Source organism: Kitasatospora sp. NPDC056446, assembly GCF_042796115.1.
In the GTDB taxonomy this organism is placed as follows: Bacteria; Actinomycetota; Actinomycetes; order Streptomycetales; family Streptomycetaceae; genus Kitasatospora.
Map to the genome: position 1 here is coordinate 1 of NZ_JBHTRF010000071.1, position 47,792 is coordinate 47,792.

General features: G+C 74.2%; 45 protein-coding genes and 1 riboswitch. Of the genes, 24 read left to right on the forward strand and 21 right to left on the reverse strand.

Annotated features, from left to right (window positions below; all coding sequences use genetic code 11):
- Window positions 1-144: 144 nt before the first annotated feature.
- The 3 genes from ACFQ6N_RS31595 to ACFQ6N_RS31605 all read right to left on the reverse strand — a co-directional run bounded on the left by ACFQ6N_RS31595 (window position 145) and on the right by ACFQ6N_RS31605 (window position 4,119).
- Window positions 145-1,467 (reverse strand): hypothetical protein, encoded by a 1,323-nt coding sequence (locus tag ACFQ6N_RS31595; RefSeq protein WP_380656497.1) that lies wholly within the window; start codon window positions 1,465-1,467, stop codon window positions 145-147.
- 641 nt (window positions 1,468-2,108) lie between these two features.
- Entirely contained in the window at window positions 2,109-3,221 is a 1,113-nt protein-coding gene (locus tag ACFQ6N_RS31600; RefSeq protein ID WP_380656499.1) for an alpha/beta hydrolase family protein, read from the reverse strand.
- A gap of 202 nt (window positions 3,222-3,423) precedes the next feature.
- On the reverse strand, window positions 3,424-4,119 hold the full coding sequence (locus ACFQ6N_RS31605) for a helix-turn-helix domain-containing protein (protein ID WP_380656501.1): 696 nt from the start codon (window positions 4,117-4,119) through the stop codon (window positions 3,424-3,426).
- 195 nt (window positions 4,120-4,314) lie between these two features.
- Window positions 4,315-4,479: riboswitch (cobalamin riboswitch) on the forward strand.
- A gap of 197 nt (window positions 4,480-4,676) precedes the next feature.
- On the opposite strand from ACFQ6N_RS31605, the gene ACFQ6N_RS31610 reads away from it, so the two are divergent.
- The 6 genes from ACFQ6N_RS31610 to cpt all read left to right on the forward strand — a co-directional run bounded on the left by ACFQ6N_RS31610 (window position 4,677) and on the right by cpt (window position 11,951).
- Window positions 4,677-5,663 carry a cobalamin biosynthesis protein gene (locus tag ACFQ6N_RS31610; RefSeq protein WP_380656504.1) on the forward strand — a complete coding sequence of 329 codons (987 nt, stop codon included), beginning with the start codon at window positions 4,677-4,679 and terminating at the stop codon, window positions 5,661-5,663.
- On the forward strand, window positions 5,660-7,198 hold the full coding sequence (locus tag ACFQ6N_RS31615) for a cobyric acid synthase (RefSeq protein ID WP_380656507.1): 1,539 nt from the start codon (window positions 5,660-5,662) through the stop codon (window positions 7,196-7,198). The genes ACFQ6N_RS31610 and ACFQ6N_RS31615 overlap by 4 nt, the downstream gene beginning before the upstream one ends.
- Window positions 7,195-9,303: a putative cobaltochelatase gene (locus ACFQ6N_RS31620; RefSeq protein WP_380656509.1), complete on the forward strand. Its 2,109-nt coding sequence runs from the start codon at window positions 7,195-7,197 to the stop codon at window positions 9,301-9,303. Before ACFQ6N_RS31615 ends, ACFQ6N_RS31620 begins: the two co-directional genes overlap by 4 nt.
- A gap of 3 nt (window positions 9,304-9,306) precedes the next feature.
- Window positions 9,307-9,912, forward strand: coding sequence for a cob(I)yrinic acid a,c-diamide adenosyltransferase (gene cobO / locus ACFQ6N_RS31625; RefSeq protein ID WP_380656512.1), 606 nt, complete (start codon window positions 9,307-9,309; stop codon window positions 9,910-9,912).
- Window positions 9,913-9,928: 16 nt separating this feature from the next.
- The gene (locus ACFQ6N_RS31630) at window positions 9,929-11,308 is read left to right on the forward strand and encodes a cobyrinate a,c-diamide synthase (RefSeq protein ID WP_380656515.1); all 1,380 of its coding nucleotides are present in this window, start codon (window positions 9,929-9,931) and stop codon (window positions 11,306-11,308) included.
- A gap of 100 nt (window positions 11,309-11,408) precedes the next feature.
- Complete coding sequence (gene cpt, locus ACFQ6N_RS31635) at window positions 11,409-11,951, forward strand: chloramphenicol phosphotransferase CPT (RefSeq protein ID WP_380656608.1); 543 nt, start codon at window positions 11,409-11,411, stop codon at window positions 11,949-11,951.
- Window positions 11,952-11,990: 39 nt separating this feature from the next.
- Here cpt and ACFQ6N_RS31640 read toward each other — a convergent pair whose 3' ends face one another.
- The gene (locus tag ACFQ6N_RS31640) at window positions 11,991-12,449 is read right to left on the reverse strand and encodes a hypothetical protein (protein ID WP_380656518.1); all 459 of its coding nucleotides are present in this window, start codon (window positions 12,447-12,449) and stop codon (window positions 11,991-11,993) included.
- Window positions 12,450-12,588: 139 nt separating this feature from the next.
- Window positions 12,589-13,098: a MarR family winged helix-turn-helix transcriptional regulator gene (locus tag ACFQ6N_RS31645; protein WP_380656521.1), complete on the reverse strand. Its 510-nt coding sequence runs from the start codon at window positions 13,096-13,098 to the stop codon at window positions 12,589-12,591.
- Window positions 13,099-13,236: 138 nt separating this feature from the next.
- Here ACFQ6N_RS31645 and ACFQ6N_RS31650 point away from each other — a divergent pair, with 138 nt between their 5' ends.
- The 3 genes from ACFQ6N_RS31650 (at window position 13,237) to ACFQ6N_RS31660 (ending at window position 16,100) form a co-directional block, all read left to right on the forward strand.
- A complete protein-coding gene (locus ACFQ6N_RS31650) occupies window positions 13,237-14,175 on the forward strand; it encodes an EamA family transporter (RefSeq protein ID WP_380656524.1) in 939 nt (312 codons plus the stop codon).
- A 140-nt stretch (window positions 14,176-14,315) separates the two neighbouring features.
- On the forward strand, window positions 14,316-15,119 hold the full coding sequence (locus tag ACFQ6N_RS31655) for a serine hydrolase (protein ID WP_380656528.1): 804 nt from the start codon (window positions 14,316-14,318) through the stop codon (window positions 15,117-15,119).
- Between the two features lie 21 nt (window positions 15,120-15,140).
- Window positions 15,141-16,100 (forward strand): hypothetical protein, encoded by a 960-nt coding sequence (locus tag ACFQ6N_RS31660; protein ID WP_380656531.1) that lies wholly within the window; start codon window positions 15,141-15,143, stop codon window positions 16,098-16,100.
- A 27-nt stretch (window positions 16,101-16,127) separates the two neighbouring features.
- Here ACFQ6N_RS31660 and ACFQ6N_RS31665 read toward each other — a convergent pair whose 3' ends face one another.
- The 4 genes from ACFQ6N_RS31665 to ACFQ6N_RS31680 are packed head-to-tail and all read right to left on the reverse strand — an operon-like array spanning window position 16,128 to window position 20,407.
- Window positions 16,128-16,967 carry a hypothetical protein gene (locus ACFQ6N_RS31665; protein WP_380656533.1) on the reverse strand — a complete coding sequence of 280 codons (840 nt, stop codon included), beginning with the start codon at window positions 16,965-16,967 and terminating at the stop codon, window positions 16,128-16,130.
- A 52-nt stretch (window positions 16,968-17,019) separates the two neighbouring features.
- Entirely contained in the window at window positions 17,020-18,045 is a 1,026-nt protein-coding gene (locus ACFQ6N_RS31670; protein ID WP_380656611.1) for a TolB family protein, read from the reverse strand.
- 2 nt (window positions 18,046-18,047) lie between these two features.
- Window positions 18,048-19,454: an MFS transporter gene (locus ACFQ6N_RS31675; RefSeq protein ID WP_380656536.1), complete on the reverse strand. Its 1,407-nt coding sequence runs from the start codon at window positions 19,452-19,454 to the stop codon at window positions 18,048-18,050.
- 5 nt (window positions 19,455-19,459) lie between these two features.
- On the reverse strand, window positions 19,460-20,407 hold the full coding sequence (locus ACFQ6N_RS31680) for an alkaline phosphatase family protein (RefSeq protein ID WP_380656539.1): 948 nt from the start codon (window positions 20,405-20,407) through the stop codon (window positions 19,460-19,462).
- A 306-nt stretch (window positions 20,408-20,713) separates the two neighbouring features.
- Between ACFQ6N_RS31680 and ACFQ6N_RS31685 the strand changes: the two genes are divergently transcribed.
- Both ACFQ6N_RS31685 and cobC read left to right on the forward strand, forming a co-directional pair.
- Window positions 20,714-21,262: a cobalamin biosynthesis protein gene (locus tag ACFQ6N_RS31685; protein WP_380656542.1), complete on the forward strand. Its 549-nt coding sequence runs from the start codon at window positions 20,714-20,716 to the stop codon at window positions 21,260-21,262.
- A complete protein-coding gene (cobC, locus tag ACFQ6N_RS31690; protein WP_380656545.1) occupies window positions 21,259-22,305 on the forward strand; it encodes an Rv2231c family pyridoxal phosphate-dependent protein CobC in 1,047 nt (348 codons plus the stop codon). Before ACFQ6N_RS31685 ends, cobC begins: the two co-directional genes overlap by 4 nt.
- 78 nt (window positions 22,306-22,383) lie before the next feature.
- On the opposite strand, the gene ACFQ6N_RS31695 is transcribed toward cobC, so the two are convergent.
- The 9 genes from ACFQ6N_RS31695 to ACFQ6N_RS31735 form a co-directional block, all read right to left on the reverse strand.
- Entirely contained in the window at window positions 22,384-23,223 is an 840-nt protein-coding gene (locus ACFQ6N_RS31695) for an MOSC domain-containing protein (protein WP_380656547.1), read from the reverse strand.
- The gene (locus ACFQ6N_RS31700; protein WP_380656549.1) at window positions 23,220-23,753 is read right to left on the reverse strand and encodes a hypothetical protein; all 534 of its coding nucleotides are present in this window, start codon (window positions 23,751-23,753) and stop codon (window positions 23,220-23,222) included. Before ACFQ6N_RS31700 ends, ACFQ6N_RS31695 begins: the two co-directional genes overlap by 4 nt.
- Complete coding sequence (locus tag ACFQ6N_RS31705) at window positions 23,750-24,328, reverse strand: hypothetical protein (protein ID WP_380656551.1); 579 nt, start codon at window positions 24,326-24,328, stop codon at window positions 23,750-23,752. Before ACFQ6N_RS31705 ends, ACFQ6N_RS31700 begins: the two co-directional genes overlap by 4 nt.
- Before the next feature lie 145 nt (window positions 24,329-24,473).
- Entirely contained in the window at window positions 24,474-25,571 is a 1,098-nt protein-coding gene (locus ACFQ6N_RS31710; RefSeq protein ID WP_380656554.1) for an LLM class flavin-dependent oxidoreductase, read from the reverse strand.
- 274 nt (window positions 25,572-25,845) lie between these two features.
- A complete protein-coding gene (locus ACFQ6N_RS31715) occupies window positions 25,846-26,283 on the reverse strand; it encodes a hypothetical protein (protein WP_380656557.1) in 438 nt (145 codons plus the stop codon).
- A gap of 269 nt (window positions 26,284-26,552) precedes the next feature.
- A complete protein-coding gene (glnII, locus tag ACFQ6N_RS31720; RefSeq protein WP_380656559.1) occupies window positions 26,553-27,575 on the reverse strand; it encodes a glutamine synthetase in 1,023 nt (340 codons plus the stop codon).
- Between the two features lie 219 nt (window positions 27,576-27,794).
- The gene (locus ACFQ6N_RS31725; protein ID WP_380656562.1) at window positions 27,795-28,832 is read right to left on the reverse strand and encodes an SCO1860 family LAETG-anchored protein; all 1,038 of its coding nucleotides are present in this window, start codon (window positions 28,830-28,832) and stop codon (window positions 27,795-27,797) included.
- A gap of 197 nt (window positions 28,833-29,029) precedes the next feature.
- Window positions 29,030-29,707: a uracil-DNA glycosylase gene (locus ACFQ6N_RS31730; RefSeq protein WP_380656565.1), complete on the reverse strand. Its 678-nt coding sequence runs from the start codon at window positions 29,705-29,707 to the stop codon at window positions 29,030-29,032.
- 68 nt (window positions 29,708-29,775) lie between these two features.
- Window positions 29,776-30,867: an amidohydrolase family protein gene (locus ACFQ6N_RS31735; protein ID WP_380656568.1), complete on the reverse strand. Its 1,092-nt coding sequence runs from the start codon at window positions 30,865-30,867 to the stop codon at window positions 29,776-29,778.
- A 177-nt stretch (window positions 30,868-31,044) separates the two neighbouring features.
- Between ACFQ6N_RS31735 and ACFQ6N_RS31740 the strand changes: the two genes are divergently transcribed.
- Window positions 31,045-32,130, forward strand: coding sequence for a pyridoxal-phosphate-dependent aminotransferase family protein (locus ACFQ6N_RS31740; protein ID WP_380656571.1), 1,086 nt, complete (start codon window positions 31,045-31,047; stop codon window positions 32,128-32,130).
- A 60-nt stretch (window positions 32,131-32,190) separates the two neighbouring features.
- Here ACFQ6N_RS31740 and ACFQ6N_RS31745 read toward each other — a convergent pair whose 3' ends face one another.
- Window positions 32,191-33,828, reverse strand: coding sequence for an APC family permease (locus ACFQ6N_RS31745; RefSeq protein ID WP_380656574.1), 1,638 nt, complete (start codon window positions 33,826-33,828; stop codon window positions 32,191-32,193).
- A 344-nt stretch (window positions 33,829-34,172) separates the two neighbouring features.
- On the reverse strand, window positions 34,173-35,378 hold the full coding sequence (locus tag ACFQ6N_RS31750; protein ID WP_380656577.1) for an IS110 family transposase: 1,206 nt from the start codon (window positions 35,376-35,378) through the stop codon (window positions 34,173-34,175).
- Between the two features lie 210 nt (window positions 35,379-35,588).
- Between ACFQ6N_RS31750 and ACFQ6N_RS31755 the strand changes: the two genes are divergently transcribed.
- Window positions 35,589-37,184: a TauD/TfdA family dioxygenase gene (locus tag ACFQ6N_RS31755; RefSeq protein ID WP_380656579.1), complete on the forward strand. Its 1,596-nt coding sequence runs from the start codon at window positions 35,589-35,591 to the stop codon at window positions 37,182-37,184.
- Window positions 37,185-37,310: 126 nt separating this feature from the next.
- Here ACFQ6N_RS31755 and ACFQ6N_RS31760 read toward each other — a convergent pair whose 3' ends face one another.
- Complete coding sequence (locus tag ACFQ6N_RS31760) at window positions 37,311-38,045, reverse strand: GntR family transcriptional regulator (protein WP_380656613.1); 735 nt, start codon at window positions 38,043-38,045, stop codon at window positions 37,311-37,313.
- Between the two features lie 419 nt (window positions 38,046-38,464).
- Between ACFQ6N_RS31760 and ACFQ6N_RS31765 the strand changes: the two genes are divergently transcribed.
- The 11 genes from ACFQ6N_RS31765 to ACFQ6N_RS31815 all read left to right on the forward strand — a co-directional run bounded on the left by ACFQ6N_RS31765 (window position 38,465) and on the right by ACFQ6N_RS31815 (window position 47,701).
- On the forward strand, window positions 38,465-39,628 hold the full coding sequence (locus ACFQ6N_RS31765) for an ABC transporter substrate-binding protein (RefSeq protein WP_380656582.1): 1,164 nt from the start codon (window positions 38,465-38,467) through the stop codon (window positions 39,626-39,628).
- Window positions 39,629-39,634: 6 nt separating this feature from the next.
- The gene (locus tag ACFQ6N_RS31770; protein ID WP_380656585.1) at window positions 39,635-40,612 is read left to right on the forward strand and encodes an ABC transporter permease; all 978 of its coding nucleotides are present in this window, start codon (window positions 39,635-39,637) and stop codon (window positions 40,610-40,612) included.
- Window positions 40,612-41,421 (forward strand): ABC transporter permease, encoded by an 810-nt coding sequence (locus ACFQ6N_RS31775; protein WP_380656616.1) that lies wholly within the window; start codon window positions 40,612-40,614, stop codon window positions 41,419-41,421. Before ACFQ6N_RS31770 ends, ACFQ6N_RS31775 begins: the two co-directional genes overlap by 1 nt.
- A gap of 31 nt (window positions 41,422-41,452) precedes the next feature.
- Window positions 41,453-42,538 (forward strand): ABC transporter ATP-binding protein, encoded by a 1,086-nt coding sequence (locus ACFQ6N_RS31780; protein WP_380656588.1) that lies wholly within the window; start codon window positions 41,453-41,455, stop codon window positions 42,536-42,538.
- Window positions 42,539-42,588: 50 nt separating this feature from the next.
- Complete coding sequence (locus tag ACFQ6N_RS31785) at window positions 42,589-43,311, forward strand: HAD family hydrolase (RefSeq protein ID WP_380656590.1); 723 nt, start codon at window positions 42,589-42,591, stop codon at window positions 43,309-43,311.
- A 7-nt stretch (window positions 43,312-43,318) separates the two neighbouring features.
- Window positions 43,319-43,639 carry a DMT family transporter gene (locus tag ACFQ6N_RS31790; protein WP_380656593.1) on the forward strand — a complete coding sequence of 107 codons (321 nt, stop codon included), beginning with the start codon at window positions 43,319-43,321 and terminating at the stop codon, window positions 43,637-43,639.
- 125 nt (window positions 43,640-43,764) lie between these two features.
- A complete protein-coding gene (locus ACFQ6N_RS31795) occupies window positions 43,765-44,256 on the forward strand; it encodes a hypothetical protein (RefSeq protein ID WP_380656595.1) in 492 nt (163 codons plus the stop codon).
- A 248-nt stretch (window positions 44,257-44,504) separates the two neighbouring features.
- Window positions 44,505-44,804 (forward strand): hypothetical protein, encoded by a 300-nt coding sequence (locus ACFQ6N_RS31800; RefSeq protein WP_380656598.1) that lies wholly within the window; start codon window positions 44,505-44,507, stop codon window positions 44,802-44,804.
- A complete protein-coding gene (locus ACFQ6N_RS31805) occupies window positions 44,801-46,126 on the forward strand; it encodes a WXG100 family type VII secretion target (RefSeq protein ID WP_380656600.1) in 1,326 nt (441 codons plus the stop codon). The genes ACFQ6N_RS31800 and ACFQ6N_RS31805 overlap by 4 nt, the downstream gene beginning before the upstream one ends.
- The gene (locus tag ACFQ6N_RS31810) at window positions 46,116-46,802 is read left to right on the forward strand and encodes a hypothetical protein (RefSeq protein WP_380656603.1); all 687 of its coding nucleotides are present in this window, start codon (window positions 46,116-46,118) and stop codon (window positions 46,800-46,802) included. The genes ACFQ6N_RS31805 and ACFQ6N_RS31810 overlap by 11 nt, the downstream gene beginning before the upstream one ends.
- The gene (locus ACFQ6N_RS31815; protein WP_380656605.1) at window positions 46,799-47,701 is read left to right on the forward strand and encodes a hypothetical protein; all 903 of its coding nucleotides are present in this window, start codon (window positions 46,799-46,801) and stop codon (window positions 47,699-47,701) included. Before ACFQ6N_RS31810 ends, ACFQ6N_RS31815 begins: the two co-directional genes overlap by 4 nt.
- The last annotated feature ends 91 nt before the right edge of the window (window positions 47,702-47,792 follow it).

Here is a 47,792-nt window from a genome sequence, read left to right on the forward strand (position 1 = left end):
CAGCCCGGCTTTCCCGATTGAGTTCTGTCTCGTGGGCTGGGTGGGTTTTTAAGCGACCGCGGTAGGGGCCCGGAACCGATCGGTTCCGGGCCCTTCCGTTATGCGCTGTGCGGGGCGGCCGCGTTCGCTGTGCCGGGCGGCCGCCTACGCGCCGCCGGTGTGCACGCTGAAGGCCGAGCGGCGGGCCGCCCGGGCCACGCCCGGGTCCGGGTGCACCCCGGAGACCGCCGTCAGCACCGAGGCCGCCCGGGGGTGCCCGGACTGCCGGGCCCGGGCGAACAGCCGCACCGGGTCGCCCGCCGAGGCGCCCTCCACATGGCCCACCAGCAGCTCCGTCTCACCGTGGTCGAGCACCGCCGCCGCCGTGTCCACCCAGAGCCAGGCCGCGTCCTCCGCGCCCAGCACGTCCGCCGGGGAGACCCCCTCGTCCGAGCGCTCGGCCAGCCACAGCAGCGCGTACGGGCGCAGCGCCGGCGCGTCCACCACCGCCCGCACCGCCTGCTCGGCCGGGCCGCCGGCCACCCGCAGCGCCTCGAAGGCCAGCCCGCGCACCAGCGCGTCGTCGCCCTGCGCCGCCTCCAGCAGCTCCGCCACCGCCCGGTCCGCCGGACGGGCCGCCACCCAGGCGCGGTACTCGGCGCGGGCCGGGCCCGGCGAGTAGTCGGCGCAGGCGTTCAGCAGCTCGAAGGCGCTCTGCTCGATGTGCCCGGCCGCGGTCTGCGCGACCGTGCAGATCTCCTCCAGCTTCGCCCGCACCGCCCAGTGGCCGAGCGGCGACAGCTCGGCGGCGTCGTTCCTGCGCACCAGGGCGCCGACCGCCGCCAGGCCGTCCAGCATCCAGTCCAGGACGGCGGCCACGTCCGAGGGCGAGGCCGGGGTGTCGATCTGCGGCTCCCGGCAGGTGCCGCGCACGGCGGACACCGCCGAGGCGGCGTGCGGCACGGGCGACAGGCCCGGACCGGCGACCCCGCCGACCCGGCGCTCGTCCAGGCCTCGGCGCAGCAGTTCCAGCAGCTCGCTCTCCGCCACCGGGCCGTCCACCAGGTGCAGGAAGGAGAGCAGCTGCGGGGCCTGGTCCACGGCCTGCCCGGCCAGCACGGCGAACACGCCGCGCAGCGCGGCGGGCGGCACCGGGGCGAGCAGGGTCCAGGCGTCGAACAGCGCGGACCAGCCGCGCACCACGGCCTCGTCGTCGTGCTCCCAGGCGTGCAGGCGCCAGCCGGGGCCGGCGCCGCCGTCCCGGGCCTCCACCAGGCCCACCAGGAGCGCCTGCCCCCAGGCCTTGGCGGCCTCGCCGACGGTCATGGCCAGGGCCCGGCCCGCCGCGCGGACCTCGTCCGGGAGCAGCTCGCCGCGCTTGTCGACCTCGTCCAGCTCCCCGGCCCAGCGGGCGATCCGGACGGCGTCCACCAGCATCCGACGGGCCAGCGGCGCCAGCTCGGCCGGAGCCGGGAAGCCCTCGGGCACCGGAACCCGGCCCCGCCCGGGCGCGGGGGCGGGCCCTCGTCGCCGGGGTACGCCGTTACGGGGGACACCCGCCCCGTTCGGCCTGCCGCCGGCTGGCCGCTGGGCCGTGCCGGGGAGACGGGTCACCGTCGCACCGGTACCGTTCGGAGGCGGGAGCGGGGCATCACGGTCGCGCGGGTTCCGAGACGTCACGTCGAGCAGTCTTCCCCTTGTACCGGCCTTCTGTCACATCCGGTTGTCCGTACGACCGGACAACCGGCGGCAGCACCTCCGCAAGATCGGGCAACAGCGGCAAACCGCCTGGCCGGAAACGCGTGGCCTGCTCATGCCAGGTGAGCCAGGACGGTTGCCGGAACCGTTCGGGCGGCTACGGAGCGTGATGACGGCGGGTCGCCACAGGGGCCACATTGTGCCCCTGACGGGCCGGTGGCCGCCCCGGACGGCATCGGCGCCGCCCGACGGCCGGACCGGCTGTCGAGCCCGAATCCGGACGGATGGCGGACAAGCCCGGCCGTTTCGGCCGCACGGGAAGTCGGCCGGGCCGACTTCCGGCGGCGCCGGGAGCCTCCGCAACGGCGCGGCCCGGCCCTCGCTCCCGGGGGCGCCCGTTCGACCGGCACCGCCCGGCGGGGCCCTCCCCCTCAGAGCAGCGGGGTGAGCCAGCGGCGGAGGAGCTCGGTGTAGTGGTCCGGGGCGGAGTTCCAGAGGGTGGCGTGGTCGGCGCCGGGGAACGGCCGCAGGCTCACCACGTCGGGGCGGGCGGCGGCGAGGCGTTCGGCACTGCCGAACGGCGAGACCCGGTCGGCCGGGCTGTGCAGCAGGAGGGTGGGGACGCGCAGGTCGGTGCCGTCGGCGATCCGGGAGAAGTCCGCGAGGTCGACGCCGGTGCGGCCCTCGGCGGCGAGCGCGCCGAGCCCGGCGGCGGCGCCCCGGAAGCCGAGGCGCTCGGCGTCGCGGCGGGCGGTGGCCGGCAGGTCGAGCACCGGCGAGTCGAGGACCAGGCCGCGGACGGCGTGCGACCAGGCGGTCCGGGCCGCCGTCTGCAGGACCGTGGTGGCACCGGTCGACCAGCCGTAGAGGATCACCCGGCCCGCGCCGTTGTCGAGCGCCAGCCGTACCGCCGCCTCCACATCGCGCCACTCCGTCTCGCCGAAGTGGCTGTACCCGTCCGGGGAGGCCGGGGCGCCCTCGTCGCCGCGGTAGGTGACGGCGAGCGCGGGCAGGCCCAGGCGGTGCAGGACGGGCAGGACCGGGAGGGTCTGCCCGCGGTCCGCCTCGGGGCCGTGCACCAGGATCACCCAGGTGCCGCGGTTGCCGTCGAGGTACCAGGCCGGAAGGGCACCGAGTTCGCCGTCCGCCGCGGTCTCGGTGAAGGCCAGGCCGAGCGCGGCGGTGGGGTCGCCCAGGTGGACCCGGGGAGTGAAGCGGACCTCGGTGCCCGCGGCGAGGGTGCCCCGGTCCGCGCGCACCAGCCGGCGGGTGACGCCCTGCTCGTCACTGTGCAGGACCTCCTCGACCACCGCGTGGCCGCCACCGTCCCACTCGACCGCCCAGCGGCCGGGGCGCAGGCTCTCCGGACCGCGGCTGAAGGTGATCCTGCCGGCGCCGAGGCTCCGGACGACGACCGGCCCGGACTCCTGGACGGCGGCGACCGGACGGACCATCCGCTCGGAGGCCCGGCGGCCGATCACCAGGACGGCGGCCCCGGCGCCGACGACGGCGGCCGCCACGGTGGCGGCGGTTCCCCAGCGCATAACGTTCCCCGCTCTGTTGCTCACTGTTGCTCACGGACCGGACGGTGTTCGTACACCAGTCCACCGGCGCCCCGTCCGACCGGCCACCGGACTGGGCCGTCCGGGTCACCGGGGGCGGGTCGGAGGCGTGGCTTGTGGGCGTGGGTCAGGGCGAGCGGGTCGTGGGGGGCGCGTCAGGACGAGCGGGTCGGAGGAGAGCGGGTCAGGCCGTCCCGCCGGTCGGCCCGGTGGTGAGGAGGTGCCAGAAGCGGGGGGTGAGGGAGTCGGCGGTCGGGGGCGGGGCGGCGCGGGTGGTGGCGCCCCAGTGGGTGGGGACGTGGTGCTCCTGGTGGAGGGCGGTGAGGGCGGCCGCGAGGGTGTCGGCGGGGGCCGGGACGAGACGGGCGAGGGCGCGCAGGTGCGGCTGCCAGCGGCCGGCGACGCACTGGCGCAGGAGGTGGTCCAGGGCCTCGCGGCGGCCGGTCGCCTCGACCAGCTCGGGCAGGCCCAGGCCGAGGGCCTCGGCGAGGGCCCGGGTCTGCTCCTCGTCGCCGTCCCAGTGGCCGGTCAGTTCGGCCTGCCGGTAGGCGTCAAGGGCGGTGCCGGTGCGGTCGGCGACGGCGGCCTGGCCGAGTTCGCGGGCGATCCGGTGGTCGCGCAGCCGGACCGGGCGGGTGTCCATCAGGACGACGGCGGGGCACCAGAGGGCCCGGGCGAGGGCGATGAACTCGGCCTCGTCGGGGCGCAGCTCGCCGTTCTCCCAGGCCAGGACGTGGACGGGCAGCAGCCGGACACCGTGCGCGGCCATGCCCTCGGCGACCTGCTCGGGGGTCAGCCCGAGGGCGGCCCGGTGGGCGCGGGCGGCCCCCGGCGAGAACGGCACCGGGGGTTGGGCGGCGGGGGGCTTTCTGCGGCGCATGCCACCGAACGGTAGGGGCGGAGCACGGCGCGGCCCCAGCGACCGAACGCACGAAGCGGCCCGGGCCGGGGTGGTGCCGCGCTGGGCGATCCCACAGCCCGTCAGCGGGTGTTCCGTGTGACCAACCCCTCCGTGACCTCGGTTGACTCCCGGTTCGGCCGCGTGATGGGATCCTGGGGCCAATCGGAGGCATGGAGAGGAAGCCGGTGCGAGTCCGGCGCGGTCCCGCCACTGTCACCGGGGAGCACGCTCGGAACTCCCTCCTTGCCCGCCAGCGCACAGGAGGGGCCCATCACGGCAGGCCGTCAGAAGCCGCCGGAAGGCTCCGGGGGTGCGTCCGACCCGGAAGCCAGGAGACTCTCGCCCCCGTTACGTCGAACCAGGGCGCGGACCCTGAGTGAGGACACCCACGCGATGCAGGCTGCCCCGCCCGGCCGGGCTCCGAGCTCTCCCACGACGGGTCGTCCTCCGACGGGCTGCCTTCCGCCGAGCGGCCTCCCGACGGGCCGCCTTCCACTGGTCTGCCTTCCGCTGAGCTGCCTTCCGCCGTGCGGCCGGTGACCGTGCGCCGGGCCGCGATACGCCCGGCGGCCCGCGCCGCCGCGTACGCGCTGGGCGCCGTGGCCGGCTACGCCGCCGACGCCCGCTTCGCCGACCCCCGCCGGGGCCATCCGGTCGCCCTCTTCGGTAGCGCGGCGACCCGGCTGGAGCGGCGGCTGTGGCGCGACGGCCGGGCCGCCGGGGCCGGGTACACCGCGCTGTGCGTGGGCGCGGTCGCGGCGGGCGCGCTCGCCCTGGACCGTACGGCGGGCCGGCGCCCGCTGGGCCGGGCGGCGCTGGCCGCGGCCGCGACCTGGACGGTGCTCGGCGGCACCTCGCTGACCCGGGAGGCCCGTACGATCGGCCGCTCGCTGGCCGACGGCGACCTGACGGCGGCCCGGGAACGGCTGCCGCACCTGTGCGGGCGGGACCCGAGCGCGCTGGACGGCCCGCAGATCGCCCGCGCGGTGGTCGAGTCGGTGGCCGAGAACACCGCCGACGCCGTGGTGAACGCGCTCACCTGGGGTGCCCTGGCGGGCACGCCCGGGCTGCTGGCGTTCCGCGCGGTGAACACCCTGGACGCCATGGTGGGCCACCGCTCGCCGCGCTACGCCCGGTTCGGCTGGGCCTCGGCCCGGCTGGACGACGTGGCGGGCTGGCCGGGCGCCCGGCTGACGGCGCTGCTGACGGTCGCCGCCGCCCCGCACCCCGGCACCGCCTGGCGGGTCTGGCGGCGCGACGGCTCCTCGCACCCGAGCCCCAACGCGGGCCAGGCGGAGTCCGCCTTCGCGGGCGCGGTGGGCGTCCGGCTGGGCGGGACGCTGCGCTACGGCGAGAGGGTCGAGCACCGGCCGGTACTGGGCGCGGAACTGCGGCCGGTGACGGTGGACGACATCGAACGGGCCTGCGCGCTCTCCCGGCGGGTGGGCGTGCTGGCGCTGGGTACGACGGTCGCGGGGCACGTCCTGCTGCGCGCGCTCCTGGGGAAGAGGGGAAGGGCATGACGAACGCGCTGCTGGTCGCGGGGACGACCTCGGACGCCGGAAAGAGCGTGGTGACAGCCGGCATCTGCCGCTGGCTGGCCCGCCAGGGCGTGCGGGTCGCGCCGTTCAAGGCACAGAACATGTCGCTGAACTCCTTCGTCACCGCCGACGGTGCCGAGATCGGCCGCGCCCAGGCGATGCAGGCGCAGGCCGCCCGGGTGGAGGCGGAGGCGGCGATGAACCCGGTGCTGCTCAAGCCCGGCGCGGACGGCCGCAGCCAGGTGGTGCTGCTGGGCCGGCCGGTCGCCGAGGTGGGCGCGCTGGACTACCGCGAGCGCAAGCCCGTCCTGCTGGAGCGCGCCCTGGAGTGCCTGGCCGACCTGCGCCGGCGCTACGACGTGGTCGTCTGCGAGGGCGCCGGCTCGCCGACCGAGATCAACCTGCGCGACCGCGACATCGCCAACATGGGCCTGGCCACGGCCGCCGCGCTGCCCGTGGTGGTGGTCGGGGACATCGACCGCGGCGGGGTGTTCGCGGCGATGTACGGGACGCTGGCCCTGCTGTCGGCGGAGGACCAGCGGCACGTGGCGGGCTGGTTCGTCAACAAGTTCCGCGGCGACGCGCGGCTGCTCGCGCCCGGGCTGGAGATGCTGCACGAGCTGACCGGCCGTCCGGTGCTCGGCACACTGCCGATGCTGCCCGGGCTGTGGCTGGACGCCGAGGACTCGCTGGACCTGTCGACGGTGGTGGACCGGGTCGACGGGCGCGGGCCGCTCGGGGCGGACGTCCTGCGGGTGGCCGTGGTGCGCTTCCCCCGGCTGTCCAACTTCACCGACCTGGACGCGCTGGCGCAGGAGCCGGGCGTGCTGGTGCGCTGGGCGACCCGGCCGGAGGAGCTGGCCGACGCCGACCTGGTGGTGCTGCCCGGGACCCGGGCCACCGTGGCGGACCTCGCCTGGCTGCGTGAGCGCGGCCTGGAGCCGGTGCTCAAGGCGCGGGCGGCGGCCGGCCTGCCGGTCCTCGGGGTGTGCGGCGGCTACCAGATGCTGGCGCGCTCGATCGAGGACGCGGTGGAGTCCAGGGCCGGCCTCGTGGACGGGCTCGGGCTGCTGCCGGCCGAGGTGCGGTTCGGCGTCGGCAAGGTGCTGGCACGGCCGGTCGGCGAGGCGTACGGGCACCGGGTCGAGGGCTACGAGATCCACCACGGGGTGGTGACGGTCGAGGGCGGTGAACCGTTCTTCTCCGACGGCGACGGGCAGGGCCTGGACGGCTGCCGGGTCGGCTCGGTCTGGGGCACCACCTGGCACGGCGCGCTGGAGAACGACGGCTTCCGCCGTGAACTCCTGCGCGAGGTCGCCGACTTGGCGGGCCGGGCGTTCGTCCCGGCGCCGGACACCTCGTTCGCCGAAGCGCGCGAGGCCCGGCTGGACCGGCTGGGCGACCTGATCGAGGAACACGCGGACACCGACGCGCTGTGGAAGCTGATCGAGGGCGGGGTGCCGGCGGCCGGATCGCTGCCGAACCTGCCGCCCGGGGCACCTGGGAGTGACGCATGAGTGACGTCCGCTATCCGTTCACCGCGATCGTCGGCATGGCCGACCTTCGGCTCGGGCTGCTGCTGAACGCGGTCTCCCCGGCCGTCGGCGGCGTGCTGGTCCGCGGTGAGAAGGGCACCGCCAAGTCGACCATGGTGCGCGCGCTGGCCGGGCTGCTGCCCTCCATCGCCGCCGTGGACGACTGCCGGTTCGCCTGCGACCCGGCCGCGCCGGACCCGCACTGCCCGGACGGGCCGCACGACGCCCCCGGGAGCCACGAACGGCCCTCCCAGCTGGTCGAGTTGCCGGTCGGCGTGGCCGAGGACCGGATCGTCGGCTCGCTCGACCTGGAGCGCGCGCTGGCCGAGGGCGTCAAGGCCTACGAACCCGGGCTGCTCGCCAAGGCGCACCGCGGCGTGCTCTACATCGACGAGGTCAACCTGCTCCAGGACCACGTGGTGGACCTGCTGCTGGACGCCGCCGCGATGGGCCGCTCGTACGTCGAGCGCGAAGGCGTGTCGGTGCGGCACGCGGCCCGGTTCCTGCTGGTCGGCACGATGAACCCGGAGGAGGGCGAGCTGCGTCCGCAGCTGCTCGACCGCTTCGGCCTGACCGTCGAGATCGCCGCCACCCGGGACCCGGCCGAGCGCGCCGAGGTCGTCCGGCGCCGGCTCGGCTACGACGCGGACCCGGCCGGCTTCGCCGCCCGGTTCGCCGAGGAGGAGCGGGAGCTCGCCGAACGCATCACCACCGCACGGGAGTTGCTGCCCAAGGTCGAACTGGCCGATGTGGCACTGCGTCAGATCACCGCCGTGTGCGCCGCGTTCGAGGTGGACGGGCTGCGCGCGGACATCGTGATGGCCCGCACCGCCGTCGCGCTCGCCGCCTGGGACGGGCGCACCGAGGTGCTGGAGGAGGACGTCCGCACGGCCGCCCGGCTGGCACTGCCGCACCGGCGGCGCCGCAACCCCTTCGACGCGCCGGGGCTGGACGAGGAGCAGCTGGACCGGACGCTGGAGGAGCACGCCCAGGAGGAGGACCCGGAGCCCGAGGGCGACGGCCCCGGGGACGGCGGGGACGACCCTGAGGGCGGGCCCGACGGCGGTTCCGACGGCGGCGACGGGCCGGACGGGGGCGGGCCGGACGGCGGCGGAGCCCCCGAGCCGTCCGACGGCGGCGCGCCGGAACCGGCCGCGACGCCCGGCGACGACCTGCCGGCGCAGCCGCCCGTACCGGCCCAACACCCCTCCCCCGCACGGGAGTCGTCGCCGGTCGCGGCCGGCGACCCGTACCGGACCAAGCTCTTCACCGTCCGGGGCACCGGCCGTGGCGCCCAGGGCCGCCGCTCCCCCGCCGAGACCAACGGCGGGCACACCATCCGCGCCCGCCGCCCGCAGGGCGCGCTCGGCCGGCTGCACCTGACCGCGACGCTGCAGGCCGCCGCCCCGCACCAGGCGGCGCGCGGGCGCAGCGGCCGGGCGCTGGTGCTGAAGAAGGACGACTTCCGCGAACAGGTGCGCCAGGGACGGGAGTCCAACCTGGTGCTGTTCCTGGTCGACGCCTCCGGCTCGATGGCCGCCCGGCAGCGGATGACCGCCGTCAAGGGCGCCGTGCTGTCGCTGCTGATGGACGCCTACCAGCGGCGCGACAAGATCGGCATGATCACCTTCCGGGGCGCCGGCGCCGAGCTGGCGCTGCCGCCCACCTCCTCCGTCGAGGTCGGCGCGGCCCGACTGGAGACGCTGCCCACCGGCGGGCGGACCCCGCTCGCCGCCGGACTGCTGCGCGCCCACGAGGTGCTGCGGGTCGAGCGGCTGCGCGACCCCGACCGCCGCCCGCTGCTGGTCGTGGTGACCGACGGCCGGGCCACCGGCGGGCGCGACGCGCTCACGCAGTCCCACCGGGCCGCCGCGCTGTTCGCGGCACAGGGCACGGCGAGCGTGGTGCTGGACTGCGAGTCCGGCCCGGTCCGCCTGGGCCTGGCCCGCACCCTGGCCGGGCAGCTCGGCGGCACCGCCGTCAGCCTGGACGAGCTGCGCGCCGAGGGCGTCGCCTCGCTCGTCCGGGAGAACCGCCCCACCACCGTCCGCGACCACCGAGCGACCACCCTGCGAAAGGCGGCCTGACCCATGCCCAAGGGCGTTCCCGAGAGCATCCCCGACGACGGCCTGACGACCCGTCAGCGCCGTACCCAGCCGATCACCGCCGTGCACACCGGCCCCGGCAAGGGCAAGTCCACGGCCGCGTTCGGCATGGCGCTGCGGGCCTGGAACCAGGGCTGGCCGGTCGGGGTGTTCCAGTTCGTGAAGTCCGCCAAGTGGAAGGTCGGCGAGGAGAACGCGCTGCGCGTGCTCGGCGCCTCCGGCGAGGGCGGCACCGTCGACTGGCACAAGATGGGCTCCGGCTGGTCCTGGATCCAGCGCTCCGCCGAGCAGGAGATGACCAGCGAGGAAGCGGCCAAGGAGGGCTGGGAGCAGGTCAAGCGCGACCTCGCGGCCGAGACCTACCGCTTCTACGTGCTCGACGAGTTCACCTACCCGATGCACTGGGGCTGGGTCGACCCGGACGAGGTGGTCGCCGTCCTGAAGGACCGCCCGGGCAGCCAGCACGTCGTCATCACCGGCCGGTACGCGCCCGAGGCGCTGACCGGCTTCGCCGACCTGGTCACCGAGATGACCAAGGTCAAGCACCCCATGGACGCCGGCCGCAAGGGCCAGCGCGGCATCGAGTGGTAGATCGAGTGGTAGACCGTTGAGCAACATCCCCCGCCTCGTCATCGCCGCGCCCTCCTCCGGCGCCGGCAAGACCACCGTCGCCACCGGCCTGATCGCGGCGCTCGCCGCGCGCGGGCTGGCGGTGTCGCCGCACAAGGTCGGCCCCGACTACATCGACCCGGGCTACCACGCGCTCGCCGCCGGGCGCCCGGGGCGCAACCTGGACGCCTTCCTGTGCGGTCCGGAGCGGATCGCCCCGCTGTTCCTGCACGGCGCGGCGGGGGCGGACATCGCGGTGGTCGAAGGCGTCATGGGCCTGTTCGACGGGGCCTCCGGGCGCGGGGAGCTCGCGTCCACGGCGCACGTCGCCAAGCTGCTGCGGGCACCGGTGGTGCTGGTCGTGGACGGCTCCTCGCAGTCCCGCTCGGTGGCCGCGCTGGTGCACGGCTTCGCCTCCTGGGACCCGGAGGTCCGGCTCGCCGGGGTGATCCTCAACCGGGTCGCCTCCGACCGGCACGAGCACCTGCTGCGCGAGGCCCTGGAGGAGGGCTCCGGCGTGCCGGTGCTCGGCGCGCTGCGCCGCTCGGCGGCGGTCGCCACGCCCTCCCGCCACCTCGGACTGATCCCGGCGGTGGAACGCTCGGCGGAGGCCCTGAAGGCCGTCGCCGACATGGGCGACCTGGTCGGCTCCTCCGTCGACCTCGACGCCCTGCTCGAACTCGCCCGCACCGCACCCGAGTTACACGCGGAACCCTGGGACGCCTCGGCCGAGGTCAGCCCGGTCGCCGGACGCCCCCGGATCGCCCTCGCGGGCGGCGCGGCATTCTCCTTCTCGTACGCCGAGAACGCCGAACTGCTCGGCGCGGCGGGCGCCGAGGTCGTCCCGTTCGACCCGCTGAACGCCTCGGCACTGCCGGAGGGCACCGCCGGACTGGTCATCGGCGGCGGCTTCCCGGAGCTGTACGTACGGGAGTTGAGCGGAAACGCGGCCCTGCGCTCGGCCATCGCGGCCTTCGCCGCCGACGGCGGGCCGATCGCCGCCGAGTGCGCCGGACTGCTCTACCTGGGCCGGGAGTTGGACGGCCTGCCGATGTGCGGAGTGCTCGCCGCCGACGCCCGGATGACCGAACGGCTCACCCTCGGCTACCGGGAGGCCGTCGCCCTGCACGACTCGCCGCTCGCGGTGGCCGGCACCCGGCTGCGCGGCCACGAGTTCCACCGGACGGTCTGCGAACCGGGCGCGGGCGAACACCCCGCGTGGGGCTGGCACCTGCCGACCGGGCCGCGCACGGAGGGCTTCGCCGGAGGCAACGTGCACGCCTCCTACCTGCACCTGCACTGGGCGGGGGCGCCGTCCCTGGCCTCGTCCTTCACGGCCGCCGCGGCGGCGTACCGGGCGGGCCTGGCGGGGCGGTAGGGGCGGGAGGGCTGAGCGGGCCAGGGGGGCCTCGCGGGCCTCGCGGGCCGGTAATCCGGCTGCCCGCCGGACCGTTCGTGCCTAGCATGCGGGCATGCATGTGATCGTCCTCAACGGAGGCTCCAGCTCCGGCAAGTCGAGCATCGCCCGGCGCCTCCAGGAGCTGCTGCCCGGGCCGTGGCTGCACCTCGGCGCCGACACTCTCGTCGGCGCGCTGCCGCCCTCGCTGCTGGCCGGCGGCGAGGGCATCGGCGGTGTGGCGGAGGGCGACGGCACGGTCGAGGTCGGCCCGGCCTTCGCCGCGCTCGACACCGCCTGGACCGCCGGGTTGGCCGCGATGGCCCGGGCCGGCGCCCGGATCGTGGTCGACGAGGTGTTCCTCGGCACCACCGCCTCGCAGGCCCGCTGGCGGGCGGCGCTGACGGGCCTGGACGTGCTCTGGGTCGGGGTGCGCTGCGACCCGGCGGTGGCAGCCGCCCGGGAGGCCGCGCGCGGCGACCGGGTCGCCGGGATGGCCGCCGCGCAGGCGGCGGCGGTGCACGAGGGGGTGGCGTACGACCTGGTCGTGGACACCTCGCGGGCCACGGCGGCGGACTGTGCCGCGCTGATCGCGGAGCGCTGCCGGAGTCACCCGGGGTCCTGAGTCCTCGGCCGCCCCGGCGCCTCGGGCCGCTCCGGCTCCTCAGGCCGTGCCGTTGCCGAAGGTGCCGGTCACCGGGTCGCCGACGCGGAAGCAGGCGGCGCAGCGGAGGCGAGTGTAGATCGCCACCGGGCCCATGCAGACGTCCTCGCGGCCGTCCGCCACGGACTTGGAGCCGGCGGGCTTTCCGCAGTCCAGGCAGAGGCGGTCGGGGCGGGCGGCGGTCGAGCAGGCGCGGCAGACCAGGTGGGTCGGGTGCTCGGCGTGCACCACGACGGGCTGCGGGCCGCCGTGGAGCAGGTGGTCGCACCACGTGCAGGACTCGTCCGCCTGCGCCGCGAGCATCCGGGACCGGGTCTCCTGCTGCCACCTGGCCGCGTTCTGCAGCGGCACCTTCACCGGCGGGCCCCACCCGGCGGCGCTGAGCCACTGGGCGCCCTCCGCGCCGGCCGCCCGCAGCTGGTCGTCGACGGCGATGTCCCTGGGGGTCTTGTCCTTCATCGGGCCTCTCCTCCGGTGCGGGTCCGCATGCGCGGCTCCGTCCGGGTTAACGCGGGCAGGAGGCCGCCGGACACGCTCCGGCGCCCCGCCCCGCCCCGTCCCGCGCCCGGCCGTCCCGGGGCGGGGCACCGGCGGCGGCTCAGAGCAGGGACTCGGTGTCGCCGTGCGCGATGAGGAGCTTGCGCAGCAGGCCGTCGAGCCGGACGCGCTCGTCCTCGTCGAGCACGGCGAGGATGCGCTCCTCGTTGCGGACGTGTCCGGCCAGGGCGCCGTCGATCAGTTCCTTGCCCGCCGGGGTGAGGCGGATGAGGACGGCGCGGCGGTCGTCCGGGCAGGGGTTGCGCTCGACCAGGCCCTTGGCGGAGAGCCGGTCGACCCGGTTGGTGATGGCGCCGGAGGTGACCATGGCGGACTTGAGCAGGGCGCGGGCGTTGAGCTCGTAGGGCTCGCCGGAGCGGCGCAGGGTGGCCAGGACGTCGAACTCCGAGGAGTCCAGGCCGCAGGTGGTGAAGTACTCGCGCAGGGCGTTGTCGACCCGGACGTTGAGCCGCCGCAGCCGGCCGATCAGCGCCATGGCCTCGGGGTTCAGGTCGGGGCGGGCCCTCGCCCACTGCTCGACGATGTCGTCGATGGTGTCGCGCTGCTGCATGGTCTGCCGCCTCTCCCGGTCCTGCTCTTCTGGTGCCCCGCCCGAATATCTTAACCTTCACATACTTGACGTTCACCTACCTGCCCGCGTAGAACTTATCTCAACGTTCAGATAATCAACGTTGAGGGGATGGTCGCCATGGACCGCAAGCGCGCAGGAATCGCCGCCACCGCCGCACTCGCCCCGGCCGCCTGGGGCACGACCTACCTGGTCACCACCCAGCTGCTGCCCGAGGGCCGCCCGCTGCTGCTCGCCGCGCTGCGCGCCCTGCCGGCCGGACTGCTCCTGCTGATGATCGGCCGCAAACTGCCCAGGGGGCGCTGGTGGGGGCGCGCGGCAGTGCTCGGGATGCTCAACATCGGGCTGTTCTTCCCGCTCACCTTCGTCGGCGCCTACCGCCTGCCCGGCGGCGTCGCGGCCACCATCGGGGCGATCCAGCCCCTGCTCGTCGCCGGCTTCTCCATCGGCGTCCTCGGCATCCGGCCCGGACGGCGCGCCCTGACCGCCGGACTGGTCGGCGTCGGCGGGGTCGCGCTCCTGGTCCTCAAGAGCGGCGCCCGCCTCGACGGCGTCGGAATCGCCGCGATGGTCGCCGCGATCGCCCTGATGGCCATGGGCACCGTCCTCACCCGCCGCTGGGGCCGCCCCGAGGGCGCCACCCTGCTCGACCTCACCGCCTGGCAGCTCCTCGCCGGCTCGGTCCTCCTGGTCCCGCTCGCGGCGCTCGTCGAGGGCGCGCCGCCCGCCCTGAGCGTCGCCAACCTGGCCGGCTTCGCCTACCTGGGACTGCTCAGCACCGCCCTCGGCTACGTCCTCTGGTTCCGCGGCATCGCCCACCTCGGCGCCGGCCCGGCCTCCTTCCTCGGCCTGATCAACCCGATCGTCGCCACCATCGGCGGCCTCGTCGTCCTCGGCCAGACCCTCACCCCCTGGCAGGTCCTCGGCCTCCTCCTCGCCCTCGCCGCCCTGATCGCCGGCCAGTCCCCCACCCGCCCGACCCCGGCTCCCACCCCCGCACCGGCGCAGACCCCGGCCAAAGCTCCGACCCCGCCCCCCGTCCCCGCCACCACCCGCTGACCGGAACCCGATCGAATGCCTGCGGGCAGCAGCCCCGCAGGCATTCGGCTGTCTCCACCCGATTCCGGGTACGGAGGTCACAAACGGGTAGACGGCTGTCAGCCCGACCCAACCGGCGCGGAAGGAATGGGATGACCCCCATGGTCGATTCCGACGGACTCCACGCGGCGATCGCCGCACAGATCGAAGGGTTCGTCTCGACCGCTGACCCAGGCGTGCGCAGCGTCCTGGTCAAGACGTTCGACGGCCCCGGACTGACCGTCGCCCACCGGGCGGACCTGGTCCTGCCAGCCGCGAGCCTGGCGAAGATGATCCTCGGGGTCGCCCTCTTCGAGGCGGCCGAACGCGGCGAGCTGGACCCCGGGGCCCGTGTGCGGATCGGCTCCCTTCCGGGCACGATGTACCCGAGCGTCCTCCAGGCCTTCGACCACGATTCGACCGTCACGGTACGGGAGTTGTGCGGCTTCGCCCTGGTGACCAGCGACAACCCGGCGGCCGAGCACATTCGCGCGGTCCTGGGACAGGAGCGGATCGACGCCACCGTCAAGGCCCTCGGACTGCACAACACGGCCTTCCCGGCGGGGTTCTCCGAGCGGGAGCTCGGACCGCTCGGGCGTGCCAACACCACCACCGCCGAGGACATGCTGCGCCTGATCGAGCACATCGACCGGACACCGCACCTGGAGCCGGTCCGCCGCTACCTGGTCAACTACCTTCGGAACGACAGGATTCCGTCCCGCCTCGACGACGACGTGCCGGTCCGGCACAAGACCGGCAGCCTGCGCGGGATCGTCAACGACGCGGGTATCGTCCTGCATCCGGCCGGTCGGATCGCCCTGGTCTTCCTGACGGAGGGCCAGTCCGACAACATCCGCACGGCCCAGGAGATCGGGCAGGTGTCCGATCGGATCGTCCGGATCATCACAGCGGGGGCGGCGCTCTGACGCCGCCGCGGGGGGTGGCGCGTGGCCGTGTCTCAGGAACGACAACTGCGCAAGGTACTGGCACTGGTCAACACCCTCGCCCTGACGGTGGGCCTGGTGTGCGTCGTGACGGCGGCGCTGCTGACCCACCAGCAGGTCCTCGCCACCGTCCTCAGCCTCATCGGCGGTGCCTTCGTGTCGGCGGCCACGGTCACCCTGGCCATCGGCTCCCTCACCGTTCGGGAGACCACGGAGCAGGTGGACAGCGCCGTGCTCCGCGGCATGCAGGACGTCCTCGGGCCGGTGCGCGATCCGCTGTTCGCCGGAGCACTGTCGGCCTACCGCTACGACTGCCTGCTCTCCCCCGCACCGGACGGTGACGCCCACCCCGACTACATCTACCAGAGCTTCCGGATCTCCTACCGGATCGAGGCCCTGCCCGCGCTGGTGACGATCGCCTGCCTCGCCTCCAACGACGACACCGGCCTGGACGGCTTCACCGGACCCGAGTGCCTGCTCCGCTGGATGATCGACGACAATCTGGACCCGGACGACCCCGAGGTCTTCACCATCGGCGCGGTCCGGGTGGACAACCGAGAGCTGGAGCGCCGGCCGGCGACGCACGAGACCGTCGCCGGCGGGCAGGCGAGGATCGAACACTTCGCGGTCCCGCACGACGCCCAGGTCACCGTCGGGCATCTCGTCGAGCTGAGTGTCACGGCGCGCAAGTTCGTGGGCAACGACCGGCGGATCCGCGTCCAGGCCCAGGTGTTCCGCCACGTCACCGACGCCGAGTACCGGCTCACCGTCGACCCGGCTCTCAGGCCGACCCGGCTGAGCGTGAACGCCTCGGAGATCAGTGCGCTCGGGGCCGCCCACGGAGCCAGCGTCCGGGCCACCTTCCCCGCGCCGTTCCACACCACGGCCGGGCTGATCCAGCTTCCCTTCCCCCTCCAGCCCGGGAGCGTCATGGCCTTCACCATCGACCGGGACGTGACCTGACCGACGGCCGGCCCGGCGGGCGGGCGGTCAGCCGGTGGCGCGGATGTAGATGTCGGCGGCGCCGGGGAGGCCGCCGGGGATGGTGGCGACGTAGATGCGGCGGGCGGTGGGGGCGTGGGTGGGGGTGGGGGGCCAGGTGGGGCTGAGGGTGGGGGCCAGGGTGGGGGTGGGGGTCGGGGGTTCGGTTTCGGGGGTCGGTTCGGGGGCGGGGGCGGGGGCGGCCTCGGCCTCCGGGTCGGCCTCGGAGTCGGGCTCGGCCTCGGGGTCCGCCTCGGGGGCGAGGACCTGGGCGGGGCCGTCGTCGGCCGGGGAGGGGGAGGGCGAGGGGACGGCGGCCGTGGCGGAGGGCGGCGAGGAGGGCGGGAGGGGGCCGTCGGGGAGTTCCGGGGCCTCGGCCGGTTCGTCGCCGCCGAGGGCCGCGACGAGGTCGGGCGGGAGGGGCGCGGTCGGGCCCGGGGAGGGGAGGTCGTAGGCGGTGAGGAACTCGCCGAGGCCCGGGGCCCGGCCGCCGCCGAGGCGGTAGTGGAGGTAGGCGACGGGGGCGCCGTCGGAGGTGTGGGTGTAGACGGCGCCGACCGGGACGTAGTAGCGGTCGGTGCCGGGGTGCTGGGAGGGGTGGAGGCCGGCCAGGCGTTCGGCGCGGTCGCGGTCGGTCTCGTGGCCGGTGCGGCCGAGGGTGAGCGAGTTGACGCCGCGCACCACGAGGGCGGCGGCGACGGACACGCACAGCACCAGCCCCACGGCGACGGTGCGCCGCAGGACCGGGCGGCCGTGCAGGGCGGGCCAGGAGTCCGTCACCATGCGCTCGGGTGGGATGCCGTCCATGGTTGCTCGCTCCCCCTCGATCAGGACGTTCGATCCGGACATTCCGATCAGGACGTCACACTGTGCTCGACGTGGGACCGTAGCCGAGAGTTCCTCAGCCCAGGTAGGCGGGGGCCACCGCGGCCTTGGTGACCGGCCGCGCACTGCCCGTGCCGTCCGCCGGGACGGTCCACAGGTCGGCCCCGTAGTCGCCGGGCAGGGCGTAGACGAGGGTGTCGCCGCCGGACCAGAGCGCCTGGTCGTCGATGTCGCGCTGCTCGGCGGTGGCGGTCTCGGTCATGGTGGCGAGGTCGAGGACGTACAGCCGCCACGGCGCGTCGGCGGGCAGGCCGGGGACGCGCTTCTTGTACGCGACGCGGGTGCCGTCCGGGGAGAGCGAGGGGCACTCGACGTTGTCGTGCAGGGCGGTGAGGGTGCGGGCGGCGAGGTCGCCGCGGACGAGGTGGGTCGTCCCCGCGCTGGCGACGGTGGCGTAGAAGGTGTTGTCGTCGGCGAAGGTGACGCCCCAGATGTTGATGTCGTGCGCCTGGTAGGGCCGGCCGTCCAGGATGACGGTGAAGTCCTCCAGGTTCTCCCGGAGGTTCCAGTCGCGGACGTCCACGATCGAGGTGCGGGTGGAGAAGTCGCTGCCGGCGTAGGAGTCGCCGCTGACGAAGACCGTCCAGGCGGCGAGGTGCCCGGACGGCGAGACCCGGGAGCGGGTGGGGATGCCGGCGGCCGGGAAGGAGCGCCGCTCGCGCAGGTGGTCGTCCAGGATGACGGCCCGGTAGGTGTCCTCCAGCGCGCCGCGCTGGGCCTGGAGGCAGATGCCGGTGCCGGCGGCGGCGTGGAAGCGCAGGCACTGGACGCCGGAGGCCGTTCGGGGGCCGTCCGGGTGGTCGGCGGGGACGGTGGTGATCTCGTCCCGGTGCGGGCCCCAGGCCATGTTGCGGAACAGCAGTTCCCGGCCGCCGCTCGGCACCTGGAGCGAGACGGGGCCGGATTCGACCGGTGGCCCGCCGGCCTGGACCTGGTCCCGGCGGGCGGTGCGGTCGGCGGCGTAGAGCACGGCCCCGGTGCCGACCGCGCCGAGCACCAGGACGGCGACCAGGAGCACGATCACCCTGGTCCGGTTCTGCAGGTTCACGGCTTCTCCTCGGCGGACGCGACGGACTCGGCGGGCGCGGGAACGGCAGCGGACTCGGCGGCGGCGGGATCGGCTACGACGGGAACGGCGGCGGCGGGATCGGCGGCAGACACGGCGGCGGGCGCGGCGGGGCGCAGCACCAAGGCCGCGCCGAGCACGCACAGCGCCAGCGCCCCCGCCGACCAGCCCAGCGCCGCGGGGCCGCCGATCACGCCCCAGAGCGCGCCGAACAGCAGTGAGCAGGCGAACCGGGCCAGTGCCTGCCCGGTGCCGACCAGGGCGAGCCCGGCGCCGCGCTGTTCGGGCGGGACGGCGTCGGCGGCCGCGGCGGCGAGCACGCCGTCGGTGGCCGCGTAGAAGGCGCCGTGCAGCGCCAGCACGCAGACCACCGCCGGCAGCCCGCGCAGGGGCGAGAGCAGCACCCCGTACGCGAGCAGCAGCACGGCGTGTCCGGCGAGGAAGAGCCGGTGGCGGCCGATCCGGTCGGCGAGCGCGCCGAGCGGGACGGCGAGCAGCAGGAAGCCGGCGGCGGTGCCCAGCGGCAGCAGCGGGAACAGGTCGACGGACAGGTGCAGCCGGCGCTGGACGAGCAGGTAGAGGAAGGAGTCGCTGACGGTGGTCAGCCCGAGCAGGACGGCGCAGGCGGTCAGCCTGCGCAGTCCGGGCAGGCGCAGCAGGGTGAGGCTGTCGCGCAGTGCCGGTGCCGGAGTCGACGGGTCGTCACCGGCCTGCCGGTTGGGCACGAACAGCAGCAGGATCAGCACGCCCAGGACGGCGACGCACGAGCTGACCGTGAACACCGCGTCGTAGCCGTGCCGTTCACCGCCGTCGGCGAGCAGCGGGCCGCCGGCCAGGCGCAGCACCAGGAAGGCGGTGAGCGGCCCGAGCAGGGCGCCGGCCGTGTCCATCGCCCGGTGCACGCCGAACGCCCGTCCGCGGTGGGCGGGTTCGGTGGCGAGCGAGATCATCGCGTCCCGGGGCGCGGTGCGCAGGCCCTTGCCGGTGCGGTCGACGGCGATCACGGCGCCGATCAGCGGCACGGTGTGGACGAGCAGCAGCAGCGGCCGGCAGAGCGCGGACAGCCCGTACCCGACGGCCGCGACGGCCTTGTGGCGGGTGGCGCCGTCGCGGCCCCGGCGGTCGGCGAGGTGGCCGCCGGCGAGGCGGACCAGGGCACTGAAGCCGTTCTGGATGCCGTCGAGCAGGCCGAAGCCGAGCGGGGAGAGGCCGAGTCCGGTGAGCAGGTAGAGGGGGAGGACGGCGGTGACCATCTCGGAGGAGACGTCGGTGACCAGGCTGACGGCACCGAGGGCGAGCACCGTCCCGGGGACGGCGCCCCGCCGCACCGGGCCGGTGGCCGGTGCGGCGGGGGCCTTCGAACTGCGGGAGTCCGCGACGTACACGGGCGTCAGTTCCAGATGCCGGTGATGTCGGCGGCGCCGGCCGAGTTGCCCGCGTGGGTGCCGAGGCCGGCCAGGTCCTCCAGGGTGTGCAGCACGTCGTAGTGGTTGTACGTGGTGGCGGTGCTGCTGCCGGGGGCGACGTGGGCGCCGTAGACCAGGGTCGGGATGCGGTTGCCGGACAGCTTGTTGTCCTCGTCGAAGGTGACGACGAGGAGGCTGTTGTGGCTCTGCGCCCACTGCGCGTAGCCGTCGAGGTTGGCCTGCAGCCAGGAGTCGCCGGTGCCGACGGAGCAGTCGTGCATGTCGTCGCAGAGGTCCGGGACGACGAAGGAGACCTTGGGCAGGGTGGTGAAGTCGGTCGGGAACGCGTCCATGCCGTACGCGCTGCCGGTGGGCACGTTGCCGAAGCCGAACCACGGGTTGTGCTTCTGCGCGTAGTTGTCGACGCGGCAGTCGGTGGCGCCCGGGGCGGGCAGGCCCTCGTTGTAGCTGGCCCAGGTCTGGCCGGCGCCGAGCAGTTCGGAAGCCAGGTTGGGCTGCTGGAGCGCGCCGACGTCCACGCAGCTGTCGTCCACGATGCCCTGCGCGCTGCCCGAGAACAGCATGTAGTAGTTGGGCTGGCTGGGGTGGGTGAGCGCGTAGGACTGGGCCAGCTTCGCGCCGCCGGCCACCAGGGTGCCGTTGATGTACGGGGCGCCGGAGCTGCCGATGACCTGCGAGTAGGCGTGGTTCTCCAGGACGACGACCACCACGTGGTCCGGCGCGGGCAGGCCGGCGGCGGTGTCGGCGGCCGCGCTGCCGCCGGCGGCCCAGAGGCCGAGCGAGCCGGCCACCAGGCCGAGGCCGGCGGCGAGGGCGGTCAGCGGGCGGAGCCGGCGGCGGCGGGCGGGGTGCTCGGCGGCGGACGGGGCGGGGGTGGGGGTGCCGGGGGTACGCGGTCGTGCGAAGGCCATGGGGTCCTCCGGGGTCGGGGCTGCCGGGGCGGGAGCGCCGAGAACAGTAGGATCGCCGCGGTGTCGTGTACCGCACAAGACAAGTGAAGAACAGACGAACACCTGCCGCGAGCGGGCGATCCGGTTCGTGGACGTGCGGAAATGCGGCCCGCACGGCCCGCGCGACCCGTACCGCGGCCCGTGCCCCGGCCCGTACCGCGACCCGGCGGCGGACGTCACACCCGCCCCGATTGACCCCCTCCGGCCGACCGTGGTGGGATCACGGAGGCCCGCACGCGGGGGCCGGGACGGCAAGGAGCGCGGCACGTGATCGGACTGGTCGCCCCCGGGATGCCACCGGTGCCCCCGCGCACGCTCGTCGTCGGGATCGGCGCCGCCGCCGCTGCCGGGCGGACCGAGGCCATGCGGCTGCTGACGACCGTGCTCGACGAGGCCGGGCTGGACCGCTCCGCCGTGGCCCGGGTGGCCACCGTGGCCGGCAAGGCGGACCACCCGGCGGTGCGCTGGGTCGCGTTCTGCCTGGGCGGGGTGCCGGTGGACGAACATCCCGCGCGGGAGCTGGCGGGTGTGCCGGTGCCGAACCCGTCCGCGCGGGTCGGGGCGGCCGTCGGCACCGCGAGCGTCGCCGAGGCGGCCGCGCTGGCGAGCGCGCCGGGCGGCCGGCTGGTGGTCGCCAAGCGGAAGTCGGCGGCGGCGACGGTCGCGGTCGCCCGGGTGGCGGTGCACGGGCCGCCCGCCGCGGTCGACCCCGGATCCGACCCCTCAGCCCCGTCCGGTCCGTCCGGTCCGTCCGGCCCGCCGCACCGCGCCCCCGACGCCCCCTCCCCCACCACCGCCCAAGGAGACCCTGCGTGACCGCCCCCGAACCCGACCTGCGCCACCACGGCGACGCCGAGGTCCGCGCCGACGGGCTGGGCCTGGTCGACCTGGCCGTCAACGTCCGCACCGGCACGCCCCCGGCCTGGCTGCGCGAGCGCCTCGCCGCCACCCTCGCCGACCTCGCCGCCTACCCCGACCAGCGCACCGCCCGCGCCGCGGTGGCCGCCCGGCACGCCCGCCCGGTCGGGGAGGTGCTGCTCACCTCGGGCGCCGCCGAGGCCTTCGTCCTGCTGGCCCGGGTGGTGACGGCACGTCACATTGTGGTCGTGCACCCGCAGTTCACCGAGCCAGAGGCCGCGCTACGGGACGCCGGGCACCGGGTGCACCGGGTGCTGCTCACCCCCGAGGACGGGTTCCGGCTGGGGTCCGTCCCCGAGGAGGCGGACCTGGTGGTGCTCGGCAACCCGACGAACCCGACCTCCGTCCTGCACCCCGCCGGGGCCGTGGCGGCGCTCGCCCGGCCCGGGCGCACCCTGGTGGTGGACGAGGCGTTCATGGACACCGTGCCGGGCGAGCGGGAGTCCCTCGCCTCCGTCCGGGACCTGCCCGGCCGGGTGGTCGTGCTGCGCAGCCTCACCAAGACCTGGGGCCTGGCCGGGCTGCGGATCGGCTATGTGCTGGCGCCCGCGCCGCTGATCGCCGAGCTCGCCGCCGCCCAGCCGCTGTGGCCGGTCTCCACCCCGGCGCTGGCCGCCGCCGAGGCCTGCAGCGGCCCGGCCGCGCTCGCCGAGGCGGACCGGGCCGCCGTCGGACTCGCCTCCTGGCGCGCGTACTTGGTGAACGGCCTGGCGGCCTTCGAGTCCGTCCGGCTGTACGGCGAGCCGGCCGCCTCCTTCGTGCTGGTCCGGCTGCCGGACGCGGCGGCCGTCCGGGAGCGGCTGCGCGAGCACGGCTTCGCCGTCCGGCGCGGGGACACCTTCCCGGGGCTGGGCACGGAGTGGCTGCGGATCGCCGTCCGGGACCAGGAGACCACCGACCGCTTCCTCAAAGCCCTCGGGGAAGTGCTCGGCTCACCCTGAGCCCACCCCCGGAGCCCACCCCCGGAGCCCACCCCCTGAGCCCACCCCCCTGGACTCAACCCGCGAGTCCCCCCGGGCTCACCCCCCTGAGCCCACCCTGAGCTCGTCCCCCGTCCGGATCCGCCCGGGGGTCAGCACCTGGGCGTACACCCCCGCGCAGGGCAGCTCCGGCATGCCCTCCAGCGGGACCACCCGGTTGCGTTCGGCGGGGATGCGCAGGGCCTCCGTCCGGCGGGGCAGCGGGCCGTGCCGCAGGGTGGGCACGGCGCAGCGCGGGGTGGCCGCCAGGACCCGCAGGCGCAGGGTCGGGCCGATCGCCAACTCCCGCCCCACCCAGGCGTTCTCGACGAACCCCTCGCCCTCGGTGCGGATCACCAGGTTCGGCCGGTACCGCTCGGCCTCGGAGCCGGTGGCGCGCAGCGTGGAGGTGGTGATCAGGTGCAGCGGGGCGAAGTCGAAGAAGCCGCCATCCGGTGTCGCCCGACCCAACTCGCTGACGGTGACGTCGACTTCGGCGGCGATGCCGCGTGCCAGCACCTCCTCGGGTACGGCCCGCTCGACCGTCGCGCCGGGCGGGCGCTCGGCGACCAGCGCGACCTTGCGGCCGAGCGCCTCGGACAGCTCCGTCTCGTCGGTCTCGCGCCCGTCCGGGCCGGTGACGGCCACCCCGCCGTCCGCCGTGAGCGCCGCCGCGTACCCGAGCAGGCCGGACCAGAGCCGGGGGTTCTTGGCGCTGGCCACCCGTCCGGTCGCCAGGTCGAGCAGTGCCCGCTCCCGGTCCCCGGCCAGGCCCCGCCCGGTCACCTCGGCCCGGTCGAGTTCCTCGCCCAGCAGCGACTTCACCGGGTAGCGCCGCAACCGCTCGACCGTACCGACGCCCACGCTCGCGCCGGCCCCACCACTGCCGCCACCGCTCACAGTTCCTCCTCCGCCCATTCCCGGAGCGCCTCGAAGTGCAGCTCTCCCAGCCCGGCCCGGGGATCGACCCACAGTGCCACGGCCGGCGCCGGGTGGTTCGCCGCGATCCACTCGATGTCCTGCGGCCCGAGTTCGTCGTCCAGCCAGACGAACGGCCGCCCGGCGGCCCAGGCGACCAGCTCCCGGGTCTTCCAGTGCAGCCCGTCCGGGTCCTCCCGGAACAGCTCCGTCCAACGGATGTACGGCAGTTCGGGCAGTCCGATGTTCGGGCCGATGAAGGTGTTCGCCTCGTCCATCCAGGTGGTCGCCCACACCAGTTCGTAGGGCAGCGCGAGCAGTTCGGGCCCGTGCAGCGGGTTCAGCCACACCCGTAGCGGCTTCACCCGTGCGCGCGGCAGCGCCTGGCGGGCCACCCATGACTCGGGGAGCATCCGATGGGTCAGGTAGCCCTCGGGGCGGCGGGTCGCGGGCGCCGCGTAGGGGTTCAGCGGCCCGTCCACGTCGAGCAGCAGCAGCGGCTTGCCGGTCATGCGGCCGCCGCCCACTCCCGCAGGGTCGCGAAGTCGTCCGCCAGCAGGCCGACGCGGGGATTGACGTGGAGGGTGAGCGCCGCTCCGGGGTGGTTCGCCGCTATCCACTCGGCGTCCAGCGAGCCGAGCTCGTCGTCCACCCAGACGAACGGCCGCCCGGCGGCCCAGGCCACCACGTCCCGGGTCTTCCAGTGCAGCCCGTCCGGATCCTCGCCGAACAGGTCCGTCCAACGGATGTACGGCAATTCGGGCAGGCCGATGTTGGGGCCGATGTGGGTGTTCGCCTCGCCCATCCACCCGGTGGCCCAGACGAGTTCGTACGGCAGTGCCAGCAGCTCCGGCCCATGGGACGGGTTCAGCCACACCCGTAACGGCTTGACCCGGCCGACGGGGCGTTTCGCGTGCCTGGCGCGGGTCGTCTGCCGTGCCTGCGCAGCCGCCAGCCGCTCCTGCTTGGCGACCCACCAGGTGGGCCGCAGCCGGTGGGTGTCGTAGCCGTCCGGCCGCCGCTTCGGCGCGGCGTAGGGGTTGAGCGGTCCGTCCACGTCGAGGAGGAGCAGGGGCTGCTGGGTCATGCCATGAATTCTCGGCCGGGCGCGGGTGATTGACCAGCGATTTGCAGGCCCCGGTCGGGGTCGCACCACCACTCCCCCGCCCGCCTCTGCTCCCCCACCCGCCTCCACTCCTCGCCCCCCGGCACCGTCACGGCCGCCGCCACCGTCACGGCCGCGACCACAGGTTGCGGGCGGCCAGCAGCGGGAGCACCCCCTCGCCGAACCAGTACGCCTCCTCCAGGTGCGGCATCCCGCTCAGCACGAACTCGTCGATGCCCAGCCCGTGGTACTCGCAGACCAGGTCCGCGACCTCCCGGTGGCTGCCCACCAGCGCCGTCCCGGCGCCGCCGCGCAGCAACCCGACGCCGGCCCACAGCCCCGGGTACACCTCCAGCCGCTGCGCCGAGCCGCCGTGCAGCGCGACCATCCGCCGCTGCCCCTCCGACTCGCTCTCGGCGAGCGCCCGCTGGGTCTCCCGCACCCGGCGCGGGTCCATCCCGGCGAGCAGCCGCTCGGTCTCCGCCCAGGCCTGCGCGGCGGTGTCCCTGGTGATCACATGCAGCCGGATCCCGAACCGGACGGTCCGGCCCCGCGCGGCCGCCAGTTCGCGGATCCAGCCGATCTTCTCCCGTACCCGGGCGGGCGGTTCGCCCCAGGTCAGGTAGACGTCCGCGTACCGGGCCGCGACGTCGCCGGCCGCCGGGGAGGAGCCGCCGAAGTACACCGACGGCACCGGGTCCGGCAGGCGGTTCAGCCGCGCCCGCTCGACCCGCAGGTGCGGTCCGTGGTGGTCGACGGTCTCCCCCGCCCACAGCCGCCGGGTGATGTCCAGGAACTCCCCGGTCCGGGCGTACCGGGCGTCCTTGTCCAGGAAGTCCCCGTAGGCGCGCTGCTCGGCGGACTCCCCGCCGGTCACCACGTTGAGCAGCAGCCGTCCGCCGGACTGCCGCTGGTAGGTCGCGGCCATCTGCGCGGCCAGGGTGGGGCTGATCTGACCGGGCCGGAACGCCACCAGGTACTTCAGCCGCTCGGTGACCTGGCTCAGCATCGCCGTGGTCAGCCAGGCGTCCTCACACCAGGCGCCGGTCGGCGTCAGCACCCCTTCGAAGCCCAACTGCTCGGCGCTGCGGGCGATCTGCCCCAGGTAGGCCACGCTCGGCGGCCGGTCGGAGCCGACCGCGCCCGGCGTGGAGCCGTGCCCGCCGCCGACGATCTGCCGGCTGTCGCCGTTGGTGGGGAGGAACCAATGGAAGGTGAGGGACATCGGGGGGACACACTCCTGCGGTCGGCGCTGCCTGCGGTCGGTGTTACGGAACCCACCGACGGCGACACCCGGCCGTCCACACCCGCGCCAGGTCCACGTGCAGCCGACGCACGAGGAGGAGGCGGCCCGGAGCGGTCATGGCCCGATTCTCCGGGACTCCCCCGCCCCGATCAAGACCTCCTGCCCGACCCTCCTGCCCGGCTCTCCCGGCCGCCCATCCCGCCCGGCCCGGCGGGGCCCCCGGGCCCCGCCGGCACCGCACCGGACCCGCCCGTCAGTTGGCCGGAACCGCGTAGGTCCACCAGGCGCTCCAGGCGCCGTTGCTGTACCGGTCGATGTACCACGCGCGGTTGTCGCCGCCGCGTGCGCTGAGCGTGAGGGCGTTGTCCGGGGTCGCCTTGACGACGGTGACGCCGCTGGTCAGGTAGCCGCCCATGCTGGTCCAGTCACTCATCCGGTTGGAGTTGCCGATCGTCCAGCGGGTCCACATGGCGTGGTCGAGGCCGATCACGAAGACCTGCCGGGTGCCGTCCCGGAACCCGACGAAGGTCTGGCCGCCGGTGCCGTAGTCGCCACCGCAGATGAAGTCGCCGCCGAAGACCGTGCTGCCGCAGTGCGCGGGGCTGGCGATGCTCGCCGAGGCGGGAGCCGCGGTCAGCGCGACACCGGCGAGAACGGCGGCGGCCGCGACGGCGGCCTTGATCTTGTTCATGTCTGCTCCTGGCTGGTCGGATCGGGCCGTGACGACCGTCGGCGAACCGGGCGGCGAGTCGCCCGGAAAGCCGTACGGCAGGCCCTCACCGGTACCAACGGCGCCTTCGGCCAAGCGAGTTCAATGGTTCGTCGCCCATCGATCCACCGCACCGGGGGCTTCGCGAACACCCCTGCTCAGGGCACCTGTCGGCTGCCGGAACGCCCGCAGGCCCTCCCCCACGACGGGGAAGGGCCTGCGGGCGTTTGCACACACCCAGGGGCGGCGGATCAGACCTGGCCGGCCTTCTCCAGGGCCGCGCAGCAGGTGTTGATCAGGAGGCGGGTGACGACGTAGGGGTCGACGTTCGCGTTCGGGCGGCGGTCCTCGATGTAGCCCTTCTGGTCCACCTCGACCTGCCACGGGATGCGGACCGAGGCGCCGCGGTTGGAGACGCCGTAGCTGTAGACGTTCCACGGGGCGGTCTCGTGCTTGCCGGTCAGGCGGGACTCGATGTCGGCGCCGTACTGGGTGACGTGCTCCAGCACGATCTCCTGGGAGGCACCGAGCGACTCGCAGGCGGTGATGATGGCGTCGTAGCCCTCGCGCATCGCCTTGGTGGAGAAGTTGGTGTGAGCGCCCGCGCCGTTCCAGTCGCCCCTGGCCGGCTTGGCGTCCAGGGTGGCGTCGATGCCGAACTCCTCGGCGGTGCGGTAGAGCAGGTAGCGGGCGATCCACATGTCGTCCGAGACGCTCAGCGCGTCGACCGGGCCGATCTGGAACTCCCACTGGCCGGGCATGACCTCGGCGTTGATGCCGCAGATGGCCAGGCCGGCGTCGATGCAGCGGTCCAGGTGCAGCTCGACGATCTCGCGGCCGAAGACCTCCTCGGCGCCGACGCCGCAGTAGTAGCCGCCCTGCGGGGCCGGGAAGCCGCCCTCCGGGAAGCCGAGCGGGCGGGAGCCCTTGAAGAAGGTGTACTCCTGCTCGATGCCGAAGATCGACTCCTGGGCGGTGTACTTCTCGGCGACCTCGCGCAGCAGGGCGCGGGTGTTGGACTCGTGCGGGGTGCCGTTGGTCTCCAGGACCTCGCAGAGGACCAGGATGTTGTCACCGCCGCGGATCGGGTCCGGCACGACCTTCACCGGGTCCAGCACGCGGTCCGAGGCGTGGCCCTCGGCCTGGTTGGTCGAGGAACCGTCGAAGCCCCAGGTGGGGATCTTGTCGGCGTTGGGCAGGACGCGAGTCTTGGAACGGAGCTTCGCGGTCGGCTTGGTGCCGTCGATCCAGATGTACTCGGCCTTGATTGCCACGGCTTGTCCCTCGCATTGCTGGGTGGTGGGTGCCCGCGTAGCGTCGCAAGCCGCCGTTTCCCGGTTGTTCCTCCTATGTAACGCGCAGGTGAACCAACCGTCCGCATTGGCACGGTCACGGTGCGGGAGTGCCGGGGGTGGCACTCCCACCTCCCGTGGTGCCCCTGGTGCGCCGACGCCCCCGGCCGCGGCGCCTCAGGACCCCAGTACCGCGGCGCCTCAGTGCCGGCGGGCGTGCGCGGCCCGGCGGCGCCGGGTGGCCCACAGGGCGGCCGCCCCGCCCGCGACCAGGGCGGCGGCCCCCGCGGCCAGCGGGCCGGTGGCGCCGCTGCCGCCGGTGGTGGCGAGCCGCTCCGGCTGCGCGGACTTCTCCGGTCCCGCCGGCGGGACGGCGGCGCGCGAGGTGGTGGTGTCGGCGACGGGCTGGGCGGCGGGCGCACTGGTGGCGTCGCCGGTCGGCGTACCGCTGGGGACGGCCGGCGGCGCGGAGGGCTTCTCGCAGCCCACCGAGGCGACGGTGACCTTCCCGGTGACCTTGGCGACGTTGAGGTTCAGCGGGTTCACCTCCACCTGTACCTCCAGGGCCGAGGCGGCGGCGGTGGTCGTGGTGGTGGTCTTCTTGGAGAACTCCACCGACACGCTGCCGACCAGCGGCACGTCGACCTTGGTCGGCCCGTACAGGCCGACGGTGACGGGCTTGCCGAGCACGGTCAGCTTGGCGGGCGCGACCACGTCGGCGGTCGGCGGGCCGTCCACGGGGCAGGTCACCTCGGCGCTCATCGCCTCCAGGCCCAGCAGCGCGGTGGCGGGCAGGCCGGGGGCGTGCACATCGGCGTTGACCAGCTTGACGGAGGCGCCGGTGCCCTTGGCGTCGACCCTGGTGACGGACGTGCCGATGTCGGCCTTGACCAGGGTGACCGGGCCGGTCTGGTCGACGCCGTCCACCGCGGCCGTCAGCACCGAGCCGCCCCGGGTCTCCGGCCGGGGGGACCCGGAGTCCCGGGCGGGCAACTCCACCTTGTTCAGCGCGATGTTCACCGGGACGTCCACGGCATTGTTCAACAGCTTGACGTCCAGGGCGAGTTCGGCGGTGACGGCGCGCGCCTTGCCCGGGGAGGCCGCAGTCGCCTGCGCGGCCGACGGAGCAGTCGACGGGGCGGCCGGAGCAGCCGGGGCGGCCTGGACGGCGGGCGCGGCGGTGAGCAGTGTGCTCGCCGCGACGACGGCGGCTGCGGAAACGATTCGGCGAGAAGACATGGCGGTACCCCCACACAGATGAAACGATGAGCCGCCAGTCTTCTCGAACAATCCGTCACATGAGCAACACGGAACGTCATTTCACTCGTTGGAGTGAGATTGACGTTCCGAGCTGACCAGGATCTGCTACCGCGGGCGCGGGACCGCGGCCACGGCCGCTGTCCCGGCAGCCGCTATGGCAGCCACTACGGCCACCGCTACGGCAGCCGCCAGTCCACCGGCTGCGCCCCCTGCCGCACCAGCAGCTCGTTCGCCCGGCTGAACGGCCGCGAGCCGAAGAAGCCCCGGTCGGCCGACATCGGGCTCGGGTGCGCCGACTCGATCGCCGGGATGTCCCCGAGCACCGGCCGCAGCCGGCGGGCGTCCGCCCCCCAGAGGATGGCCACCATCGGGCCGCCGCGCGCCACCAGCGCCCGGATCGCCTGCTCGGTGACCTCCTCCCAGCCCTTGCCCCGGTGCGCGGCCGGCTTGCGCGGCGCGGTGGTCAGCGCCCGGTTGAGCAGCAGCACGCCCTGCCGCGTCCACGGGGTGAGGTCCCCGTTGGACGGCTCCGGCAGGCCGAGGTCGGTGCCGTACTCCCGGTAGATGTTGATCAGGCTCGCCGGGATCGGCCGCACCTCCGGCGCGACCGAGAAGCTGAGCCCGACGGCGTGGCCCGGGGTCGGGTACGGGTCCTGCCCGACGATCAGCACCCGCACGTCGGCGAAGGGCTGCTGGAACGCCCGCAGCACGTTCGGGCCGGAGGGCAGATAGGTACGGCCGGCGGCCAGTTCGGCGCGCAGGAAGTCGCCCATCGCGGCGACCCGTCCGGTGACGGGTTCCAGGGCGGCGGCCCAGCCGGGCTCGACGATCTCATTCAGTGGACGCGGTGCCATGGTCGCCACCCTATCGGCCTATACCGACAGGCCGTTCAGCGGATGATCATGCACACAGGCCCGGGGGCTCACCCCACCGGCCGCCCTCGCAGCACCACCAGCCGCGGGTCCGCCAGCACCCGGACGTCCGCCCTGGGGTCCTGCCCGTACACCACGAAGTCCGCCGGCGCGCCCTCCTCCAGGCCCGGCCGCCCCAGCCACTCCCGCGCCCCCCAGGTCGCCGCCGACAGCGCCTCGGCCGGGCTCAGCCCCGCCTTCACCAGCTCCGCCACCTCGTCCGCGACCAGCCCGTGGGCGAGCGAGCCGCCCGCGTCCGTCCCGACGAACACCGGGATGCCCGCGTCGTGCGCGGCGCCCACGGTGTCGTACCGGCGCTCGTGCAGCCGCCGCATGTGCGCCGCCCAGGCCGGGAACTTGGCCTCACCGCCGGCCGCGAGATCGGGGAAGGTGGCGATGTTCACCAGGGTCGGGACGATGGCCACGCCGCGCTCGGCGAAGGCCGGGATCAGCTCCTCGGTCAGCCCGGTGGCGTGCTCGACGCAGTCGATCCCGGCCGCCAGCAGGTCCGGCAGCGACTCGGCGGCGAAGCAGTGCGCGGTGACCCGGGCCCCCTCCTCGTGCGCCGCCGCGATCGCCTCGGCCAGCGCGTCGCCGGGCCAGCAGGCCGCCAGGTCGCCGGTCCCGCGGTCGATCCAGTCGCCGACCAGCTTCACCCAGCCGTCCCCGCGCCGGGCTTCGGCCCTGACGTACGCGGCCAGGTCGCCGGGCTCGATCTCGTGCGCGTAGTTGCGGATGTAGCGGCGGGTCCGGGCGATGTGCCGGCCGGCCCGGATGATCCGGGGCAGGTCCTCGCGCTCGTCGATCCACCGGGTGTCGGCGGCCGAACCGGCGTCGCGGATCAGCAGGGTGCCGGCGTCACGGTCGGTGAGCGCCTGCTTCTCGCTGGTCTCCGCGTCCACCGCGCCGTGCGCGTCCAGGCCGACGTGGCAGTGCGCGTCCACCAGGCCAGGCAGCACCCAGCCGGTCACCGTACGGACGTCCCCGGCCGACGGCGGGCGGGTGAAGCTCACCCGGCCGTCGACCACCCAGAGTTCGTCCCGGACGTCCTGCGGACCGACCAGCACCCGACCCCGCACGTGCAGCACCGCGCCATCGCTCATGGCCGCACTCTACCGACGGCCGGGTTCCGTGGAACCGGAGCTGATGCGGCAGACTCGTTCCGGCACCCACCACCCCCTGGCAGCGAAAGGCCGTACCGACGTGAACGAGCGAAGCGAGCGAGCCACCGAACGGCGTGCGCGGGTGAACGCCCCCGCCGAGCGCGGCGAGGCGGGCGCGTGAACCCCTTCCTGGATCTCCCCCCGCTCAGCGCCGCCGAGTTCGCGGCGATCGAGGACCGGGTGGCCGCGCTGCTGCACACCGAGGCCGACGTGATCGTCACCCAGGGCGAGGCCCTCCTCCCCTTGGAGGCCGCGATCCGCGGCGCCGCGCACCCGGGCTCGACCGCGCTCAACATCGTCACCGGCCCGTACGGGCAGACCTTCGGCAACTGGCTGCGCTCCTGCGGCACCACCGTCGTCGACCTGGCCGTCCCGTTCGACAGCGCGGTCGGCGCGGAGCAGGTGGCCGAGGCCCTCGACGCCGACCCGGCGATCGACTTCGTCTCCCTCGTCCACGCCGAGGCCGCCACCGGCAACACCAACCCGGTCGCCGCGATCGGTGCCGTGGTGCGCGAGCACGGCGCGCTGTTGATGGTCGACGCGGTCGCCTCGGTCGCCGCCGAGCCGCTGCTCACCGACGAGTGGGGCATCGACCTGTGCGTCATCGGCGGCCAGAAGGCGATGGGCGGCCCGGCCGGGGTGTCCGCCGTCTCCGTGTCCGAGCGCGCCTGGGAGCGGATCGCCGCCAACCCGGCCGCCCCGCGCCGCTCCTACCTGTCGCTGCTCGACTGGAAGGAGCGCTGGACGGACGCCGGTCGCACCGTACTCCCGCACGCCCCGGCCCAGTTGGAGATGCTCGCGCTCGGCGCCTGCCTCGACCGGATCGCCGCCGACGGCCTGCCCAGCGTGATCGCCCGCCACCGCGCGGCCGCGGCGGCCACCCGGGCCGGCGTCCGCGCGCTCGGCACCCTGGCCCCCTTCGTCACCGAGGACGCCCACGCGGCCCCGGTGGCCACCACCCTGCGCACCCCCGACGGGGTGCACGCGGCCGGACTCGCCGCCCGCCTCGACCCGTCCCTGCCCGTCCAGCCGGGCGGCGGCGCCCTGGCCGCCTCGATGCTCCGGGTCAACCACTACGGCACGGCGGCAGCGCTGTCCGTGGTCGGCGACTGCCTCAGCGCCCTCGCCGCCGCGACCGGTGCGGACGCCGCCCCGGCCCTGGCCGCCGCCGAGGCCGCCTGGACCGCGACCGCCGGGGTGTAGCCGGGTACGGGAGCGGCCCCCGGAGGATCTCCTCCGGGGGCCGCTCCCGTCGTTCCGGGCTCAGTGCCCGCCCGCGTCCACCACCTCGACCCCGCGGATGTTCCGCTCGATCTCCTCCGCGGGCAGCGCGACCGCCAGGGCCCAGTAGTAGACGACCAGCGAGAACGCCACCACGACGGCGATGTCCCACCACAGCGGCAGGTTCCCCTGGGCGCCCGCCCCGAAGGTGCCCTGCCAGGAGATCAGGCCCATGCCGACCAGGTAGACCGGCAGCCACTGGCCCGCCCTGAAGTCCATCCGCGGCGCGTTCGGCACCCCCTTGGACGCGGCGTACGCCGAGTACCCGCCGAGCAGCGCGTACCCGATCACGATCGCCAGGCCGAGCCGCCACAGCGTGTCCCAGCCGGACCAGTAGATGACCAGGCCCGCCACCGCGAAGGCCAGCGGCGAGACGACCGGGCCGCCGGGCAGGCGGTACGAGCGCTCCATCCCCGGCAGCCGCTTGCGCAGCACGCCGAAGGCCAGCGGCGCGCCCGCATACATCAGCACGACGGCCGAGGTGATGAAGCCGACCAGCCGCTGCCAGCTCGGGAACGGCAGGAAGCAGAGCACCCCGGCGACCCAGGCGATCAGCAGGCCCAGCCAGGGCACCGCGCGCTTGTCGGTGTACTGGAGCGCCTGCGGGGCGTAGCCGTTGCGGCTCAGGCCGTAGGTCACCCGGGAGCTGGAGGTGATGTAGACCAGCCCGGTGCCGGCCGGCGAGATCACCGCGTCGATGAACAGGACGGTGGCCAGCCAGCCCAGGCCGATCAGGGTCGCGAGGCCGGCGAACGGCCCGCTGATGCCGGGGTAGTCGAGCGTGGTCCAGCCGCCGGCGAAGGTCTCCGGCGGCAGGGCGCCGATGAACACCACCTGGAGCAGCACGTAGACGACCGTGCCGATGGCGACCGAGCCGAGGACCGCCCGGGGGATGTCCCGCCGGGGGTTGCGGCTCTCCCCGGCCCACTGGATGGCCTGCTCGAAGCCGAGCAGCGCGAAGATCACCCCGCTGGTGCTGATCGCCGCCAGGACGCCCTTGGCGCCGTCCGGGGCGAAGCCGTGCACGTCGAAGTTGGAGCCGTGGAACTCGGTGACGCCGAGGGCGACGATGGTCAGGACCGGGATGGCGACCTTCCACACGGTGGCCACGCTGTTGGTGTGGGCGAGCAGCCGCACCCCGAGGAAGTTGACCGCGACGAACACCCCGAGCAGCAGGGCCGCGACGGCGAACCCGGAGCCGGTGAGCGTCAGGTTCTTGTTCAGCAGGCCGTCCGCCCAGGACCAGTGCTGGGCGTAGTTGATCATCGCCTGCACCTCGATCGGCGCGATCGTGGCCGCCTGGAGCCAGGTGAACCAGCCGAACGACATCCCGGCGAACCCGCCGAACGCGTAGTGCGGGTACCGCGCCGTCCCGCCCGCCACCGGGAACAGCCCGCCCAACTCGGCGTGGATCAGCGCCAGCAGGACGATCGCCAGCGCGCCGATCCCCCACGACACCAGTGCCGCGGGCCCCGCCGCCACCGCCGCCTTCTGCGCCCCGAACAGCCAGCCGGACCCGATGATCGCCCCGACCGAGGCCCACAGCAGCCCGGCGAGGCCGACCTCCCGTCGGAGCCCGGTGTGGCCCGAGGCGGGCGGATCGGAGGAGGAGTGGGCCATGGCCGATCGCCTCTCGGCTGGGGGACGTGGGGGAAACGCGCTCCGACCCTGCCGCAGCGGCACCGCCCGCCCGTCCCGCAACGCGCCCCGGGCCGCCCCGATCAGCCGGACGGCGCACGCGCCCGGCGGTGGCGGTCGGCAGTGGCCGACGGCGGTCGATGGCGGCACCGGCCGGATGCACGGGGCCCCGGCCGCGGTTCCCGGCACAGTTCGCACAGCGTTCACCTGCCCGGCACGCCGATCTCACCGAGGCCGGGCAGGCTCCAGCGGTGGGCAAAGTTGGCTATACAACTTCGCCCGAGAATCGCAGGAAACACCGCCGAGGAGGAATCTCAATGACCGTGTCAAGCCGTCTGCGCGGCTGGTGCGGCGGAGATGAACAGCTTCTTGTCGCGCAGCATCGCCCACAGCACGTCGACCCGGCGGCGGGCCAGTGCCAGCAGGGCCTGGGTGTGCAGCAGCCCTTCGCCGCGCTTCTTCAGGTAGTAGTCCCGGGAGAGTCCGGGCCGCATCATCGCGGTCTGGGCGGCCATGTAGAAGACGTATCGCAGGCGCCGGTTGTACCGCTGGGGCCGGTGGTAGTTGCCGGTGCGGCGGCCGGAATCTCGGGCGACCGGGGCCAGACCGGCGTGGGATGCCAGGCGGCCCGCGTCCGCGTAGCCGGACAGGTCGCCGACGATGGCGACGAGCTCGGCGCCCAGGATGGGGCCGATGCCGGGCATGGACTCGATGATCTCGGCGCGCTCGTCGGCGCGGAAGGTCTCGCGGATCTCCCGGTCGTTGTCCTTGATCCGTTCGTCCAGGGCCAGGAGCTGGTGGGCCAGGTCGCAGACCAGCTTCGCGGCCCGCTTCTCGCCGGGCAGTTCGATCATCTGCGACTGGGCGGCTTCCACCGCTCTCGCGGCGACATCGCCCGGGTTGCGGACCTTGCGGCGCTCCAGCCAGGTCGTCAGCCGTTTGACGCCGATCCGCCGCAGGGCGGCCGGGGTCTGGCACTCGGTCAGCATGACGACCGGTCCCTTGGCCGCGGAGTAGTCGAAGGCCCGTTCCAGGGCGGGGCAGATGCCGACCAGCAGGTCGCGCAGGCGGTTGATCAGCCGCACCCGGTCCGCGATGAGGTCGGCCCGGTAGTTGGTCAGCACCCTGAGCGTGGTGACCAGTTCGGGAGGCGTGTCCAGCTGGCTAAAGCCCCTCGGGCGCATGCGGGCCTGGTCGGCGATGACCCGGGCGTCCCTGGCGTCGGTCTTGCCCTCGCCTCGGTAGGCGCCGGACATGCGGTTGACGGTGCGGCCGGGCACGTAGACGACGTGCTGGCCGTGCGCGACCAGCAGGGCCAGCAGCAGGGTAGAGGCGCGGCCGGAGATGTCCACCGCCCACCGGATCTCGCCGGCCTTCGCCCGGGCCGTCTCGATGAGGGCGAGGATCTGCGACTCGTCGTTGATCACCTTCGTCGAGAACACGCTCTCGCCCTCGGCGTCGACCGCAACCGCCCAGTGATGTCCCTTGCCGGCGTCGATGCCGACCCATATCCGCTCGTGAACCCTGCTCAAGCCCGTCGCTCCGCATCCCTCGTGACCAGCGCAACTCGGCCCGAAGAACACTCCGCCAACAGGTCCCTAACCGGCGATGACCGCAGTTCTCAATCAGTGGTCGGAGCGTCCCGAAGGACCGGGCGGCCATTCCTTCCGAGCCATCAACGGCAGAACCCCGTCAGCCATACCCGGTCCTCCCGGACCGCCTCACATTCTTAGGGAGACCCCGTGACCGAGCTGCCGCCGTACTGGCTGCGCGACAACTGCCCCTGCGCCCAGTGCCGGGACCCGCGCAACGGACAGAAGCTGTTCCAGATCGGCGACCTGCCGGAGGACCTGGCGATCGCCGCGAGCACCGAGGCCGACGGGCACCTGGAGGTGCTCTGGTCGGACGGGCACCGGTCGCGCTACCCGGCGCGGTGGCTGAGCGAGGAGGACGGGGGCGACGGGCGGACCGAGGACGGCAAACGGCTCTGGACGGCGGCGGACTTCGCCGGCGGCATCCCCGAGGCGCCGTGGGAGGCGTACCTGACCGACCCGGCCGAGCAGGCCGCGGTGCTCGCGGCCGTACGGCACAGCGGCTTCGCCGTGCTGCGCGGGGTACCCACCGTGGAACGGCAGGTGCTGCGGGTGGCCGAGAGCTTCGGCTACGTCCGGGTCACCAACTACGGGGAACTGTTCGACGTCCGGGTCGAGCCCGACCCCAACAACCTCGCCTTCACCAGCGTCGCGATCGCACCGCACACCGACAACCCCTACCGGGACCCGGTGCCCACGCTCCAACTGCTGCACTGCCTGGAGAACTCGGCCACCGGCGGGGACTCCGGCCTGGTCGACGGCTTCCGGGCCGCCGCACTCCTGCGCGAGGAGGCCCCCGAGGACTTCCGGACGCTCACCCGCACGCCCGTCCCCTTCGTCTTCCGCGACCGCCGCACCGAACTGCGCGCCGACCGCCCGCTGATCGAGGTGGACGCCCTCGGCCGGATCCGCGAGGTCCGCTTCAACAACCGCTCGATCGGCACCCTGCGCGGCAGCCACGACCGGGTGAGCGCCTTCTACGCCGCCTACCGCCGCTTCGCCGCGATCACGCTGCGCCCCGAACTGCGGCTCGCCTTCCGCCTCGACCCCGGCGACTGCCTGGTCTTCGACAACACCCGTCTGCTGCACGCCCGTACGGCGTTCCGGCAGGACGGCCACCGGCACCTCCAGGGCTGCTACGCCGACCTGGACTCACTCGCCGGCACCCTCGCCGTGCTGCACCGCCGCGCCGCCGCCCTGGACACCATCGCCGGGCTGTTCGCGGGCGAGGGCGCCGGGGAGTACCTGGGCGAGGAGGTCACCATGGCCGAGCACATGCTGCAGGCCGCCGCTGCCGCCGAGGCGGCCGGGGCACCGGAGCACCTGGTCGCCGCGGCCCTGCTGCACGACGTGGGCCACTTCTTCGACGAGCACGGCCACGGCGCCCTGCACGGACGGGACTTGATGCAGGGTCAGGACAACCGCCACAGCGACAGCGGCGCCGACTGGCTGGCCCGCTGGTTCGGCCCGGAGGTCACCGGGCCGGTACGGCTGCACGTCGCCGCCAAGCGCTACCTGTGCGCGGTCGAGCCGGGCTACCGGGAGCGGCTGTCCGAGGCCTCCGAGTACACGCTGACCGTCCAGGGCGGCCCGATGGGCGACGCGGAGGCCGCCGCCTTCGCCGAACTCCCGGGCGCCGTCGACGCGGTGGCCGTCCGGCGCTGGGACGAGCAGGCGAAGGTCGCGGGCGCGCCGACCCCCGGCTTCGACCACTACCGCCCGCTGCTGCTCTCGCTCATGAACTGACGAGCGGGCGAGCCCCCCGCCCCGAGCCGAAGGGGCGCGCCGGTGCCGAAAGGGAGAGCGCGAGGGAGCGCCGACCGTCGGCACCGGACGAGAAGCGCCCCGGAGGCGAGCGGGCGAGTCACATCCTCAGTCCAGTTCCCGCGCGTGCCGTGAGAGCGCCGAGGTGGCCAGGGAGTTGTGCACGCTGAAGGCCACCGTCCCGGGCAGGTAGCGGTCCTGGGACCACTCCACCGGCATGCCGGTCGGGTCGGTGGTCCGGCGCCGTTCGCGCAGCAGCGGGCTGCCGCGGCGGCAGCCGAGCAGCCGGGCGTCCTCGGCGTTGGCGGCGACGATGTCGATGGTGTGGTCGGCGTCGGTGAACAGGATGCCGTGTTCGCGCAGCACTTCGGTGTGCGAGACGACGTCCGCCGGCAGTTCGGCGACGATCTCGCCGACCCGCGGCGGGTAGACGGTGCGCTCGACCATGACCGGCGTGCCGGAGAGTGTGCGCAGCCGGACGGTGACGTACACCTCGGCGCCCGGTTCGAGGCGCAGTTGCTCGCGTTCGGCGGCGTCGGCGGGGCGGCGTACCAGCGAGTCCAGGATGCCGCCGGGTTCCTCGCCCATGGAGTAGGCCCAGTGCGTGAAGCTGAGCAGTTCGGAGAAGCTCTGTACCCGGGCGCCGCCGAGCACGACCCGCCGGGTGCCGCGGCGGGAGGTGACCAGTCCGTCGGAGCGGAGCACGGCGAGCGCCTGGCGGACGGTGCCCCGGGAGACGCCGTACTGCTCGGCCAGCGCGCCTTCGGCGGGCAGCCGGCCGGCCTCGCCGTACGCGCCGGTGGTGATGGCCTCGCGCAGGTCGGCGGCGACCTTCCGGTACAGCGCGCCGGGGGCGCGCTCCTCGGTCGCGGAGGGGCGCTCGACGGCCGGGCGCCCCTCCGCCTGGGGGCGCTGCGGCTCGGTTGCCACGTCAGTCAATGTCCCTCCTGGGGCGGTGTCCTGCGCAGCGGTACCGGCGCGGACAGCCCGACCTTATCCCGCTGCGTCGTCGAAGCATCGCACCGAACGGATCAGGCTCCGATGGCCTGATTCCACCGTTCCCGCAGCCGACCCCGGTTCTGGGCCGTCCGTTCACCTTCCCGTCACCGGACTCCGGCGTACTTACCTCCGTCAGCGAAGTTGGCTAGTCAACTCGGACGGTTCCGAACAGCGACGATGCCCGGACGGCTCCGAACCGCCACTCGCCAGATCCCCCGATCGAGACGCCCACTCGCAGTTCCCCCTTCTCAGGAGACTGACCCGTGTCCGTGCACCGCGCCCGCTCCGCCGCCTTCGCGGCCGTCCTGACCGCTGCCGCGCTCTCCCTCACCGCCTGCGGCTCCGCGGGCTCCTCCGCCAAGTCCGGCGACGCCGCGGGCGGCAAGAACGCCAAGACCGCCACCTCCGTCGCCGACTTCGGCGGCATGGACGGCCTGGTCGCCGCCGCCAAGAAGGAGGGCAAGCTGCACGTCATCACGCTGCCGCGCGACTGGGCGAACTACGGCAAGCTGATGGACGACTTCAAGGCCAAGTACGGCATCGAGATCGAGGACGAGAACCCGGACGGTTCCAGCCAGGACGAGATCAACGCGGTCACCTCCCGCAAGGGCCAGGACCGCGCCCCCGACGTCGTCGACCTGGGCGCCGCGTTCGCCACCTCCGGTGCCAAGCAGGGCCTGTTCGCCCCGTACAAGGTGGCCGACTTCGACAAGATCCCGGCCACCATGAAGGACGCCGACGGTCTGCGCTACAACGACTACGGCGGCTACGTCTCGATCGCCTGCGACGCCAAGAAGGTCTCGGCCTGCCCGAAGACCTTCGCCGACCTGCTGAAGCCCGAGTACAAGGGCATGGTCGCGCTCAACGGCAACCCGACCAAGGCGAACGCCGCGTACAGCGCCGTCATGGCCGCCGCCCTGGCCAACAACGGTTCGCTGGACAACGTCCAGCCCGGCATCGACTTCTTCGGCAAGCTGAAGCAGGCCGGCAACTTCAACCCGGTCGAGGTCACCCCGGCGACCATCGAGAAGGGCGAGACCCCGATCAGCATCGACTGGTCCTACCTGAACGCCGGCTACGCCGTGAAGTTCAAGGACAAGGGCATCGACTGGCAGGTCAGCATCCCGTCCGACGGCATCTACGCCAACTTCTACAACCAGGCCATCAACAAGGACGCGCCGCACCCGGCCGCCGCCCGCCTGTGGGAGGAGTACCTCTACAGCGCGGAGGGCCAGAACGGCTTCCTGGGCGGCTACGCCACCCCGGCCCTGTTCGACGCCATGAAGGCCGCCGGCACCCTGGACACGGCCGCCGCGGCCAAGCTGCCGGTCGTCGAGAAGCCCTTCACCACCTTCCCCACCGACGACCAGACGACGGCGACCAAGAAGGTCGTGACGGAGAACTGGGCCAAGGCGATCGCGGGCTGACCTGAGATGACCACGGCTCCCACCCCGGTGCCGGCCTCCGCCTCCGCCGCCCAGAGCGGCGGGGGCGACCCCGGCCCCGCAACCCCCGCCACCGCCTCGGCCCGCACCGCCGAGGCCCCCCGCCCGGCCAAGAGCCGGGCCCGCGGCAGCCGCGCCTGGCTCGCCGCCCTCCCCCTGATCCTCTTCTTCGCGATCGGCTTCGGCCTGCCCGCGATCGCGATCGCCATCGGCGCGTTCACCACCTCCACCGACGCACCCGACGGCGGCGGCACCTTCACCACCGACAACATCACCGGCTCCCTCCAGGGCGCCTACTGGACGGCCCTGTGGGGCAGCGTGAAGCTGTCCCTGCTGACGGCGCTGATCGCCGCCGCGGTCGGCCTGCCGCTCGCCCAGGCGGTGGCGACCTCCCGGTTCCGGGTGTTCCGCGAGGCCGTGATGTCGGCCTCCGGCGTGCTCGCCAACTTCGGCGGCGTGCCGCTGGCCTTCATGTTCGTCGCCACCCTCGGCAACGCGGGCGAGGTCACCAAGCAGTTCGGTCTGACCAAGCACGGCTGGAGCCTCTACACCTTCTCCGGCCTGTCCGTGGTCTACCTGTACTTCCTGGTGCCGCTGATGGTCATCACCATCACCCCGGCCCTGGAGGGCCTGAAGGTCCAGTGGCGCGAGGCCGCCTACAACAACGGCGCCACCGCGCTGCAGTACTGGCGGCACGTGGCCCTGCCGGTCCTGCTGCCCTCGCTGCTCGGCGGCTTCGTGCTGCTGTTCGGCGCCTCCTTCGCCGCGTACGCCACCGCCGAGGCCATGGTGGGCAGTTCGGTGCCGCTGATCTCGATGCAGATCGGCGACGCGCTGTCCGGCAACGTCCTGGTCGGCCAGGGCAACCTCGCCCTCGCCCTCGGCCTCGACATGATCGTGGTCGCCTGCCTGGTGATGGCCGTGTACCTGCCCCTTCAGCGCCGGAGTGCCAAGTGGCTCGCCTGATCGATCGCATCCGTTTCGGCCGCGGCCTGGTCCTGCTGCTCTGCGGCGTCTACTTCGCCGTACCGCTCGCCGCCTCGCTGTACTTCAGCGTCGACGACAACAAGGGCGGCACCACCTTCCGCGCCTACACCGAGCTGCTGAACGCCCCCGGCTTCACCGACAGCCTGGTGCTCAGCCTCGAACTGGCCGGCGTCACCGTCGCGGTGCTGCTGCTCCTGCTCGTCCCGGCGATGCTCGCCGCCCGGCTCGGCGCGCCCAGGCTGCGCCCGGTGATCGAGGTGATGTGCTCGATGCCGCTGGTCGTCCCGGTGGTCGCGCTCACCACCGGCATCATCGGCGTGCTGCGCTGGGGCCCGGACTACCTCCAGGACACCCCGCTGTTCCAGACCATCGTGGCGATCCAGGACCCGTCCTTCCCGATCGTCCTGATCATCGCGTACGTGCTGATGGCGCTGCCCTTCGCCTACCGGGCGATCGACGCCGGACTGCGCGGCGTGGACGTCGCCACCCTGGTCGAGGCCGCCCGCAACTGCGGCGCGGGCTGGCTGCGCGCGGTGTTCACCGTCGTCCTGCCGAACCTGCGCAGCGCGCTGCTGAACGCGGCCGTGCTCACCGTCGCCCTGGTGCTCGGCGAGTTCACCACCGCCTCCATCCTCGGCTTCGCCCCCTTCTCGGTGTGGATCAACTCCAACGGCAAGAGCGACGGCCAGATGTCCGTCGCGGTCTCCATGCTCAGCCTGCTGATCGTCTGGCTCGTCCTGCTGCTGATGTCCGCCGTCGGCCGCGGGCGCAAGGCCGCCCGGTCCTGAACCACACCCCCGCTTCCAGGAGTTACCAGCCATGACCACGGCTCCCGCCCCCGCCGCCGGTGTCGCCCTCGCGCCCGGCAGCGCCACCGTCGAATTCCGCTCGCTGCGCCGCTCGTTCGGCGCCACCACCGCCCTCGACGGCCTGGACCTGACCGTCCGGCCCGGCGAACTGCTCGCCCTGCTCGGCCCGTCCGGCTGCGGCAAGACCACCGCGCTGCGCATCCTGGCCGGCTTCGAGCAGCACGACTCCGGTGAGGTCCTGGTCGACGGCCGGGACATCACCTCGATCCCGGCGCACAAGCGCGACGCGGGCATGGTGTTCCAGTCGTACAGCCTCTTCCCGCACCTGTCCGCGCTCGACAACGTCGCCTTCGGGCTGCGGATGCGCGGCGCCGGCAAGGCCGAGCGCCGCAAGCGCGCCCTGGAGCTGCTGGAGCTGGTCGGCCTGCCGCACCGCGCCGAGCACTACCCGCACCAGATGTCCGGCGGCCAGCAGCAGCGCATCGCGCTGGCCCGCGCGCTCGCCCTGCAGCCGCGCGTCCTGCTGCTGGACGAGCCGCTGTCCGCGCTGGACGCCAAGGTCCGGCTCCAGCTGCGCGAGGAGATCCGTCGCCTCCAGCAGGAGCTGGGCATCACCACCCTGTTCGTCACCCACGACCAGGAGGAGGCGCTGTCGATGGCCGACCGGGTCGCGGTGCTGCGCGCGGGCCGGCTGGAGCAGTGCGCCACGCCGTCCGAGCTGTACGGCCGGCCGGCCACCGCCTTCGTCGCCGAGTTCGTCGGCACCATGAGCCGCATCCCGTGCACCCGCACCGCGGACGGCGTCGAGGTGCTCGGCCGCCGCCACGCGGTGGACGGCGAGATCCCGGCCGACGGCGAGCTCCAGGTGCTGGTCCGGCCCGAGAACGTCTCCCTCACGCCCGCCGAGAACGGCCCGGCCCTGGTCGTCTCCGCGTCCTTCCTGGGCGCCGTCACCCGGCTGACCGTCCGGCTCGACGACGGCACCGAGGTCAAGGCCGACCTGCCCACCGAGGCCGTCGCCGCGCTGCCGGCCGGCTCCCGGGCCGAGCTCACCCTGCCGGAGCGCCCGGTGCTGGTGGACCGCCGCCCGGCCTGAGAGCCTTGCACGTCCCTGCTCCGACGCTGAGAACCACCGAAGGTACCGCCATGCCTGAATCCGCCCTGCCCGAATCCGCCCTGCCCGAGTCCGCCGCCTCGCCCGAGGCCGCCCTGCCCGCCGCCGTCCTCTTCGACATGGACGGCACCCTGGTCGACACCGAGCAGCTGTGGTGGCAGACCGCCGCCGAGATCGCCGAGGAACTCCGGCACCCGCTCACCGAGCAGGACGCCCCCGAGGTGCTCGGCCAGGCCGTCGAGCACACCGCCGCCCACCTGCACCGGGTCAGCGGCACCACCCTCGGCGAGGCCGAACTCGCCGACCGCCTCGGCGAGTCCTTCGCCGCCAAGGTCGCCGCCGAGACGGTGCCGCGCCCCGGCGCCCTGGCCCTGCTGGCCTCGCTGCGGGACGCCCGGGTGCCCACCGCGCTGGTCTCCGCCTCGCCGCGCCGGGTGGTCGACCTCGTGCTGTCCGCCATCGGCCGGGACTGGTTCGCCGTCACCCTGGCCGCCGAGGACACCGAGCGCACCAAGCCCGCGCCCGACCCGTACCTCGCCGCCGCCCGCCGGCTCGGCCTCGACCCGGCGGTCTGCCTCGCCGTCGAGGACACCCCGACCGGGGTCGCCTCCGCCACCGCGGCCGGCTGCGCCGTGCTCGCCGTGCCCTCCACCCCGACGCCGATGCCCGCCGGGGACCGGATCACGCTGCTCGCCAGCCTGGAACAGGCCGACCTCGCGCTGCTCGGGAAGCTCGCCGCCGCTCCGGCGGTTTGACCCCGACATGCCCTACGTCCTGCTCGCCCTCGCCATCCTGAGCGAGGTCTGCGCCACCAGCTGCCTCAAACTCACCGAGGGGTTCACCCGCCTCTGGCCCAGCCTGGGGGTCGGCATCGGCTACGCGCTCTCCTTCCTGCTGCTCGGCCGCGCGCTCAAGCACATCCCGGTCTCGGTCGCCTACGCGGTCTGGTCGGGGGCCGGGACCGCCGCGGTCGCCGGGATCGGGGTGGTCGCCTTCGGCGAGTCGCTCGGCCGGCTGCAACTGCTGGGGATCGCGCTGGTGATCGTCGGCGTGGTGGTCCTCAACCTCAAGGGCGGCCACTGACCGAAGGCGCCCCGCCGCTTCCTGACGTTCGGTCAGTTCGCGAACCATGTGGCCAACTCGCCTGCCGGGGCGGGAAGTCGGACTACCCGACGTCCCGCCCCGAGCCGTTCGCTACGGTGTCCCCCATGACGGACCCCAGGCCCCACCACTACCGCTTCGTCCACCGCGAGCTCGCCCGCCAGGTGCTGGAGTTCGGCCCGCGGGTGGCCACCCCGACCCCGGACGGCGGCAGCCTGCTGCCCGTCGTCACCCAGATATGGGAGGACCTCGGCAAGACCCTCCCACCCGAGGACCGCCTGCCGGTCCACGGCCTCGACTGCCGCCACCTGTCCGTCGACGGCCACCACATGCTGCTGGTCACCCTGCCCACCGCGGTCGGCGCCACCGAGGCGCACTTCGTCGCCGCCGTCCACCCCAAGGGCGGCCGGGCCGTCCGCTACATCACCCTGGAGCACGCGTTCAGCCCCTTCGACGGCAGCCCCGGCACCGTCCTCGGCGAGTGGACCACCGAGAGCCACCTCAACCACGGCCCGGGGCCCTCCCCCGTCGCCGAACTCTTCGTCACGGCCGTCGTGCAGCTCACCGCCCCGAAGAAGCGCGGCTTCTGGCGCCGCTGACCCCGGCCGGGTGACACCGGCGGCACAAGGCCGGCCGAACGGTACCGGCCGCGCGGTGCCTGCCGGACGACGACCACCGAACAGCGACAACAGACCGCAGACCGCAGACCGGGCCGCCGACGTCAAGAAGCCGTCGACGGCCCGTAAATGTCCCGTAACGAGGCCCCCCTTCGCCCGCGGAGAAGATCACCGGCCCTCCCGGCCGGGGCTATGCTCGCCCGGTCCGGCAATCGAGCACGGGGGCGAACATGGCCGACTTCACGGTCAGTACGGAGTTCCTCGCCAAGTTGGCGCAGGACCTCAAGGGTTGTGGCGACGAACTCGACCAGGGGCTCAAGGCATTCGAGGCGGCCGGCCACACCGGCACCGGCTTCGAGTTCCTGGACGAGGCCTGCGGGCACTTCAAGGAGAAGTGGGAGTACGGCCTGAAGAAGGTCCGGGAGTGCGTCAAGATCCTCGACGACGGCCTGGACAAGGTGCAGCAGAGCTACGACGGCACCGAGCAGAGCATCGCCAAGGCCCTCACCCCGACGGCGGCACAGGCATGACCGACCCCGCGCCCGCGCCCGACTGGTCCGGCCTCGGCTTCGACCCGACCCCGGGCGACGCCGCCGCCGTCACCGCCCTCAGCGGAAGCCTGCGCCGGGTCGGCACGCACCTGACCGGCGTCCACACCACCCTGTCCCAGCTCAGCGCCGACCAGGGCGAGTGGACCGGCGACGCCGCCAAGGCCTTCTCCGGCCAGTTCGGCAAGCTCCCCAGCTACCTCCAGGACGCCGCCGACTCCATCACCGCCGCCTACCAGGCACTCGACGTCTGGTACCAGGCACTGACCGAACACCAGCCCAAGGCTGCCGAGTTGGCGAGCGCCGCGGTCGCCGCCAAGCAGCGCAAGGGCGAGGCCGAACAGGCCCGCGCCACCGCGGCAGCCGCCCCCGACCTCGAACTGGCCGGCCGGAGCTTCCCCGACGACGCCTCCCTCGCCGCCGCCGAACAGCGCTACACCAAGGCGAAGGGCCACCTCGACGCGGCCGCCGCACTGGTCGACAGCGCCGCCTCCGAACTCACCGGCCTCCAGGACCAGGCCCGTGAACTCGCCGAAGGCCACAAGTCGGACGCCCACAAGACGGCCGACGCCATCCGCAAGGCCGCCGACAGCAAGGCCCCGCCCGAGCCGGGCTGGCTCAGCAAGGTCGGCACCTGGCTGAAGAACCACGGCGCGGACCTGCTGACGGTGGCGGCGGGCGTCTGCGGCATCGCGGCGATCTTCTTCCCCGCCTTCGCCCTCCCCGCCATCCTGCTCAGCGCGGCGGCCGCCGGCGCGCACGCCACCCAGTACGCCGTCAAGGGGCAGCTCTGGCCGCCGCAGAAGAACATCGGCAACTGGCTGACCCTGGGCGGCGACGTCCTCGGCGCGATCCCCGGCGTCGGCGTCGCCGCCAAGGGTGTGACCGCCGCCCGGGAGGCGAGCGCCGCCGGCTCGGGCGTACGCGGCGCGGTCACCGCCGGGACGACCGAGGTCCGGTCCGCCTCCCGCGCGATCGACCCGGCCAACCCGGTCTTCACCACGGCGATCGAGAAGCCGGCCGTCAAGCTCGGGCTCTCCAAGGCCACCGCGATGAACGTCTCCGACGGTGTCCAAGCCGCCACCACCTTCGGCCTCAACGCCCCGACCGCGTACGCCCTCTCCAAGGACAACCCGAGCGACGGCCTCTCCGGCGCGGTCAACTACACCACCGGCACCAACAACCTGGTCGGCTCGGCGGGAGTGGTCTCCGGCGGCGGCAAGGCCAACACCGTCATCGGCACCGTATCCACCCTGGGCAACCTGCTCGGCCTGGGCGGATGGGCGGCCGGATATGGCCGTTGAGACCTCCGAGGCCACGGCTCCACCACTCTGGCTGACGCTCCCGGCGGGCTTCACCGCCATCGACCTGGACGAGGACCCCGGCGACCGCATGCAGCGCTCGGCGGAGCTGCTGGACGCGGTGTTCCCCGGGGCCGCCCCCGAGCAGAAGCTCAGCGCCGTGATCGCCGCCGAGACCGCCCTCCAGGCCCACCTGCGCGAGGGCGCCGTCCACGTCGCCGGCTGCCTGGTCCGCGCCGAGGACGGCGAACCCGTCCACGGCATGCTCGCCGTCTTCCTCCGCCCCCAGGACCCCGGCCCGCCGGGCGGCTACCCCGCCCGCGTCGCCGAGGAGTTGGCCGAGGCCTGGCCGGACGCCGACGTCGGCGTGGTCGACCTGCCCGTCGGCCGCGCCGCTCTCGCCGCCCGCGACCTGACCGTCCCGGTGCCCGGCGCGGTGTGGGGCGTCCCCGGGTCCACCGTCAGCACGGTGCGCCAGCTCGAACTGCTGCTCCCCCACCCCTGGAGCCCGTACGTGGTCGCCGCCGTCTTCACCACCGAGGACCTCGACCACTGGGACGAGTGGCTGCCGCTGCTCGCCGCCGCCTTCCGCGGCATCTCCTTCCACCCGCCTCGCGACGAGAGCCTCGACACCCTCCCGCCCGAACAGTGGGACACCGTGCGGAAGGCCTTCGGATGACGCCCGCGGCCCGATCCGACCGGGCCGCGGGCGCCACCCGCCCGTGGCTCGGCCGCACCGCCGCCCTCATCGCCGTCCTGACCTGCCTGTTCGTCGGCATCGTCCTCGCGTACGTCTTCGTCGGCACCCTGCTCGCCTTCGGCCTGGGGGCCCTGTACATCGTCACGACGGGCATCGGACTCGCGAAGCTCCGGAGCCCCGTAAGCGACTCCGACTACAACGACATCGGCGGGGCGCTGCTCCTGGTCCTCCTCGCCACCCTCATGGCCTGCGGGGCGGGCGCCGACGCCTGGCACAACCACGTGCTGGGCACGGGCCGGAACATCGACGCCGTGGTCACGACCGAGCACGTCGAGAAGTCGGCCCGCGGCGGGACGAAGCGGACGTACACCCTCGTGTCGAAGGGCGAGGGCACCGTCCCCGGCGGACCGCTCGCACCGGAATCCCGGCGCTTCAAGCCCGGCGACACCGTCACCGTCCGGATGGACCCGGCCGGACGGGTCGCCCCCAAGCTCCCCGGAGAGGCCGACTCCCCGGCCTCCCTCGGGCTCGCCGTCGGACTCGGCACGGGCATCGCCCTGCTCCTGCTCTGGTACGGCCACGAGGCCGGCCGGCCGCCCCGGAAGCCGCGCCCACCCGGCCCCTGGCGGGACAGGCTGCGCCGACTCGACGGCCTGCCGCTCACCGCCGCGGCAACCGCCGTGTCCGTGCCGTGGCTGCTGCTCCTCCGACTCGTCCAGGGCAAGCTCGGGCTGACCATCATGATCGCGGCCCCCTACCCCTTCGCCGCACTGGCGGCCTTCGGCGCGCTGGTCCGCGACGAGGAGCGGAAGCGGCCCCAGGGGCTGGTGCTCCTCGCGGTCGGCGTGGCCTTCACCCTCCTCGCCCTCTTCCTCTAGGCCCAATGCCGGTGACTTTGTCCTGTCTGTCTCGTTGGTTGTGGTGTGGCGAGGGTGGGGCAGGTCAAGGCGCCTGCGGGCGAGCGGTTGT

What these genes read in the sequence shown, in the direction of transcription:
- ACFQ6N_RS31770 (WP_380656585.1), top strand. Translation starts at nt 39,635, where the DNA reads ATGACCACGGCTCCCACCCCGGTGCCGGCCTCCGCCTCCGCCGCCCAG.
- ACFQ6N_RS31615 (WP_380656507.1), top strand. Translation starts at nt 5,660, where the DNA reads ATGACGAACGCGCTGCTGGTCGCGGGGACGACCTCGGACGCCGGAAAG.
- ACFQ6N_RS31650 (WP_380656524.1), top strand. Translation starts at nt 13,237, where the DNA reads ATGGACCGCAAGCGCGCAGGAATCGCCGCCACCGCCGCACTCGCCCCG.
- ACFQ6N_RS31810 (WP_380656603.1), top strand. Translation starts at nt 46,116, where the DNA reads ATGGCCGTTGAGACCTCCGAGGCCACGGCTCCACCACTCTGGCTGACG.
- ACFQ6N_RS31815 (WP_380656605.1), top strand. Translation starts at nt 46,799, where the DNA reads ATGACGCCCGCGGCCCGATCCGACCGGGCCGCGGGCGCCACCCGCCCG.
- ACFQ6N_RS31655 (WP_380656528.1), top strand. Translation starts at nt 14,316, where the DNA reads ATGGTCGATTCCGACGGACTCCACGCGGCGATCGCCGCACAGATCGAA.
- ACFQ6N_RS31600 (WP_380656499.1), bottom strand. Translation starts at nt 3,221, where the DNA reads ATGCGCTGGGGAACCGCCGCCACCGTGGCGGCCGCCGTCGTCGGCGCC.
- ACFQ6N_RS31725 (WP_380656562.1), bottom strand. Translation starts at nt 28,832, where the DNA reads ATGTCTTCTCGCCGAATCGTTTCCGCAGCCGCCGTCGTCGCGGCGAGC.
- ACFQ6N_RS31680 (WP_380656539.1), bottom strand. Translation starts at nt 20,407, where the DNA reads ATGGCCTTCGCACGACCGCGTACCCCCGGCACCCCCACCCCCGCCCCG.
- ACFQ6N_RS31640 (WP_380656518.1), bottom strand. Translation starts at nt 12,449, where the DNA reads ATGAAGGACAAGACCCCCAGGGACATCGCCGTCGACGACCAGCTGCGG.
- ACFQ6N_RS31730 (WP_380656565.1), bottom strand. Translation starts at nt 29,707, where the DNA reads ATGGCACCGCGTCCACTGAATGAGATCGTCGAGCCCGGCTGGGCCGCC.
- ACFQ6N_RS31735 (WP_380656568.1), bottom strand. Translation starts at nt 30,867, where the DNA reads ATGAGCGATGGCGCGGTGCTGCACGTGCGGGGTCGGGTGCTGGTCGGT.
- ACFQ6N_RS31645 (WP_380656521.1), bottom strand. Translation starts at nt 13,098, where the DNA reads ATGCAGCAGCGCGACACCATCGACGACATCGTCGAGCAGTGGGCGAGG.
- ACFQ6N_RS31805 (WP_380656600.1), top strand. Translation starts at nt 44,801, where the DNA reads ATGACCGACCCCGCGCCCGCGCCCGACTGGTCCGGCCTCGGCTTCGAC.
- ACFQ6N_RS31665 (WP_380656533.1), bottom strand. Translation starts at nt 16,967, where the DNA reads ATGTCCGGATCGAACGTCCTGATCGAGGGGGAGCGAGCAACCATGGAC.
- ACFQ6N_RS31620 (WP_380656509.1), top strand. Translation starts at nt 7,195, where the DNA reads ATGAGTGACGTCCGCTATCCGTTCACCGCGATCGTCGGCATGGCCGAC.
- ACFQ6N_RS31795 (WP_380656595.1), top strand. Translation starts at nt 43,765, where the DNA reads ATGACGGACCCCAGGCCCCACCACTACCGCTTCGTCCACCGCGAGCTC.
- ACFQ6N_RS31785 (WP_380656590.1), top strand. Translation starts at nt 42,589, where the DNA reads ATGCCTGAATCCGCCCTGCCCGAATCCGCCCTGCCCGAGTCCGCCGCC.
- ACFQ6N_RS31700 (WP_380656549.1), bottom strand. Translation starts at nt 23,753, where the DNA reads ATGACCGGCAAGCCGCTGCTGCTGCTCGACGTGGACGGGCCGCTGAAC.
- ACFQ6N_RS31745 (WP_380656574.1), bottom strand. Translation starts at nt 33,828, where the DNA reads ATGGCCCACTCCTCCTCCGATCCGCCCGCCTCGGGCCACACCGGGCTC.
- cobO (WP_380656512.1), top strand. Translation starts at nt 9,307, where the DNA reads ATGCCCAAGGGCGTTCCCGAGAGCATCCCCGACGACGGCCTGACGACC.
- ACFQ6N_RS31605 (WP_380656501.1), bottom strand. Translation starts at nt 4,119, where the DNA reads ATGCGCCGCAGAAAGCCCCCCGCCGCCCAACCCCCGGTGCCGTTCTCG.
- ACFQ6N_RS31705 (WP_380656551.1), bottom strand. Translation starts at nt 24,328, where the DNA reads ATGACCCAGCAGCCCCTGCTCCTCCTCGACGTGGACGGACCGCTCAAC.
- ACFQ6N_RS31790 (WP_380656593.1), top strand. Translation starts at nt 43,319, where the DNA reads ATGCCCTACGTCCTGCTCGCCCTCGCCATCCTGAGCGAGGTCTGCGCC.
- ACFQ6N_RS31715 (WP_380656557.1), bottom strand. Translation starts at nt 26,283, where the DNA reads ATGAACAAGATCAAGGCCGCCGTCGCGGCCGCCGCCGTTCTCGCCGGT.
- ACFQ6N_RS31780 (WP_380656588.1), top strand. Translation starts at nt 41,453, where the DNA reads ATGACCACGGCTCCCGCCCCCGCCGCCGGTGTCGCCCTCGCGCCCGGC.
- ACFQ6N_RS31710 (WP_380656554.1), bottom strand. Translation starts at nt 25,571, where the DNA reads ATGTCCCTCACCTTCCATTGGTTCCTCCCCACCAACGGCGACAGCCGG.
- ACFQ6N_RS31800 (WP_380656598.1), top strand. Translation starts at nt 44,505, where the DNA reads ATGGCCGACTTCACGGTCAGTACGGAGTTCCTCGCCAAGTTGGCGCAG.